The organism is Rhizobium sp. L43 (assembly GCF_002531725.1).
Taxonomy (GTDB): Bacteria; Pseudomonadota; Alphaproteobacteria; order Rhizobiales; family Rhizobiaceae; genus Rhizobium.
This window is the reverse complement of the sequence record NZ_NWSQ01000001.1, coordinates 461374-517517: the sequence shown is the minus strand read 5'-3', so window position 1 is coordinate 517517 and position 56144 is coordinate 461374. Positions and strand designations below refer to the sequence as shown.

The 56144-nt window shown below is 62.1% G+C and carries 53 protein-coding genes and 3 pseudogenes (2 of these 56 only partly in view); 23 read left to right on the top strand and 33 right to left on the bottom strand.

The features are described 5' to 3' along the window. Window positions 1-254, top strand: the 3' end of a protein-coding gene (locus tag CO667_RS02380; protein ID WP_097616850.1) for a PLP-dependent aminotransferase family protein. It extends 1072 nt beyond the left edge of the window; 254 of the gene's 1326 nt are visible here — the last part of the coding sequence; the start codon falls outside the window, past its left edge; the stop codon is at window positions 252-254. A 58-nt stretch (window positions 255-312) separates the two neighbouring features. On the opposite strand, the gene CO667_RS02375 is transcribed toward CO667_RS02380, so the two are convergent. Both CO667_RS02375 and CO667_RS02370 read right to left on the bottom strand, forming a co-directional pair. Then, a complete protein-coding gene (locus CO667_RS02375) occupies window positions 313-1035 on the bottom strand; it encodes a response regulator transcription factor (protein ID WP_097616849.1) in 723 nt (240 codons plus the stop codon). 13 nt (window positions 1036-1048) lie between these two features. After that, window positions 1049-2287 carry a sensor histidine kinase gene (locus tag CO667_RS02370; RefSeq protein ID WP_097616848.1) on the bottom strand — a complete coding sequence of 413 codons (1239 nt, stop codon included), beginning with the start codon at window positions 2285-2287 and terminating at the stop codon, window positions 1049-1051. A 278-nt stretch (window positions 2288-2565) separates the two neighbouring features. Here CO667_RS02370 and CO667_RS02365 point away from each other — a divergent pair, with 278 nt between their 5' ends. The 5 genes from CO667_RS02365 (at window position 2566) to CO667_RS02345 (ending at window position 7925) form a co-directional block, all read left to right on the top strand. Then, entirely contained in the window at window positions 2566-3582 is a 1017-nt protein-coding gene (locus CO667_RS02365; RefSeq protein ID WP_097616847.1) for an ABC transporter substrate-binding protein, read from the top strand. A 71-nt stretch (window positions 3583-3653) separates the two neighbouring features. After that, window positions 3654-5105: a sugar ABC transporter ATP-binding protein gene (locus CO667_RS02360; protein WP_097616907.1), complete on the top strand. Its 1452-nt coding sequence runs from the start codon at window positions 3654-3656 to the stop codon at window positions 5103-5105. Further along, the gene (locus tag CO667_RS02355) at window positions 5102-6049 is read left to right on the top strand and encodes an ABC transporter permease (RefSeq protein ID WP_097616846.1); all 948 of its coding nucleotides are present in this window, start codon (window positions 5102-5104) and stop codon (window positions 6047-6049) included. The genes CO667_RS02360 and CO667_RS02355 overlap by 4 nt, the downstream gene beginning before the upstream one ends. Further along, window positions 6046-6996, top strand: coding sequence for an ABC transporter permease (locus CO667_RS02350; RefSeq protein WP_097616845.1), 951 nt, complete (start codon window positions 6046-6048; stop codon window positions 6994-6996). The genes CO667_RS02355 and CO667_RS02350 overlap by 4 nt, the downstream gene beginning before the upstream one ends. 14 nt (window positions 6997-7010) lie before the next feature. After that, a complete protein-coding gene (locus CO667_RS02345; RefSeq protein WP_097616844.1) occupies window positions 7011-7925 on the top strand; it encodes an SMP-30/gluconolactonase/LRE family protein in 915 nt (304 codons plus the stop codon). A 14-nt stretch (window positions 7926-7939) separates the two neighbouring features. On the opposite strand, the gene CO667_RS02340 is transcribed toward CO667_RS02345, so the two are convergent. Genes CO667_RS02340 through CO667_RS02330 form a run of 3 tightly spaced genes read right to left on the bottom strand, consistent with a single transcriptional unit; the run spans window position 7940 to window position 10928 of the window. Beyond that, window positions 7940-9253 (bottom strand): LLM class flavin-dependent oxidoreductase, encoded by a 1314-nt coding sequence (locus tag CO667_RS02340; RefSeq protein WP_097616843.1) that lies wholly within the window; start codon window positions 9251-9253, stop codon window positions 7940-7942. Between the two features lie 16 nt (window positions 9254-9269). Next, complete coding sequence (locus CO667_RS02335; protein WP_097616842.1) at window positions 9270-10256, bottom strand: LLM class flavin-dependent oxidoreductase; 987 nt, start codon at window positions 10254-10256, stop codon at window positions 9270-9272. A gap of 45 nt (window positions 10257-10301) precedes the next feature. Then, window positions 10302-10928: a GNAT family N-acetyltransferase gene (locus CO667_RS02330; protein WP_097616841.1), complete on the bottom strand. Its 627-nt coding sequence runs from the start codon at window positions 10926-10928 to the stop codon at window positions 10302-10304. A 230-nt stretch (window positions 10929-11158) separates the two neighbouring features. Here CO667_RS02330 and CO667_RS02325 point away from each other — a divergent pair, with 230 nt between their 5' ends. The 7 genes and pseudogenes from CO667_RS02325 (at window position 11159) to CO667_RS02295 (ending at window position 20490) form a co-directional block, all read left to right on the top strand. Continuing rightward, window positions 11159-12160 (top strand): MsnO8 family LLM class oxidoreductase, encoded by a 1002-nt coding sequence (locus CO667_RS02325; protein ID WP_097616840.1) that lies wholly within the window; start codon window positions 11159-11161, stop codon window positions 12158-12160. A gap of 28 nt (window positions 12161-12188) precedes the next feature. After that, window positions 12189-13825 (top strand): annotated as a pseudogene (locus CO667_RS02320) (ABC transporter substrate-binding protein). A gap of 42 nt (window positions 13826-13867) precedes the next feature. Further along, a complete protein-coding gene (locus tag CO667_RS02315) occupies window positions 13868-15490 on the top strand; it encodes an ABC transporter substrate-binding protein (protein ID WP_097616839.1) in 1623 nt (540 codons plus the stop codon). 62 nt (window positions 15491-15552) lie between these two features. Further along, on the top strand, window positions 15553-16569 hold the full coding sequence (locus tag CO667_RS02310) for an ABC transporter permease (RefSeq protein ID WP_097616838.1): 1017 nt from the start codon (window positions 15553-15555) through the stop codon (window positions 16567-16569). After that, the gene (locus CO667_RS35630; protein WP_097616837.1) at window positions 16566-17438 is read left to right on the top strand and encodes an ABC transporter permease; all 873 of its coding nucleotides are present in this window, start codon (window positions 16566-16568) and stop codon (window positions 17436-17438) included. Before CO667_RS02310 ends, CO667_RS35630 begins: the two co-directional genes overlap by 4 nt. Beyond that, complete coding sequence (locus CO667_RS02300; RefSeq protein WP_210421740.1) at window positions 17435-19099, top strand: ABC transporter ATP-binding protein; 1665 nt, start codon at window positions 17435-17437, stop codon at window positions 19097-19099. Before CO667_RS35630 ends, CO667_RS02300 begins: the two co-directional genes overlap by 4 nt. 68 nt (window positions 19100-19167) lie before the next feature. Then, entirely contained in the window at window positions 19168-20490 is a 1323-nt protein-coding gene (locus CO667_RS02295) for an NtaA/DmoA family FMN-dependent monooxygenase (protein WP_097616835.1), read from the top strand. Between the two features lie 39 nt (window positions 20491-20529). Here CO667_RS02295 and CO667_RS02290 read toward each other — a convergent pair whose 3' ends face one another. Further along, window positions 20530-21915, bottom strand: coding sequence for an FAD/NAD(P)-binding protein (locus CO667_RS02290; RefSeq protein WP_143540687.1), 1386 nt, complete (start codon window positions 21913-21915; stop codon window positions 20530-20532). A 374-nt stretch (window positions 21916-22289) separates the two neighbouring features. On the opposite strand from CO667_RS02290, the gene cysE reads away from it, so the two are divergent. The 4 genes and pseudogenes from cysE (at window position 22290) to CO667_RS02275 (ending at window position 24977) form a co-directional block, all read left to right on the top strand. Continuing rightward, entirely contained in the window at window positions 22290-23138 is an 849-nt protein-coding gene (gene cysE / locus CO667_RS02285) for a serine O-acetyltransferase (protein ID WP_097616834.1), read from the top strand. A 236-nt stretch (window positions 23139-23374) separates the two neighbouring features. Next, window positions 23375-24427: a non-homologous end-joining DNA ligase gene (gene ligD, locus CO667_RS02280; RefSeq protein WP_097616906.1), complete on the top strand. Its 1053-nt coding sequence runs from the start codon at window positions 23375-23377 to the stop codon at window positions 24425-24427. 116 nt (window positions 24428-24543) lie between these two features. Beyond that, window positions 24544-24645: pseudogene (locus CO667_RS35730) on the top strand (SOS response-associated peptidase); the annotation flags it as partial. A 98-nt stretch (window positions 24646-24743) separates the two neighbouring features. Next, window positions 24744-24977, top strand: a complete 234-nt coding sequence (locus CO667_RS02275; protein WP_097616833.1) for a BrnA antitoxin family protein — start codon at window positions 24744-24746, stop codon at window positions 24975-24977. Window positions 24978-25078: 101 nt separating this feature from the next. Here the strand turns inward: CO667_RS02275 and CO667_RS02270 are convergent, their stop codons facing one another. Genes CO667_RS02270 through CO667_RS02245 form a run of 6 tightly spaced genes read right to left on the bottom strand, consistent with a single transcriptional unit; the run spans window position 25079 to window position 30111 of the window. Continuing rightward, on the bottom strand, window positions 25079-25375 hold the full coding sequence (locus CO667_RS02270; RefSeq protein ID WP_097616832.1) for a YciI family protein: 297 nt from the start codon (window positions 25373-25375) through the stop codon (window positions 25079-25081). Continuing rightward, window positions 25372-26220, bottom strand: coding sequence for an intradiol ring-cleavage dioxygenase (locus CO667_RS02265; RefSeq protein ID WP_097616831.1), 849 nt, complete (start codon window positions 26218-26220; stop codon window positions 25372-25374). Before CO667_RS02265 ends, CO667_RS02270 begins: the two co-directional genes overlap by 4 nt. A 20-nt stretch (window positions 26221-26240) precedes the next feature. Next, on the bottom strand, window positions 26241-27299 hold the full coding sequence (locus tag CO667_RS02260; RefSeq protein ID WP_097616830.1) for a maleylacetate reductase: 1059 nt from the start codon (window positions 27297-27299) through the stop codon (window positions 26241-26243). Window position 27300: 1 nt separating this feature from the next. After that, window positions 27301-28281: a gamma-resorcylate decarboxylase gene (gene tsdA / locus CO667_RS02255; RefSeq protein WP_097616829.1), complete on the bottom strand. Its 981-nt coding sequence runs from the start codon at window positions 28279-28281 to the stop codon at window positions 27301-27303. A 47-nt stretch (window positions 28282-28328) separates the two neighbouring features. Continuing rightward, on the bottom strand, window positions 28329-29561 hold the full coding sequence (locus CO667_RS02250) for a flavin-dependent monooxygenase (protein ID WP_097616828.1): 1233 nt from the start codon (window positions 29559-29561) through the stop codon (window positions 28329-28331). A gap of 10 nt (window positions 29562-29571) precedes the next feature. After that, on the bottom strand, window positions 29572-30111 hold the full coding sequence (locus CO667_RS02245; RefSeq protein WP_097616827.1) for a flavin reductase family protein: 540 nt from the start codon (window positions 30109-30111) through the stop codon (window positions 29572-29574). 200 nt (window positions 30112-30311) lie between these two features. Here CO667_RS02245 and CO667_RS02240 point away from each other — a divergent pair, with 200 nt between their 5' ends. Next, window positions 30312-30764, top strand: a complete 453-nt coding sequence (locus CO667_RS02240) for a MarR family transcriptional regulator (protein WP_097616826.1) — start codon at window positions 30312-30314, stop codon at window positions 30762-30764. Between the two features lie 181 nt (window positions 30765-30945). Further along, window positions 30946-32241, top strand: coding sequence for an aromatic acid/H+ symport family MFS transporter (locus CO667_RS02235; protein WP_179874042.1), 1296 nt, complete (start codon window positions 30946-30948; stop codon window positions 32239-32241). Between the two features lie 88 nt (window positions 32242-32329). Here CO667_RS02235 and CO667_RS02230 read toward each other — a convergent pair whose 3' ends face one another. From CO667_RS02230 to CO667_RS02220, 4 genes are all read right to left on the bottom strand, one after another. Further along, window positions 32330-32611 carry a hypothetical protein gene (locus tag CO667_RS02230; protein WP_097616905.1) on the bottom strand — a complete coding sequence of 94 codons (282 nt, stop codon included), beginning with the start codon at window positions 32609-32611 and terminating at the stop codon, window positions 32330-32332. A gap of 173 nt (window positions 32612-32784) precedes the next feature. Continuing rightward, on the bottom strand, window positions 32785-33249 hold the full coding sequence (locus CO667_RS02225) for an NUDIX domain-containing protein (protein ID WP_097616824.1): 465 nt from the start codon (window positions 33247-33249) through the stop codon (window positions 32785-32787). 24 nt (window positions 33250-33273) lie between these two features. Then, window positions 33274-33441, bottom strand: coding sequence for a hypothetical protein (locus CO667_RS35250; protein WP_179874041.1), 168 nt, complete (start codon window positions 33439-33441; stop codon window positions 33274-33276). 110 nt (window positions 33442-33551) lie between these two features. Beyond that, complete coding sequence (locus CO667_RS02220; RefSeq protein WP_097616823.1) at window positions 33552-33950, bottom strand: RidA family protein; 399 nt, start codon at window positions 33948-33950, stop codon at window positions 33552-33554. Between the two features lie 155 nt (window positions 33951-34105). On the opposite strand from CO667_RS02220, the gene CO667_RS02215 reads away from it, so the two are divergent. Further along, window positions 34106-34699, top strand: a complete 594-nt coding sequence (locus CO667_RS02215) for a TetR/AcrR family transcriptional regulator (RefSeq protein WP_097616822.1) — start codon at window positions 34106-34108, stop codon at window positions 34697-34699. Window positions 34700-34830: 131 nt separating this feature from the next. Here CO667_RS02215 and CO667_RS02210 read toward each other — a convergent pair whose 3' ends face one another. The 8 genes from CO667_RS02210 to ligD (CO667_RS02175) all read right to left on the bottom strand — a co-directional run bounded on the left by CO667_RS02210 (window position 34831) and on the right by ligD (CO667_RS02175) (window position 44805). Further along, window positions 34831-35511 carry a redoxin domain-containing protein gene (locus CO667_RS02210; protein ID WP_097616821.1) on the bottom strand — a complete coding sequence of 227 codons (681 nt, stop codon included), beginning with the start codon at window positions 35509-35511 and terminating at the stop codon, window positions 34831-34833. Between the two features lie 124 nt (window positions 35512-35635). Further along, complete coding sequence (locus CO667_RS02205; protein WP_097616820.1) at window positions 35636-36535, bottom strand: carbohydrate ABC transporter permease; 900 nt, start codon at window positions 36533-36535, stop codon at window positions 35636-35638. Between the two features lie 23 nt (window positions 36536-36558). Next, window positions 36559-37491 carry a sugar ABC transporter permease gene (locus tag CO667_RS02200; RefSeq protein ID WP_097616819.1) on the bottom strand — a complete coding sequence of 311 codons (933 nt, stop codon included), beginning with the start codon at window positions 37489-37491 and terminating at the stop codon, window positions 36559-36561. Between the two features lie 81 nt (window positions 37492-37572). Next, window positions 37573-38877, bottom strand: coding sequence for an ABC transporter substrate-binding protein (locus tag CO667_RS02195; protein WP_097616818.1), 1305 nt, complete (start codon window positions 38875-38877; stop codon window positions 37573-37575). A 151-nt stretch (window positions 38878-39028) separates the two neighbouring features. Beyond that, the gene (gene ugpC / locus CO667_RS02190; RefSeq protein ID WP_097616817.1) at window positions 39029-40096 is read right to left on the bottom strand and encodes a sn-glycerol-3-phosphate ABC transporter ATP-binding protein UgpC; all 1068 of its coding nucleotides are present in this window, start codon (window positions 40094-40096) and stop codon (window positions 39029-39031) included. 164 nt (window positions 40097-40260) lie between these two features. Further along, window positions 40261-41247 (bottom strand): D-erythronate dehydrogenase, encoded by a 987-nt coding sequence (gene denD, locus CO667_RS02185; protein WP_097616816.1) that lies wholly within the window; start codon window positions 41245-41247, stop codon window positions 40261-40263. A gap of 21 nt (window positions 41248-41268) precedes the next feature. Beyond that, window positions 41269-41997, bottom strand: coding sequence for an FCD domain-containing protein (locus tag CO667_RS02180; protein ID WP_097616815.1), 729 nt, complete (start codon window positions 41995-41997; stop codon window positions 41269-41271). Window positions 41998-42159: 162 nt separating this feature from the next. Continuing rightward, window positions 42160-44805, bottom strand: coding sequence for a DNA ligase D (gene ligD / locus CO667_RS02175; RefSeq protein ID WP_097616904.1), 2646 nt, complete (start codon window positions 44803-44805; stop codon window positions 42160-42162). A gap of 259 nt (window positions 44806-45064) precedes the next feature. On the opposite strand from ligD (CO667_RS02175), the gene CO667_RS02170 reads away from it, so the two are divergent. Further along, a complete protein-coding gene (locus CO667_RS02170; RefSeq protein WP_097616814.1) occupies window positions 45065-46831 on the top strand; it encodes an SLC13 family permease in 1767 nt (588 codons plus the stop codon). A gap of 330 nt (window positions 46832-47161) precedes the next feature. Here CO667_RS02170 and CO667_RS02160 read toward each other — a convergent pair whose 3' ends face one another. Beyond that, window positions 47162-47401, bottom strand: coding sequence for a hypothetical protein (locus CO667_RS02160; protein ID WP_097616813.1), 240 nt, complete (start codon window positions 47399-47401; stop codon window positions 47162-47164). Window positions 47402-47557: 156 nt separating this feature from the next. Here CO667_RS02160 and CO667_RS02155 point away from each other — a divergent pair, with 156 nt between their 5' ends. Together CO667_RS02155 and CO667_RS02150 are read left to right on the top strand one after the other, a co-directional pair. Beyond that, on the top strand, window positions 47558-48043 hold the full coding sequence (locus CO667_RS02155) for a DMT family transporter (RefSeq protein WP_097616812.1): 486 nt from the start codon (window positions 47558-47560) through the stop codon (window positions 48041-48043). Next, the gene (locus tag CO667_RS02150; protein WP_097616811.1) at window positions 48040-48480 is read left to right on the top strand and encodes a DMT family transporter; all 441 of its coding nucleotides are present in this window, start codon (window positions 48040-48042) and stop codon (window positions 48478-48480) included. The genes CO667_RS02155 and CO667_RS02150 overlap by 4 nt, the downstream gene beginning before the upstream one ends. A 33-nt stretch (window positions 48481-48513) precedes the next feature. Here the strand turns inward: CO667_RS02150 and CO667_RS02145 are convergent, their stop codons facing one another. The 8 genes and pseudogenes from CO667_RS02145 to CO667_RS02110 all read right to left on the bottom strand — a co-directional run. Continuing rightward, complete coding sequence (locus CO667_RS02145; RefSeq protein ID WP_097616810.1) at window positions 48514-48732, bottom strand: hypothetical protein; 219 nt, start codon at window positions 48730-48732, stop codon at window positions 48514-48516. Window positions 48733-48919: 187 nt separating this feature from the next. Further along, window positions 48920-49726 (bottom strand): annotated as a pseudogene (locus CO667_RS02140) (pirin family protein); the annotation flags it as partial. Window positions 49727-49807: 81 nt separating this feature from the next. Continuing rightward, entirely contained in the window at window positions 49808-50992 is a 1185-nt protein-coding gene (locus CO667_RS02135; RefSeq protein ID WP_097616809.1) for an amidase family protein, read from the bottom strand. Between the two features lie 11 nt (window positions 50993-51003). After that, complete coding sequence (locus CO667_RS02130) at window positions 51004-51711, bottom strand: ABC transporter ATP-binding protein (RefSeq protein ID WP_097616808.1); 708 nt, start codon at window positions 51709-51711, stop codon at window positions 51004-51006. After that, window positions 51704-53461 carry an ATP-binding cassette domain-containing protein gene (locus tag CO667_RS02125; RefSeq protein ID WP_097616807.1) on the bottom strand — a complete coding sequence of 586 codons (1758 nt, stop codon included), beginning with the start codon at window positions 53459-53461 and terminating at the stop codon, window positions 51704-51706. Before CO667_RS02125 ends, CO667_RS02130 begins: the two co-directional genes overlap by 8 nt. After that, window positions 53454-54287: a branched-chain amino acid ABC transporter permease gene (locus CO667_RS02120; protein ID WP_097616806.1), complete on the bottom strand. Its 834-nt coding sequence runs from the start codon at window positions 54285-54287 to the stop codon at window positions 53454-53456. Before CO667_RS02120 ends, CO667_RS02125 begins: the two co-directional genes overlap by 8 nt. A 51-nt stretch (window positions 54288-54338) precedes the next feature. Next, the gene (locus tag CO667_RS02115; RefSeq protein ID WP_097616805.1) at window positions 54339-55487 is read right to left on the bottom strand and encodes a substrate-binding protein; all 1149 of its coding nucleotides are present in this window, start codon (window positions 55485-55487) and stop codon (window positions 54339-54341) included. After that, window positions 55478-56144, bottom strand: the 3' portion of a protein-coding gene (locus CO667_RS02110; protein WP_097616804.1) for a nitrilase family protein. Its footprint extends 218 nt past the window's final position; only the last 667 of its 885 coding nucleotides appear in the window; the start codon falls outside the window, past its right edge; its stop codon occupies window positions 55478-55480. Before CO667_RS02110 ends, CO667_RS02115 begins: the two co-directional genes overlap by 10 nt.

Below are 56144 nucleotides of genomic sequence, written 5' to 3'. Positions count from 1 at the left end.
AGAGACGCGACGCTCTTGCCGATGCGCTCGGTGAACGGGGAATAGCGATACCACCAGGCCAGGGCCTGTGCCTGTGGGTGCCCGTCGTCTCCGAACCATTCGCGATGGTGACGCTCGCCGCACGCAATATCGCCGTCAATCCGGGCAATAAATTCTCCGTCCTGCCAAGCAGTCATATTCGAGTGGCCACCAGCACGCTCAGCGATCGCTGCGAGGAAGCCGCCGATGCGATCGCTCTGGCTCATGCTCCGTGAAAGGCAGGCGGCCGCGCCCACGTCTCTGATCCCCAGTCATTCTACGCAAGTCCGGAAACTACCGTCCCTCAAGCCACTCCTGGAGCTCGGCTTCAGCCCGCTCCAGAGCGCTGTAGTTCAGGAGCTTGCGCAGGAAAGCGACGGTGACGGCGCGGGCGCGGAGATTGAAGCGGCCGTCCTCGTGGTCGTCGCCGGCGCTCTGGTAGACATCGAGCTTGTCGTAGAGCTGCTGCAGGCGGTTCTGCACGCTGCGCAGCGACAGGCCCCGGCGTTTGGCAATCGCCCGGTCGGTGAGGCCGAGCGCGATATCGACGAGGATCTCGTATTCGGAATCGGTAAAGCCGTTCGTCTGGCCGAGGCTCTTCTGCTGCAGGCCCCGCACCTCGCGGTCGATGACGCACTGGCTCTCGATGAAGATCGAGCGCAGCGCAAGCCTCAGCCGCTCGTCGGAGGCGGATTTCAGCACGTAGCCATAGGCGGCGCCATCCGGCACGATCCGCGAGACGCCGCGCACATAGGCCTCATCCGAATAATTCGACCAGAACAGGATGCGGGTCTCCGGCCGCTCCTTCCAGATGGTGCGCGCCGCCTCGATGCCGTTGCGGTTGGCCATCTGCAGGTCCATGACGATATGCGCCGACTTGTGGTCGCGGGCGAGTTTTTCGCCGACCGTCCCGTTCTCCGCCTCGATCACCGTGTCGCATTCCGGCAGGGCCGCGTTGACAGCCTCATGCAGATAGGAGCGGTGCAGCGGGTCGTCCTCGACGATCAGAACCTTCATTGCGCTCATCTCCTCAGTTCGGCTCGCTTGCCGGGTCGTGCGGGCCGAGCGGCAGCACGACGCGCACCACAGTGCCGCGATTGTTATGGCCTGGCCCGGTCGCAAAGCGTGCCGAAATCAGCCGCGCCCGGGTCTTCATATTGTCGATGCCGCCGCCGATCCGTCCCCGCGCCTTGGCGAGCCCAGTGCCGTCGTCAAAGATTTCGATCGACAGCCGGTCGTCGTCGGCCTCGAGCCGCACCGTGACGGCGAGCGGCGCGGCATGGCGCACCGCATTGTTGATCGCTTCCTGGGCGATGCGGAACAGCGCGACGCTGACGGTCGGTTCCAGTTGCTCCAGCGCGCCGTGCGTCTCGTCGACGAGGCCCCATTCTATGGCCGATCCTGTGTCGCGGGTGGAGCGGTCGAGATGATGCTCGATCGCCTGGGCGAGGCCGAAGAGCTGAAGCACGGAGGGTTTTGCCTGCTCGATAATCTGCCGCAGATCCTGCATGCAATGCTGCAGCGAACGGGAGAGCGGCTCCAGCGCCTCGGACGCCACCTCGCCGTTGCGCGACAGCCGATCGATCCGGCGGGCAAGCCGCGTCAGGTCGGCGAGCGTCTGGTCGTGCAGGTCCATGCCGATGCGCTGGCGTTCCTGCTCTAGCGCTTCGGTCAGCTTCAGCGCGCCTTGCCGCAACCCCTCCTCGCGGGCGCGGGCTTCGGCCTCGACGATTGCCGAGCGCTGCGCCTGCTCGGCCGCCTGCAGCGCGAAGAAATAGGGTGTCAGCAGGTCGGCGATGATGCGGGCGCGTTCGATATCCTCCATCGTATAGACGCCCGCCCGGTGCGACGAACAGGAGAGTGCAGCGATGATCGTGCCCTGCACCTTCATCGGCACATGCAGGCGGCTGCGCAGCGACTGTTCGACGATCGGCCGCTTGAATGCGCCCTCGAAGTGGAAACGCGGGTCGGTCATGGCGTCGTCGGCCAGCAGAAACTCCACCTCGCCCCGCAGCAGCGAGCGGATGGGGCTGTTGACCACAGGCGCGCCGGCAAGATCGCCCCAGGCGGTCTCGATGCCGGTCTCGTAGGCGGTGTGGTAGTTGCCGCCCTCCAGCAGCACACAGACATCGAGGTGGTCGTGCGGGATGATATGGGCGACCTCGGCCGCGACGGAGCGGATGGCCGAGCGGAAGTCGAGCTGGCCCGCGAGCAGCCGGGAAATGCCGAGATAATGGTCGAACATGGCTGCGGGTGCAGGTTGCAGCATTGTAGTTCCTCCCCGAGACGGCAACAGGCTCCTCAACCCGCCGCGATCCCTTGCAGTAAGCGCCCGCGGAAGCGCCGCGTCTTGCATAAACCCGCAGCTTGTTGCGCAAAACCCGCAAACGACGTGCTGCCTTGCCCCTGTACAGGCCGGTCGATCTCCCGCATCCTGCCCTTACTGAGAGGAGGAAGCTCAGTGCAAGAACAATTTTCACTCGGACCCCGATTGGGCCGGCAGGGTGAAGCGATCCGCCGACCGGCGCGATCATCAGGGAGGAAGACATGACAATCCGCAAGATGCTTCTGGCATCGGCCGCCATTGCTTGCGCCGCGATGCCCGTTTCCGCCTTTGCCGACACGTCGGCCAAGAAAATCGCCCTTTCCAACAACTATGCCGGCAACTCGTGGCGCCAGGCCATGCTGACGAGCTGGGGCAAGGTGACGGGCGAAGCTGTTAAGGCCGGCGTCGTTGCCGCTGCCGACCCCTTCACCACAGCCGAGAATCAGGCGACGGAACAGGCCGCGCAGATCCAGAACATGATCCTGCAGGGCTACGACGCCATCGTGCTGAACGCCGCCTCGCCGACGGCGCTGAATGGTGCGGTCAAGGAAGCCTGCGACGCCGGCATCACCGTCGTTTCCTTCGACGGCATCGTCACCGAACCCTGCGCCTGGCGCATCGCCGTCAACTTCAAGGAAATGGGCCGCAGCGAGGTCGAATATCTGTCGAAGAAAATTCCGGCCGGCGGCAATCTGCTTGAGATCCGCGGCCTTGCCGGTGTCTTCGTCGACGACGAGATCTCGGCCGGCATTCACGACGGCGTCAAGCAGTTCCCGCAGTTCAAGATTGTCGGCTCCGTTCATGGAGACTGGGCGCAGGACGTGGCGCAGAAGGCGGTTGCCGGCATCCTGCCGAGCCTGCCCGACATCGTCGGCGTGGTGACGCAGGGCGGCGACGGTTATGGCGCCGCGCAGGCGATTGCCGCGACCGACCGGAAGATGCCTACCATCATCATGGGCAACCGCGAAGACGAGCTGAAATGGTGGAAGGAGCAGAAGGAAGCCAAGGGCTATGAGACCATGTCCGTATCGATCGCGCCCGGCGTCTCCACCCTCGCCTTCTGGGTCGCCCAGCAGATCCTCGACGGCAAGCAGGTGAAGAAGGACCTCGTCGTGCCTTTCCTGCGCATCGACCAGGACAATCTCGAAACCAACCTCGCCAATACCCAGGCCGGTGGCGTCGCCAATGTGGAATACACGCAGGCGGACGCAATTAAGGTGATCGAGCAGGCAAAGTAAATCTCCCGGCGAGTGCCGCGCGGCCGCAAATGGCCGTGCGGCATTCTTTGCGAGCAGGCATGGCGGGCAGCATGGATGAGGTTTTGAAGGCGGTGATCGCCGTCGATGGCGCCAAGGTGAGCTTCGGCGCGGTCAGAGCGCTCGACGGCGTCACGCTCCGCGTCATGCCGGGCGAATGCGTCGGCCTCGTCGGCCACAATGGCGCCGGCAAATCCACCATCGTCAGCGTCATCAATGGCGGCCTCACACCGCATGAAGGAAGTGTCGCGAGCGACGGCGAGCGGCTGGAGCGCTATGGCATCAACGCAGCGCGCGCCCGCGGCGTGCGCTGCGTCTTCCAGGAGCTTTCGCTCTGCCCCAATCTCTCCATCGTCGAGAATACGCGCATCATGCATCGCCATCTCGGCGGTTTCGGGTGGCGCAGGCGCGCCGCAGAGATCATCGAGAAGAGCCTCGACACCGTCTTTCCCGGCCACGGCATCGACAGCGGCCGGACTGTCGGCGACCTTTCGATCGCCGAGCGGCAGATGGTCGAGATATCAATGGCTTTTTCCGACGCCGGCACGCCGCCGCGGCTGGTAATCCTCGACGAACCCACCTCGTCGCTCGATGCTAGCCTTGCCCGCCAGATGCTCGACCATGTCCGCCGCTTCATCGCCGTGGGCGGCGCCGTCATCTTCATCTCACATATCCTGCACGAGATCCTCGAAACCGCCGATCGCATTATTGTCATGAAGGACGGCCGCGTCGTCGCCGAACGCCCGGCGCAGGGCTTCGACCATCACGGGCTCGTGGAAGCCATGGGCACCGTCGCCAAGGAGGAGACCGGGCAGCGCTCGGCGCGCGAACTCTCCACCGCGCCGCTCATTCTGTCGCATCAGGCGAAAGGCCTGCCCTTCACGGCGCGCAAGGGGGAGATCATCGGACTGGCGGGTCTGGCCGGCCACGGGCAGACCGAGCTGCTGCTTGCGCTCCATGCCGCCCAGTCCGGCAACTGGCTGCCGGAGCGCGATCCGCTCGTCACCTTCGTCGCCGGCGACCGCCGTCTCAACGGCGTCTTCGAACTTTGGAGCATCCTGCGCAATTTCTCCATCGCCTCGCTCGGTGACCTGTCGCGACGCGGCCTCCTTCTCGCAAGCCAAGAGGAGGCCAAGGGCGCCGACTGGAAGCGGCGGATCGAGATCCGCACGCCTGATATGGCCAACCGCATCCTGTCGCTTTCCGGCGGCAACCAGCAGAAGGTGCTCTTTGCCCGCGCCCTTGCGACGCGCGCACCTGTTGTGCTGATGGACGATCCGATGCGCGGCGTCGATGTCGGCACCAAGCAGGAGGTCTACGCCATCATCCGCGAGGAGGCAGCGCACGGCCGCACCTTCATCTGGTACTCGACCGAAATGGACGAGGTGCGCCTCTGCGACCGCGTCTACGTTTTCCGCGAAGGCCGCATCACGGCCGAACTTATCGGTGACGCCGTCAACGAGACGAATATCATCGCCGCCTCTTTCGAAGGGGTTGCCGCATGACGGTCCGGCTGTCGTCCGACGCCCTGCGTCTTGCCATTCCCGCTTTGTCGCTGACCCTGCTGCTCGCCGCCGTCTTCTGGCTGCAGCCACGCGCCATGAGTTATGTCGGGCTCAATCTGCTATTCAACCTGGCGGTGCCGATCGCGCTCGCGACGATCGCGCAGATGCTTGTCATGGCGGTCAACGATCTCGATCTGTCGATGGGCACCTTCGTCAGCTTCGTCGCCTGCGTCACCGCCACCTTTCTACGGGATGCCCCGATGATCGGCATGCTGATCCTGGCCGGCGCGATCGCCACCTATGCGGCGCTCGGCGTCGTCATCCATCTGCGCAATCTGCCCTCCATCGTCGTGACCCTCGGCATGAGCTTCGTCTGGGGTGGCCTTGCCGTGCTGCTGCTGCCGGCGCCCGGCGGACAGGCGCCGGACTGGGTGCGCTGGCTGATGACCGTCAAGCCGCCGCTGGCGCCGATGGCGATCGTCGCCAGCATCGTCATCGCCTTGGTCGCCCATCTCCTCGTCATGCGCTCCTCGCTCGGCGTGCTGATCCGCGGCATCGGCGGCAACCAGCGCTCGGTCGAGCGCGCCGGCTGGTCGATCGTCGGGGCGCGCGCCACCGCCTATGGTCTTGCCGGCCTTTTCGCCGTGCTCGCCGGCATCGCCCTCGTCGGCCTGACGACCTCGGCCGATGCCAATATCGCGCTGCGCTACACGCTGTTGTCGATTGCCGGCGTCATCCTCGGCGGCGGCGAGTTCATCGGCGGTCGCGTCTCCCCTGTCGGCGCCGTCATCGGCGCGTTGACGCTGACGCTCGCCGGTTCGTTCCTGTCCTTCCTGCGCATCTCGCCGGATTGGCAGATCGGAGCCCAGGGGGCGATCCTGATCATCGTGCTGGCGCTCCGCCTGATGCTGAACCGCCTGGAAAAGCGGGAGAAACGCCGATGAGCCCGCTGCTTCGCCTTTTCGGCAGGCCCTGGATCTGGTCCTGGCTTGCCGCCTTTGTCGTCTGGTTTCTGACGATCATGGTGACGCTCGGGGCGAGCGCGCTCGGCCTGTCGCAGGCTGCCCTCACCTTCGCCGCCTTCTCGGTCGTCGTCGGCATCGGCCAGATGTTCGTCATCACGCTCGGCCCCGGCAATATCGATCTCTCGGTTCCCGCCACCATGACGCTTGCCGGCACGGTGGCGCTGAAGCTGATGAATGTCGAAAACGGCCTGATCCTGCCCGGTCTTCTCGTCGCCATCCTTATCGGCCTTGTCGTCGGCCTCGGCAATTATGCGCTCATCAAGGCGCTACGCATTCCGCCGATTATCGCCACGCTGTCGATGAGCTTCATCGTCCAGTCCGCCGCGATCTGGACGAACCGGGGATTGCGCATCAAGCCCCCGAGCCTGCTGGCCGAATTCACCACCTCGAACACGCTCGGCGTGCCGAATGTGGCGATCGTCGCGCTCCTGATCTCGCTGCTGGCCTGGTTCCTGCTCGAGAAGACCATTTACGGGCGGTGGATCTCGGCGATCGGCCAGAGCATGCCGGCGGCGCGCATGGCCGGCATTCCGGTCGACGGCACGCGTTTTGTCACCTACCTCTTCTGCGCCGTGCTGGCATCGGTCGCGGGTTATCTGCTCGCCTGCTTCTCCGGCGGCGCGGCGCTCAACATGGGCTCGGAATATCTCCTGATGTCGATCGCCGTCGTCGTCATCGGCGGCACGGCGGTCGCCGGCGGCGATTCCAACGTGCCAGGCATCTGGGGCGCATCGCTCTTCATGTTCCTGGTCGTCTCCATGCTCAACACTTACGGGGTCGGCGCCGGCATTCGCCTGATCATGACCGGCCTTATCATCATCAGCGTCATCATGCTTGCCGGCGGCCGCCGGGCCGGCATGCGATAATTGGGAAGACTGCCATGGCCGAGGCCAGCATCTACGAAATCCACGACCCGCGCTTCCGGCAGTTGATCGTCACGAGCGCCGGTCTCGACGAACTCTATTCCTCCTGCCGCTGGGCGGAGGGTCCCGTCTGGTTCAACGATGCGAACCAGCTCTTGTGGAGTGATATTCCCAACCAGCGCATGCTGCGATGGACGCCGGAAAGCGGCGTCTCCGTCTATCGGCAGCCCTCCAACTTCGCCAACGGCCACACGCGCGACCGGCAGGGCCGGCTGATCTCTTGCGAACATGGGACCCGCCGCGTCACCCGCACCGAAGTTGACGGCTCGATCACCTTGCTCGCCGACCGTTTCGAGGGCGCCAGGCTCAATTCGCCGAACGACGTGGTGGTGAAATCGGACGGCACGATCTGGTTCACCGATCCCATCTACGGCATCATGTCGGATTATGAAGGTTATCGCGCCATACCGGAGCAGCCGACCCGCAATGTCTACCGGCTCGACCCGGCGACCGGCGCGCTTGCGGCCGTCGTCAAGGATTTCACCCAGCCGAACGGCCTCGCCTTCTCGCCCGACGAGACCATCCTCTATGTGGCGGACTCGGCAGCCAGCCACGACGAAAGCCTGCCGCGTCACATCCGCGCTTTCGACGTGGTCGACGGCGAAAGGCTGACCAACGGCCGCGTTTTCTGCCTGATCGACAGCGGCATTCCGGATGGCATCCGCACCGATGTGAACGGAAACCTCTGGTCGAGTGCAGGGGATGGCGTGCACTGCTTCGACCCGATGGGTAAACTGATCGGCAAGATCCGCGTGCCGCAAACCGTCGCCAACCTCACCTTCGGCGGCCCCAGACGCAACCGTCTGTTCATTGCGGCGACACATTCGGTTTATGCGGTCTATGTCGCAGTCAGCGGCGCTCAGCTTCCGTGAAAAGCTGAACCGCTCTAAACGGCAGCAGCAAGAGGCGGCGTCGAATATTGCGCGGTCGGATCCGGCAGCCCGAGGTTGGAACGCAGCGTGCCCTCGCCGTAGTCGCTTCGGTAGACACCTCTTTCCTGCAGGATCGGCACGACCCGGTCGACGAATTCGTCGAAGCCGCCGGGCGTCAGATGCGGTGCGAAGACAAATCCGTCGGCAGCGTCGGCCTGCACATAGCGGTTGATCTCGGTGGCGATTTCATCCGGCGTGCCGACGAAATGCTGCCGGCCGGTGACGCGGATGATCAGCTGGCGAATGCTGAGCTTGTCGCGCTCGACCAGCTCGCGCCACACACGCGCCGTTTCCAGCCTGCCGGCGACGTCCTGATTGTTGGCGCGTCCCTGTGCCAGCCGCGTCTCGGAAATATCCGGCTCGATCTCAGGCAGAGGTCCCTCCGGATCGTAGTTCGACAGATCCCGGTTCCAGACCTGCTCCAGAAAGACGATCGCATTCCTGGGACTGACCTGCTGGAGACGGATCGCTCTCAGCTTCTCCTGCGCATCCGCCTGGGTATCGCCGATGACGAAATTGGCGCCGGGCAGGATCTTCAGCGCATTCGGGCAGCGGCCGTATTTCGTCAGACGCCGCTTCACATCGGCATAAAAGGCCTGACCGGCTTCGAGTGAGCCGTGGCGGGAATAGATCAGGTCGGCATGGCTGGCGGCAAGCTCGCGTCCCTCGTCGGAGTCTCCCGCCTGCGCGATCACCGGAGCGCCCTGCGGAAGCGGCGACAATGCCGATTGCCCGGCAATGTCGAAATGCCTGGAACTGGCCGCGAAGTCTCCCTCGGTCCACAGCCGGCGCGCCGCTTCGAGGAATTCGCGGGCGCGTTCGTAGCGTTCGCGGTGCGGCAGGTGATCGCCGCGGCGGAAGTTCGCGCCGGTAAATGCGCCCGGCGAGGTGACGACATTCCAGCCGGCGCGTCCGCCGGAGAGAATATCCAGCGTCGCCAGTTGCCGCGCCAGCGGATAGGGTTCGTTGAAGGTGGTCGTCAGGGTGCCGATCAGGCCGACATGATCGGTGATCGACGCAAGCGCCGTCAGGATCGCCAGCGTGTTGGGGCGACCGGCGACATCGAGCTCATGGAAGCGGCCACTCTGTTCGCGGACCCGCAGACCCTCCGCCAGAAAGATGAAGTCGAATTTTCCGCGCTCCACGGTTTCGGCAAAATGCCGGAACGACGAAAATTCGATCTGGCTTCCGGCCGCCGGATCGCTCCAGACTGTGAAGTTGTTGACACCGGGAAACTGGGCTCCCAGGATAACCTGTTTCTTGATCATGGACGGTCCTTTCCGCTCACGCAGCAGAGGTGTAGAGATTGATGGCCGTGGGCAGGCCGAGGCGCTCGCGAAGCGTCCCGCTTCCCGGCTTTCGCAAAAGAGATGCGGCTTTGAGCGCCGGAAGGAGGTCGTTGACGAGGTGATCGAGTTGCCTGGGATCGCTAGGGATCAGGCGGACGCCATCGGCGCCTGATGCTGCGACCCGGGCAACCTGTGCGGCAAACTCGGCGACGGAAATCGGCTCGGCGTCGACGTCGAGATCGACAAAGATGGCCTGTGTTTTCGGATCACCTCGACGAGTGCGGAGATTGATCTCTTCCGGGTTGCCGGGCCGAATGAAGACGAGATCGGCCGTGGTGGAGGCGTCGTCGCCTTCGATCCGGACGGCGGCCACGACCGGCTGGCCCTGCGGCGGACGCGGCGTGATGGATGGCCCGAGGACTTTGAATGCCGCGCTTTCGAAATTGATGTAGTGCAGCTTGGCGCCGTCCAAAAAGCGAAAGCTCTCGCGGTCGCGGATGATGGCGTCTTCCTCCCAGCTGTCCCACAGGCGGCGAATGACCTCGATCGCATCTTTTGCGTCCTGTTCCAGCACCGGCGCGTCTGTCGTGGGAAAACCGTCGAGTGCGCCGATCGCCTGCTTTGCCTGCAGGGCGCGATCGCCGCGGAGCTGTTGCGCGAAAAGCCCGGCCCGGCCTTCGCTGACATAATCCAGGGTCGCGACGGCGGTCGAAATGTGGAAAGGCTCGAGATAGTTGACCGGGGCGCCGGCGATGATGCCGATCCTGCGGCTGCGCGGCGCCAGCCAGTTGGCAAGCAGAATGGCATCCAGCCCGTCGCCGCCGGCTGCAGCGAAACCGTCCTCCAAAGTGATGAATTCGACCAGCTCGTCGAGACGGGACACGAATGTCCGCCAAAAATCGCGCTGGGAGGTGTTGATGTCGCGCGGGTATGCGGCGACATCAACGCCGATGCCGACTTGAAGTCCATTGGGAAGCGTCATGATCTGTTCCGTTGGAATGGTAGATTGGTCATCGCGCTCGCGCCGTCATGCGGCGGAGGCGTCGTGGCTTGCCAGCCGGTCCCGGATCTTCGCTTCCTGCCCTGTCTTCAGCGCGGTGACCCGCGCAGTCGCCTCTTCGAAGGAGGCTGCGGGCGGGTAGATCGGCGTTGTCCCCACCTGCCCGGCCTTTTCGCCGATATGTTTTTCGAACGGCAGCGAACGATAGAGCGAGGGATCGGCCGATGGATCGAACAGCGGACGGTAGCCGAGCGACAGATAAAGGGCGACCGCCTCGGGCTGGCGGAAACCGGTCGAAAGATAGGATCTGGTGTAGCCGAGCCCGGCAGCGCTTTCCTCGAGCGCCAGCATGATGGCGCGGGCCAGGCCCTGACGCCTGAGATCCGGATTTGTCCAGATCCGCTTCATTTCGGCCGTCTCATCGTCATGGCTCATGAAGGCGCCGCCGGCAACGGTTTGACCATCCCGCTGCAGCAGCAGGAAATCTCCGAGCGGATGGGAAAACAGTGCAACGGGATAACGGAAGATTTCCGCCCGCGCCCCGCCGGGGCGGCTCGCGGCTCCGTATCTCCCGTCATATTCGCTGACCAGCCCGTCGATCAGGGGCTGGGCAGCAGGGTCCAGCAATGACGACCGGACAACTATATCACTCATGAACACGCCTCCGATGAAGGTCTGATCGCTTCCGGAGGCGGCTTCAGAAAAATGCCCTGAAGGTCGTCCGGCGCGCGCCTAGCATCGTCAGCATGCCCGATCGGAGGATCGGTTTGCACGGCATGATTGTTGCGTTTGCCGCCGAATATTAAAAGATCATTGCTCGATTTGATAGTTTACTAAAAATATAGATTACCTGTTTTAATCGACCTGTCGGGTCGGGAGCAGATATGTCATACGCCCTCAGCTTTCTCGATAAAAGTCCGATCCATGGCCCGGAACCGGCAGCCGCGGCACTGCAGCGCAGCCTGAGCCTGGCCAAAAGGGCCGAGGAGCTCGGCTATCGGCGGTTCTGGGTGGCCGAGCATCATAACTCTCCCGGCCTCGCCAGCTCGTCGCCGGAGGTGTTGATCTCCTTCCTGCTGGCCCGCACAAGCCGCATCAACATCGGCTCCGGCGGCGTCATGCTCCAGCACTACAGTGCCTACAAGGTCGCGGAGAATTTCAACCTGCTTGCCGCTCTCGCGCCGGACCGGGTCGATCTCGGCGTCGGCAAGGCGCCAGGCGGCTTACCGCTGTCGACACGCGCCCTGCAGCAGGCCTACGACCCCGAACGCAAACCGTCCTTCGCGGCGCAGTTGGCCGAACTCAATGGTTTTCTGCACCACGGAGACGCCGGCCAATCCGGGGATGAACGTCCTGTCGCCTTTCCGGTGCCGGATCAGCCGCCCGGCCGCTTTCTGCTCGGCGCAAGTGCGGAGAGCGCGACGCTCGCAGCCAGCCTCGGATGGGGCTTTGTCTATGCCGCGCATATCCATGGTGATGCGAGCGCGATCGCCGAAGCGCTGGCGGCTTACCGCAACGCCGGCGGTACATCGGCGCTGTTGGCCGTGAGCGTCATCACCGCGGAAACCAATGCGCTTGCCGAAAGCATCGGCGGCGAGACCCGCCGGTTCCGGGTCGAGGTCGAAGGCGGCCAGGCGGTGAATGTCGGCAGCGAAGACCAGGCGCGCGAATATGTACGCCAGTCGGGCAAGACGCAGTACCAGATCGAGGAGCGAAATCCGCGCCTCATTCGCGGCACGCCGTCGAGCGTCCATGCCGAGCTGCAGCAGCTGCACAGGACCTATGGCATCGACGAATTCATCATTGACTGCCCGCTGTCGGATGGGGCGCAACGCCTGAAAACGATCGAACTCCTGGCCAATGGGCGCGCAGCCATCGCCGCCTGACATCGGATAACAAATCGGGGCCATCACCGTGGTAACAAGACGAGATTTTCTAGCCGGCACCGGCATTGCGGCACTCTCCCTGACAGCAGGATTGCGGCCTTCCACGACAGAGGCCAAGGATCTGCCGGCCGGCGGCGGCTCGTTGAGTTGGGGCGTCGAAACGGAACCGAGCACGCTCAATCCACACCTGAACGGCCAGGCCAAGGCGAAGCTGATCCTCCGGAATGCCTATGAGACATTGCTGGCCCGCACGCCGGACGGCGGCTACGTGCCGTGGCTGGCGAAAGGCTATTCGGTCTCCGACGACGGCAAGACCTACACCTTCACCCTGCGCGACGGCGTGACCTTCAGCGACGGCGAAAAGCTCGATGCCGCCGCCGTGGCGCTCAACTTCACCAAGCTGAAGGAGCCGACCTATTCCGGCAGCATCAGCGCCGGTCACGTTTCGCATGTCGCCGAAGCGATTGCGGTGGATTCGCACACGGTGGTGCTGAAGCTTAACGACGTCTATTCGCCCTTCCTCGACGGCGCCGCCGGCATAGAGATCCTGTCGCCGAAATCATTCTCGTCGTCGCAGCTGAAGTCGGGCGGCCCTGATATCGCAGGCACCGGCCCCTTCATTCTCGACCGCTATGTCAAGGGCCAGGAAATCCGCTTCAAGAAGAACCCTGGTTATAATTGGGCTCCTGAAAACGCTGCCCATCAGGGGCCTGCCTATCTCGACGAGGTGATCTACCGTTTCCTGCCGGAGTCGGCCGTGCGAACGGGCGCGCTGACCTCCGGACAGGTGCATGTCATCGAAGGCATAGCCGGCAACGATGCCGCCTTGTTCAAGGACCATCCGGATTTCACCTACCAAAGCGCGATCAACACCGGAACGCCCTACACGCTGTTCCTCAACGTGACCGCCGGCCCGACCACCGACGTCAGGGTGCGCAAGGCGGTTTTGGCGGCCGTCGACGTGGAGCGGGTGATCGCCTCGGTCTATCGCGGTGAACGCCAGCGTGCCTGGGGCATTCTCACGCCCGCCGACACGGACTTCTACGACAAAAGCATCGAAGGCCGTTACGGCTTCGATGCCGAGCTCGCCAACAGCCTTCTCGACGAGGCAGGCTGGACCGCAAGGGACGCGGACGGTTTCCGCACGAAGGACGGCAAGCGCCTGACCATCGAGATCGTCCAGTCCCAGGCGACGCTGCGCGACCAGCGCGACATCCTGCTCCAGGCCGTGCAGGCGCAGGCCCGCCAGAACGCCGGCATCGATCTTGCCCTGCAATATGTCGATGCCGGGACCTATGCGAACCGTCAGAAGGACGGGCAGTACGGCATCATCCCCAATTCGACCACGACGCAGGAAAACGGCGTCACCATCTATTTCCACTATCTGCCGCGCGCCAAGGGCGGATCGATCAATTACAGCCGCACGGAAGCGCCTGAAATTTCCGCCTGGCTCGCTGAAGCGGCCTCGACACTCGATGCCAGGAAACGCTTCGAGATCTACGCTGAACTGCAGCGCTTTGCGCTGCTCGATCAGGCGCTCGGCCTGCCGCTCTATGTGCCTGATGATCAGATCGCCGCCTCCAGCGCGGTGAACGGCGTCGGCTTCCGGCCTTCAAGCGGCTTCCTGAAAACGCATACGACATCTGGCTGCAGCAGCCAGCATGAGCAGAGCTGCGTCGGCTTTCCAACAAGGGAGACAAAACCGAAATGCCTATCCGCAGACAGTTCCTGACCGTGACCGCAGCCATTCTTGCGGCCTCCGTGCTGCCGGGTCTTTCCATCGCTGAGGATGCCAAACCCGTCAGTGGTGGCAAGTTGGCATGGGGCGTCGAAACGGAGCCCGCCACGCTCAATCCGCAGCTGAACGGCCAGGACAAGACCAAGCTTCTGCTGCGCAACGCCTATGAATCGCTGCTCGCCCGAACGGTCGAGGGTGGATATACCCCGTGGCTGGCAACCGAGTACAAGATTTCCGAGGACGGCAAGACCTACACATTCAAGCTGCGCAGCGACGTCAGCTTCACCGATGGCCAGAAACTGAACGCTGAAGCCGTCGTGACGAATTTCACCAAGCTCAAGGATGCGGCCTATTCCGGCAGTGTCAGCGCCGGCCCGGTCTCGCGCATCGCGGAAGTGAAGGCTGCGGGCGACGACACCGTCTCCTTCACGCTCAGCCAAGTCTATGCCCCCTTCCTCGACTATGTCGCCAGCCTGGAAATCCTCTCTCCTTCCGCTTTCGCCTCCTCGCAGCTGAAGTCCGGAGGACCTGAAATCGCTGGCACCGGACCCTTCATCCTGAAGCGTTACGCCAAGGGCCAGGAAATCCAGTTCGCCAAAAACCCCGGCTACAACTGGGCGCCGAAAGTTGCCGGCCACCAGGGACCGGCCTATCTCGACGAAGTCACCTATCGTTTCCTGCCGGAATCCTCGGTGCGGGCCGGAGCGCTCACCTCAGGCCAGGTCGACGTGATCGAAGGCATTTCCGGCAATGATGCGGCGCTGTTTAAGGAAAATGGCGATTTCAGTTATCAGACCGCATTGAACACCGGTACGCCCTATTCGCTCTTCTTGAACGTCACCTGGGGGCCGACCCAGGATATCAATGTGCGAAAGGCGCTGGTGGCGTCCATCGATGTGGATGCCGTGCTGAAAGCCGTCTATCGCGGCGAGCGCACGCGGGCCTGGGGCATCACCTCCCCGATCGATCCGCAGTTCTACGACAAGAGCATCGAAAAGGCCTACGGCGCCGATCCGAAGCTCGCCAACCGCCTGCTGGATGAAGCCGGCTGGACAGCCCGCGACGCCGACGGTTTCCGCACGAAGGACGGCAAGCGGCTGACCATCGAGGTCGTCCAGGCGCAGGCCACGGTGCGCGATCAGCGCGACGTGCTGCTACAGGCGCTGCAGGCGCAGGCGCGTCAGAACGCCGGCATCGATCTCGCCATAGTCTTCGTCGATGCGGGCACCTATACCGACCGGCGCAAAACCGGCCAGTTCGGCTCGATCGCCAATTCCAACACCCCGACCGGCGCCATCGACATCGAATATCACTACCTGCCCCTGGATAAGGGCGGCACCATCAATTACAGCCGCGCCGCCGCGCCTGAACTGGCGCAATGGCTGAACGAGGCCGCCTCGACCCTCGATAACAAGAAGCGCTTCGAACTCTATGCGGGCCTGCAGCGCTTTGCCATCGTCGACCAGGCTTACGCCCTGCCCCTTTACGAACCTGAGGATCAGGTGGCGGCAGCCAATTATGTCAAGGGCATCAGCTTCCGCGCCTTCAAGCAGCTGCCCGAAAGCGCCTACGACATCTGGCGCAGCGAATAAATCAGTTCCGTCAACGCAACCCTGCGGCCGTGGCCGCAGGGTCAATGCAGGAGTGACAGACAATGACTGCCGATAACACGACGGCGCTCGGCAAGACGCCCGCCGCCTTTTTCTCACGGCGGCGCCGGCTCAATCGCAACAGCCTGAGGTCGCAGATCCTGGCCCGGTTCGGCTCCGGTATCCTGGTTTTGTGGGCGGCGGTGAGCCTGAGCTTCATCAGTCTCCAGCTCGCCCCTGGCGACATTGTCAGCCTTCTGATCGGTGAACAGTTGCGAACGCCGGAGGTGGAAGCCGCCATCCGCGCCGAGTGGGGTCTGGATGAGCCGCTGTTGACGCAGTATTTCTCATATCTCTCGCGTATCCTGCATGGCGATTTCGGCCGTTCCTACATCCTGCAAACCGACGTTTCCGGCCTGGTCCTATCGCAAATGCTGCCGACCTTGAAGCTGACGGCGGCGGCACTGGTGGTTGCGGTGGTATTTGCGGTGGCCAGCGCCGTCATCACCGCCGGCAAGCGCCTACCGCGCAGCATCGCTGGCGGGATCGAGCTCATTCTGATCTCGACGCCGACCTTCTGGCTCGGCATCCTGCTGCTGTTCGTCTTCTCCTTCACGCTGAAGCTTTTCCCCGTCTCCGGCGACCGGGATATTTCCGCACTGGTGCTGCCGGCCCTGTCGCTCGGCCTCTCTCTCGGCGCCGTCATCGGCCAGGTTCTGCGTGAGGGGCTGGAGCGGGCTCTGGAAGAGCCGTTCGCCCTGACCGTTCGCAGCTGGGGTGCCGGCGACCTCGTGCTGCGGCTGCGACATGGCCTGCGGCACGCCGCTCTGCCCGCCGTCACGCTGACAGGCTGGCTGATCGGCAACCTGCTGTCCGGCGCCGTCATCACCGAGGCGGTGTTCGGCCGGCCGGGCCTTGGGCGGATCACGGTCAACGCCGTTCTGGCGCATGACCTGCCGGTCGTGCTGGCGGTCGCCGTGCTTTCCGCCTTCGTTTATGTCGTGCTGAGCACGCTGGTCGACATTCTCTATCTGCTGCTCGACCCTCGCCTGCGCAACGACGCCAGGGAGGCAGGCCGATGAGTGTTTCCTCCACGGCGCCGGAGCAAGGAAGCGGCCGACCCGTCCGCCTGCTCCGCGCGGCCCTGTCCAGACCGGGCGTTGTCGTATCCTCACTTTTCCTGTTACTGGTGGCGGTTGCAACCATCTGGCCGCATGTCCTGACCGCGGCCGACCCGATCGCCGCCGATCCCTTGCAGGCGCAGCTGCCGCCTTCCATCGACCATTGGTTCGGCACCGATCATCTCGGCAGGGATGTCTTTTCCCGTGTCGTGCATGGCGCCCGCTACTCCATTCTGATCGGCGTCAGCGCCGTTGCCATCGCTGCCGTCGTCGGCTCGCTGCTCGGTCTTGTCTCGGGCCTCGCCCGCGGTCTCGTCGACGAAGCGATTTCGCGTTTCCTCGATGTGGTTTCCTCCTTTCCGGATCTGTTGCTGGCGCTGGTGCTGATCTCGTTCACCGGTCCCGGCACGGTCAACCTGATCTTCGCGCTCGGCGTGGCGTCGGTCCCCCGTTTCGCCAGGGTGGTGCGCGCCCAGACTTTCGTGATCGCCAAAAGCGGCTATGTCGAACAGGCGAAAACATTCGGGCTGACGCCGCGTGTGCTGGTCATCCGCCATGTCCTGCCGCATGCGATAGCCCAGGTTCCGATTCTGGCGACGATCGGCCTCGGCACGACGATCATCCAGGCCGCTGGCCTGAGCTTTCTCGGCATGGGGCCGCAGCCTCCGGCGCCGGAATGGGGCGCGATGCTGGCCGAAGCCCGCAATTACCTTCGCGTCGCCTGGTGGATCGGCGTGTGGCCCGGTCTTGCCATCACGCTGACGGTCATTGCCATCAGCGTTCTCGGAAAACGCTGGCAATTGGCCTTCGAAGGCAGGAGGCAGTCGTGACATCAGTCGTTCACATCACCAATCTCAGCATCGGCTTTCCGCAGGACGAACGCGCCAATGCCGTCGTCCACGGCATCGACCTGACGATCAACAAGGGCGAGACCGTTGCTCTGGTGGGTGAATCCGGTTCCGGCAAATCCGTGACGGCCCGTTCGCTCATCGGCCTTTCCGGGAGCGGCGCCACTGTGCGGGCCGACCGGTTCGATATCGATGGTGAAAGCGTCCTCGATTTCGGCGAAAGGGACTGGCGACGCCTGCGTGGCGAAAAGATAGGCTTCGTTCTTCAGGATGCGCTGGTGTCGCTCGATCCGCTGCGACGGATTTCCCAGCAACTGTCGGATGCCTTCGGCAGGCGCGGCCTTTTCTCCCGGCCGGATGTCGGCCGGGACAGCCATGCGCTGCTGCGCTCGGTCGGCATTCCCGATCCGGAAAGGCGCCTGCCGCAATATCCGCATCAGCTGTCCGGCGGGCTGCGCCAGCGCGCCCTTATCGCGACGGCGATCGCCAGGCAGCCGTCGTTGCTGATTGCCGATGAGCCGACAACGGCGCTCGACACCACAGTGCAAAAGCAAATCCTCGATCTCCTGGCCGAGCGCCGGAAGGCCGGGCATACGCTGCTGCTGATCAGCCACGATCTCGCCGTCGTGTCGCGCCTGGCCGACCGCGTGCTGGTGATGCAGAATGGCAGGATCGTCGAGGAAGGACCGCCGGGCAGGATCCTAAGCAATCCGGAACATCCCTACACAAGGCAATTGCTCGATGCGGTGCCGTCGGCGGGATCGCGGGGCTATCGTCTGTCTCCTCCCAGCGAGCCTCATTCCCGGCAACAGACGGCGCGGCCGCCTGCAGAACCAGTCGAGCGATTGCGCATTCCGCTGCCGGCCAAACATATCGACCAGGAGAACCGCGTCCTGTCGGCCCATAATCTCTTCAAGCGTTACGGAGGGGCCGGCGGCGCATTCGCCGTCAACGACGTGTCGTTCGACCTCGCCGCCGGCGAAGCGCTGGGGATCGTCGGCGAATCCGGCTCCGGCAAGACCACCGTTGCGAAGATAGTCCTCGGCCTGGTCGAGCCGGATGACGGCACGGTGTTCATCGACGGCGAGCAGTGGAGCAATATCCCCGAGGCACGGCGCCGCTTGCGGCGCGCCAGCATGCAATTGATCGCACAGGACGCTCTGAGTTCGTTCGACCCGCGCTACAGCGTGGAAAAAATCGTCGGCGAGAGCCTCGACTCCGTCGGCATCTTTGGCGCGTCCCGCCGCGAGCGCGTGCTCGAAGTGCTGGATGCCGTCCGCCTGGGGTCGGCCTATCTCCGCCGTCATCCACGGGAGCTTTCCGGCGGCCAGCGCCAGCGAGTGGCAATCGCCCGCGCCTTCGCGCCGCGGCCGCGGCTTCTGGTGGCGGACGAACCGGTCAGCGCGCTCGACGTTTCGGTGCAGGCCCAGGTTCTCGATCTGCTCGCCGAACTGCAGGCCGCCTCCGGTACGGCGCTTCTCTTCATCTCCCATGATCTCGGCGTCATCAATCATCTCACCGATCGCGTGCTGGTGATGAAGGACGGCCGGATCGTCGAGGCGGGTGGCGTCGAGCACGTCTTTTCCGCGCCGCAGCACAGCTACACCCGCGCCCTCCTCGATGCGGTCCCGGCGCTCGCCTGACCGGCGCTTGCAAGAACGTCCGGCAAGAGTTTGCCGGAGACATCAAAACAATCTGCGAGAAACCCGTCATGACCCCTACCCGCAAACGTCGCCTGAAAACCCTGACCGGCGCCAGCAGCGTCATCTCCGCATCGAACGACACCACGCCTTCGGCCGGTGCAAAGCGCGCCGTCGAGCTCGCCCGCAAAGCCGAGGCCGAGAAGATCACCGGCCTGTTCACTGCCGATCTCCTGCATATCGATCCGGCAGGCCTTGCCGGCACGGCCGGCATCCAGGAGCCGATCATCGCACTTGCGGCGCTCAGCCAGGCGACGTCCGAGATCGGCCTGATCGCCACCGTTTCGACCACCTTCCACCATCCCTACAATCTGGCGCGCCAGATCGGCACGCTGGATCACGCGAGCGGCGGCCGCACCGGTTGGAATGCGGTGACCTCCTCCGTCGGCGAAGAGAATTTCGGAGAGACGCTGCCGAGCCCGGAAGAACGCTATGAGCGCGCCGCCGAATTCATCGAGATCGTCAACGCTCTTTATGATGCCAACGAACGGGACGCGGCCCAGCGCAAGGCTTCCGGAGCCGTCGGCATCGACCCGGCCAAGTTCCACCGCATCGACTATCGCGGCAAGCATTTCAGCGTCGCCGGCCCGTTGAACGTGCCGCCCTTGCCGCAGCGCCGCCCCGTGCAGTTTCAGGCCGGTCAGTCCGAAGCCGGGGTGATGGTGGGCGCGCGCTATGCGGAGGTGGTCTATACCTCGCAGCCCAAGCTCGAGGACGCCATTGCCTTCGCGACCGATCTGCGCCGGCGCGCGGCGAGTTTCGGCCGTGGCAACAACCTGCCCTTCATCATGAATTCCTTCCACTCGGTGATCGGCGAGTCCGACGCCGATGTGGGGCGGCGGCTCAGGGAAAAACACGAGCGTATCGACTATCAGCAGGGCCGGCTGAAGCTGGCCGACATGCTGGGCGGCGATCTCGATCTCTCCGATCTGCCGCTGGACAGGCCGCTGCCGGAAACATTGCTGCCTGACGTGACCAGCATTAATCGCCGGCGCGGCAGGGTGGAAATCTTCCGTCGCTACGCCCGCCAGGGGCTGACGCTGCGCGAACTGATCATTCAGGCGCAGGAAACCGGTCACTGGTCGGTTGCCGGCACGCCGGAACAGCTGGCGGATGCGATCGAAGAGCGCGTCAAGTCAGGCGTTCTCGATGTCCTGTCGCTGCACGGCCTGGGCAATCCCGACCAGGAGGACCTGCTGTTGAATGGCTTGCTTCCGGAACTCCGGCGCCGTCAACTGATCGATACCGATTATGTCGGAGATGATTTCCGTTCCAATCTGGAGCTGCCGCCGCTGGCGCCGCCGACGGTCAGCCAAGCATCGCGAACGGCCTGACGGCAGGCCGTCCCCAGCTCGGGAAGAAGTAGCTCACTCTCACACGTCGTCAAAGACTTTGACGACGTCGTGGGCTTTAGCCACCTCACCGATCCAACCGTTAAGCAATGACGCAGCCGCATGGCTTTGCGACACGATCTGAGGCACCAGATCGATATCCGGGAGGCTGCCGAGACCAAGCGGCCCCATTGCGAACAGCCCATGCAGCGCGCCCGACTTTGTCCGCCCGCTTTCGTCGACGACGATCCCGATTTCGAGTTCGTCCCGCGTTGCCAGGCCCGCAACGATCAGCGAGCGGACCAGCGGGCTATCGGTGCCGGACGGCCGGAAGCGGCAGTCTATCGTCAGATCGGCGGGAAGGACCTCGAGCCCGGCCGGAGCCGAAAACAGCACGCCGTTCGTGACGATACGATCCACTTTTCCCTTCCTGACGGTAATTGCGCCGCTGGCGATCGCATGATGCAGGCGCTGATAGTGCTCAGGCGGCAAGCGGTTGCGATGGCTGTCGTAAATGGCCTTCACGTGGCGTTTGAACCGTGCCCGCTCTTGCGGCGTCAGTCCGGCCCAGAGGTCGCGCGCGCGTGAACGAAAGCCGTTCATGATGCCTTGCCATCCCGTACCTTCGAGATCGGCCTTGCTCGCCGCCTCACGCAGGAAGCGGAAGGCGCCGCGCAGCGTCCCCGGCACGGGTTGATCGGTGAGAACAGCTCCGACGGCGGCGGCAGCATGCGACTGCGGCAGGAAACCCGATTCCGAAATCAAGGTGACATGGGAAATCTTCGCGTCTGCCAGCAATCCGAGCGCCCTGTCGACCGCGTGGATGCCGCCGCCGATCACGACAGCGCTTTGCGCTCCAACGGCCGGAGCAACATCAGACGTTTCCCGCAGGCCGTAACCGGTCGCAAGAAACACCGCATCGAAGCGGGTCGGCTGCTCAGGCCCGAGGGCAACCGAATATCCCCCGCCGGGATGCCTGTCGATCGCCGTCACGGCATCCGAGCCAAACTGGACGATGACCTCGGGCCGATGCGTCAGGGCTTCGGAGAAGCGTTTATACACATAGGTGCTGAAGATGTCTCCGGGCACGAAGGCGTGTTCGAGACCGGCAGGATCCGAGGTCAGGCGATCGCACCATGTATCATCCGTTTCCAGCCACCGGCGAAAATCATCCGGCTGCACGGGATCGACGGAAAGGTCGCGAACGCGGCTGGTCAACACCGTCGACGCGGGCTGACTGATGCCCTCGCCGATATCGATCTTTGCGCGCGGATCGAACATCACCAGATGGAAGGGCCGATCAACTCTTTTGAAAAGAGCGATTGCCGTCATGATCCCGGTAAAGCCTCGGCCGATAATCGCAATTCTTGCGAGATGGTCCGCATTCCTGTTCTCCGAATTCGAAGAACGTGACGAGAGAAGAGTCATTCATCGGCTCCTTCTGCGTTTGATCGCCCGGCCCTGTATCCGCCAGGTCCGACCGGCCGCATAATTCTCTACCAAAATAATAGAAAATGATATCCGGAACGCAAGCCCTATTCGACTTGAAATGATGACGGCGCGGTTTTGGCGTCCGGCGAGCCTTGGCTTGCCCTTGCGGATGCCGGCTTCAAACCTTGCTGAGCACCGGTGATGGGTGATGCGGCGGGCTTGGAAATAATTTCCCGGTCCTTGCGAAAAAAGAGAGGAATTTTAGAGCGGCCGCGAAGATCCATGTAATTTTAGACCCTCTATCACAGGCGGGATTGCCGTAACGTCTGCATGCCGGATGTCGCGACATCCGCCTGCGGAAGGAAGCTAGCATGACGGTCCCCTTGGTCAGCTTGAGCAATCTGTCGACGGAGCCCCTGGCCTCGCCTCAGGTTGCCGGGATTTGGGAGGCCCTTTGCGCGGAGGCCGTCAATGCTTCGGCTAGGGATGCAGCCCTCACGCGCGCCATGAATTCCGCCGTGCTTTATCACGCGAGTTTCGCCCAGGCGCTCGCCCAGCGGGTCGCGATCAAACTGGCCAATCACGACCTCGACCATGACGAGTTGCTGGCGGTGATCGCCCAGGCCTTCATCGGCAATCGCAATATCGTTGCCGATGCCGCGGCGGACCTGACGGCGATCAAGGAGCGTGATCCGTCGAACACGGAAATCCTGACGCCATTTCTGTATTTCAAAGGCTTTGTGGCCTTGCAGGGCCAACGCGTCGCCCACTGGCTTTGGCACCATGACCGCCTGCATCTGGCGCGCCACATCCAGAGCCGTATTTCTGAAGTCTTCGGCGTCGACATTCATCCGGCCGCAAGGATGGGCAGGAGCATCATGCTCGACCATGGAAGCGGCCTGGTTATCGGCGAGACGGCTGTCGTCGAAGACGATGTATCGATCCTCCAGAACGTCACATTGGGAGGGACGGGCAAGGAGACCGGCGACCGGCACCCGAAGGTGCGGCGCGGCGCTCTGATTGGGGCGGGAGCCAAGATCCTCGGCAACATCGAAATCGGCGTCGGCGCCAAGGTCGGTGCAGGCAGCGTGGTCGTCAATGCCGTTGAAGCCTACACATCGGTGGCCGGCATTCCGGCGAAGCAGGTGGGCAAGCGCCACTTCAACCTGCCGGGCATCACCATGGACCAGACCCTGTCCGAACCGGAGTATATGATCTAAGGCGTGAGGTATGCTTGGTCTGAGCCTCGCCGGTGCTCAGCTGCCGTGAGGCCCGAGCGTGCGCCGCCTTGTCAGTGCTTGACGGTTCGATCGCCGCGGTCGCCCGTCACCTCGACGCGGAACAATCCGTCGACCGATTCGGTTGACTCGCACTGGTTGCGTCATGTCACTAATATCTGGACGCACTGCGAAAGTCGGTCGAGGCCGAAACCGGTCCGGGAAGGGTAAATTTGATCATGACGCGCTCGCGCCGCCCCTCATTGCCATTCCTCAACGAGTCCAGCTCGACCCTGCAGTCTCGTCCGATCCGCAAGCGCGATCCTGACCAGCCAAGCCTTCCGTTCGATCCGATGCCGTCGAGGATCGAACCTTGCCTTGCGCTGCTGAAGCCCAGCGTGCCGCTGGGATCGGATTGGCTCTACGAGGTGAAGTGGGATGGCTATCGGCTGGCGATCCACATCGAGCCGAAGGGCGTTCGTGTCATCACCCGTGGCGGCCATGATTGGACCGACCGCTTTCCCGCCATCGCCGCGGCAGCAAAAGACCTGGGTGTGACCACCGCCATACTGGACGGCGAAGCGGTGGTTTTGGACGATCACGGCCGATCGGATTTCGGCGCGTTGCAACGTTCGCTCGGCGGCCGAGGCGGCAAACGGGCTTCGACCGAGTCCATGCTCTACGCCTTCGACCTTTTGTATCTTGACGGCCATGACCTCACAGGCACCGAGCTCGCCGTGCGCCGGCACCTTCTGGAAGACCTGATACCGGAAGGCAACGAAACGATCCGCTTCTCCGAAGAGCTGGAACTGCCGGCCGAAGACCTGCTTGCGCATGCCTGCCATCATCGGCTGGAAGGCATTATCGCCAAGCATCGCGACCGGCCCTACAGCAGTGGCCGCACGGGCAACTGGCTGAAGATCAAGTGCGTCGAGAGCCAGAGCTTCATGATCGTCGGTTACGAACAATCGGCATCCGCCCGCGGCGGCATCGGCAGTCTGCTGCTCGCCGGCAAGAAGGGCTTCGACTGGGTCTATGTCGGCTCGGTTGGCACCGGTTTCAGCGCCAGGGATGCCGAGCAGCTGAAAAAGACGCTCGACCGCTTGAAGACGAGCCGGCCGGTCGTTTCCCTGAAGGGCAAGCGCTTCGTCTTCGTGCAGCCGACCCTCATCGCCGAGATCGAGTTTCGCGGCTGGACGGATGACGGCAGTCTTCGTCACGCCTCCTACAAGGGGCTGCGCGAGATCCAGGATAATGCGGCCGTGTTCGATATGGCCGGCTTCGGCAGTTGAAGGACCACGACCATCAGCCTACCTCTCGGGTGGTGCTCTGGCTTATGGATCGGGAGTTCGAGCGAAAGTAGTTGTCGGTCGCGGATATCGAGCCATCAGTTCTTTAAGAACGGCCCGACCGCAGTACCTGGGCGGCCTAGCTGGATCCGGCCGTCTCTGCGACGTCGCTGATCAAGTCCCTGCCGCCCGGCACACTGGCGATCGAACAGGTCGGCTAAATCGCCGCATCGTAAAATGAGATAAATAGTCGACGAAGCGGTCGACATCACGTATGCCGCTCAAATGTCGCTACGACAGGCAGTAGAAAGTGACAACTATGGCAAACCCGCCCCGCAGACCCGTCAATCCAATGGATGCTGCCGAAGCGTTGTTCAAACCAGCGAAGAAGAAGGTGGAGCAAGCTGTTGAGCGGCCGGCGCTGCCGAATAGCAAGGAGCTTGTTTCGCTCAAGATCGACAGTGATGTGCTTGCTTTTTTCCAAGAAGATGGTCCCGGCTGGCAGGATCGGATCAACGATATATTGCGCGCCGCGATGAAGAGCAGGCTCTGACCCTGTTGCACCTGCGTCGCGTCGCCGGTCGAGGCGTGGCCAGCTTCACTCGCAGTTTTCGAGATGACCAGCTTCGGCAGTTCAGTAGCTCGAAACGCCGATCAGAGATTCTCCCGAAGAAGCCCAAAACTGGGCCGCCATTCGAATATATCGACGCTCGCGTAAACACCGGAGCGGACGAAGGGATCCCCTGCGCTGAACGCCTCGAACTCGGGGAGCGTTTCGACGTCCGCGATCACTAAGGCCGCAGAACCCTTGCCCTCCGCCGGCGGTGCGGAAGGTCCGGAAAGCAGAATGCGGATCGCCGCGTCATGCAAATAGGCCTTGTGTTCCTCGATCAAGCGGGAACGTTCGGCAGCCTTGCCGGGGTCGGATAGCGCATAGCGGGCAACGATCATTGTCTATTCTCCACGGGCGTCAGCACGAAATCGAAGTCGGAGCGCCAGACGGTCGCACGATCGACACGCTCGAAAGGCGCGATCAGGCTATTTTTGACACCAAACACCGTATCGGATTCCAGATAGGGATCGTCGCCGACGAACGTGTGGGTCACGAGCTTCTGATAACCTGAAGCTGTGATCAGGTAATGGGTATGGGCAGGACGGTAGGGATGGCGGCCGAGGGACGTCAACATCTGGCCGACCGGGCCGTCATCTGGGATCGGATAGGAAACCGGCTTTATGCCGACGAAGCTATAGGCGCCATTTGCGCCGGTGACGAAAATGCCCCGGTTGTTCCATTTCGGTTGGATATCCGGCTGCTGGACGTCGTAGAAGCCATCGGAATTATCCGACCATACATCGATCCGGGCTCCCTCGATCGGATTGCCGTTAAGGTCCAGCACTCGCCCGATGAAGAGACAGCTCTCGCCCTTGCCGTCGAGCGAAATGTTTTCACCCATCTGCCGTACCGGCGCCCCTTCGAGATGAAACGGTCCAAACACGGTATTTTCCGTGGCGCCTGGTGGACGCCGGTTGTTGATCGCATCCACCAACATCGAGAAACCCAGCGTATCGCTGAGCAGGATGAACTCCTGTCGCTCGTCATGACAAAGATGGCCGGTACGGGTCAGGAAGCCTATGGCCAGCTCCCATTCCTCCTGGGTCAGGCTGATATCCTTGGCAAAGGCATGCAGGTGCTTGACAAGCGACGCCATGATTTCGGCCAGACGCGGATTGATGTCCTGCCCCATCCGTGAGTTGACGGCTTCGGCGGATCTCTCTTCGGTGAAATATTCAGGCACGTGGCCATCCTCCTAAGGCGTTAACGCGGCCGCGCGCCCTCCCAGGCGCTCTGCAACAAAGCCCGAATCGCTTCCCGTTCGATCGGGCGCGGGTTCCAGTAAGGGTTCCGGGCGGCGAGTTCCGCCGCACGGTCCAGATCGGCTTCCTTCATACCCAGATCCCGCAGCGCCAAGGGGGCGCCGATCGAAGCGGCGAAATCATAAAGACCGCCGCCCAGCGAACCGCCGAAAAGATCGGCAGCGGGTTTTAGCGCATCCGCTGCGGCTGCGGCGTTGTAAGCGGCAGAATGGGGAAGAATGACCGCATGGGTTTCCGCATGCGGCAGATCGAAGCTACCGCCCAGCGTATGGCAGAGCTTGTGATGCAGGGCCATGCCAACTGCTCCGAGCACCGTGCCGCACAGCCAGGAACCGTAAAGCGCTTCGCTTCGCGGCTCGATGTCCCCAGGTGAATTGATGATTTGAGGCAAAGCCTGCTTCAGCGCGCGCAGGCCCTCGATCGCCATCATTGACGAAATCGGGTTGCGATCCTGTGCATAGAGACCTTCGACCGCATGCGCCATCGCATTGAGCCCGCTGCTGACGCTGATGTTGACCGGCAATCCCAATGTCAATTCAGGGTCGTAGATCACCACTTCGGGCAGGATGCCGGGCCCGCGGACCGTCGTCTTCTGCCCGTTCTCTGTCTGGCCGAGGATCGGCGTAACCTCCGATCCCGCATAGGTCGTCGCCACCACGATTTGTGGGGCGTCGTTGCGATAGGCGATCGCCTTGCCGAGACCGATCGTCGATCCGCCGCCGATCGCGACCACGCAATCGGCGCCGGCTGCGTTATATGCCGCCATCGCGCGCTCGGTCACATCGACCGGCGTATGCATCGTCGCATCGTGGAATAATCCTGCAGCAAGCGGACCGAGGGAAGCAGCGATCCGTTCAGCCTCCGCTTTCTGGTGCGGGGTCGAAAGGATCAGGGCGCGCTTGCCGCCCTGCCCTGCAATCGCCTCGGCGAGACGGTTCAACGAGCCGCTCCCGAAGATCACCTGGGCCGCGCTGACCGTGTATCTGAAAGGTGCAACCATGCTATCGATCGAGTTTGAAGAGTGAAACCGCATTGGTGCGACCGATCTTCAGACGGTCGGCTTCGGAGATGGTGGTGCTGTCGAACCAGTTTGCAGCATGGTCGATGTTCTCGAATGGCCAGTCCGTCGAGAACAGAATTCGGTCCGCGCCGATTTCCAGCATAGCATCGATAAGCGATTGCGTGCGGAAGTTCCCCGACGTCGTGATGTAGAAATTCTCGTTGAAATAGTCGGCAATCGGGCGTTTGGCCGGATAGTTCTTTTCCACCTTGACCCACGCATTCCGGTTGTCGATGCGCCACATCATGTATGGCAGCCCCTCGCCCATGTGACCAACGATGATCCGCAAAGCCGGATGTTCGTCAAACAGGCCGGACCCCATCAAGCGCAGCGCATGAACAGCGGTCTCCTGTGCGAATGCCCATGTCGGACCCATCAGCCAGGAATGGCCGGCATAGATCCGGCTATCCTGCGGCAGCGGGTTGCGCGGATGCAGATAGAAGGGAACGTTGAGTTTTTCGACTTCGGCCCAGAACGGACGATATTGCGGCAGGTCGTAGTAGAGCGGCGTCGTTCCGTCGCCTTCCTGCGAGAAGCCATTGACCAGTGCGCCGACGAAACCCAGCCTTGTCACACAGCGCTGCAATTCCTGCGCCGCCGCATCCGGATCCTGCAGGGGCAAAGCTGCAAATCCCAGGAAACGGTTCGGGTTCTTGACGCATTGCTCCGCCAGAAAGTCGTTGGCGCGCCGGGAAATCTCCAGGGCCTTTGCCTTGTCCGGGATCGCCTGCACGGCCGGAGCGTTCAGCGACAGGATCATTTTCTCGATGCCGTGGGCATCCATCAGTCGCAAACGCTTGTCCTGTATATCCAGAAGACGGGCGGACAGTTCCGTCCAGTAGTCGCCCGGCACGAATCCAGCCGAATCCTGCAGCGTCTCGGGAATGGCGAAATGTTCTTCAAGCGCGATCTTGCCTTGCACGATATGCTCTCTTTCCTGTCTTGAATCGAAATACTGAGGATGGCGGATCAGAATTGTCCCTTGGGCGGAAGACCGAGCAGCTGCTGGCCGACCATGGTGCCCACGGCATCCCAGTTCATGGAAATGTGGCGGCCGACAGCATTTGCATCGCGCCATGCCCGCTGGACGGGGTTGGACATCTGCAGGCCGAGGCCGCCCGTCGACGCATTGAGTGCTTCCACAGCCCGAAGCGCCAGGCTGACCGCAAAGGACTGGCTGCGACGGGCGAGAATCCGATCGTCCTCGGTGATCTCGCCGGTGCCATCCTCGCGGGCCTGGGCCAGTTGCTGCGCCCGGGCAATATCCCGCAGAATGATTTCGCGGGCGGCATCCACGGATGCGGAGGCTTCCGCCACGCGCAGCTGGATCGTCGGAAATTCCGCGATCTTGTTGTTGCCACCGGCAACCGCACCACGTGTCACACGGGCCCCCATATGGTCGATATAGCTCTCCAGTGCGCCCTTCGCCGCACCGACGGCTGCGCTGCCGAGGCAGAACGGGACCCCCATGAGGAGCGGAATGTTGAAAAGGCCGATACCCCTATAGCCTCGTCCGCCCGGCGTTCTGCCGGAGGTCGCGTCCGGAAAACTCAGCATGCGGTATTCCGGAACGAAGACGTGCTTGAGGATCAGGCTTTTTGAGCCGGTGCCCGCGAGGCCGACCACATCCCAGGTCTCGGCAATGGCATAATCGCTGGCGGGAACCAGAAGGAACGCCGGTACAGGACGCTCCCCCTCGCCGTTTGGCGGAATGATCGCCGCACAGAGCGCCCACTGGGCATTTTCGCATCCGCTCGCAAAGGCCCAATCTCCAGATAACCGGAAACCACCTTCGACGCGTTCCGCCATACGGACCGGCGCATAGGAACCGCAGAGCAGCGCATCCGGATTGCTGCCCCACACCTCCTGCTGAACCCTTTCATCGAACATGGCGAGGAGCCATTGATGCGCGGAAAGGAGGCCGGCAACCCAGCCGGTGGAGGCACAGGCCGACGACAGTTCGATATTTGCATCGACAAGCTCGGCAAACGATCCCTCGTCGCCACCGAAACGGGCAGGCTTGACGATATCGAAATAGCCGGCGGAGCGCAGCAGATCGATATTGCGTGCCGGCACGCGGCCGGATTTTTCGGTATCGCGCGCGCCGACGCGGATTTCCTCCAGCACCGGGGCGATACGATCTGCAAGACATGCGGTCTCGACCCGCGCCGAGGCGGGAAACAGGGCAGCTGTATTGTTCATGGAACTACCTTCAGTTCTGGGATGCAGGAAGCGCGTGCTGTGGCGCGCAATATTTCGAATTCTCGTACATCAGCGCGGTCGTGTCGTCGGAATGGCGTGTATCCACCACCTGCCCGATGAAGATCGTGTGCGTTCCATAAGGAACTGCGCCCATACGGCGGCAGACAACCGAGGCATGAGCGGAGCCCAGCACCATCATGCCGCGCTCGTGGCGAATCCAATCGGCAGCATCGAAGCGACGCTCAGGCGGAATCTTGCCGCTGAAACCTTCCGATACGGCTGCCTGCCTGTCGGTCAGAATGCTGACCGCGAATTCCGGCACCTCGAGCAGCATGTCGTGCAGGTAGGTGCGATTGTTCAGGCAGATGATGAGAGATGGCGGATCCATCGAAAGTGATGTGACGGCCGTTGCCGTCATTCCATGATCCGCACCGTTGCGACAGGCGGAAATGACCGTCACCGTCGCCGGGAAACGGCGCATGGTCGATCGAAACGCATCGCTGATCGATGCGGGGGGCGGCGCTATGCCGAGGGCAGCAGTGGCAGACATGATTTCCTCCCGTGTCTCCTCGGCATCCAAATTATTGCAATTGCAATTGTTGTCAATGCAAATTTATAATTTAGACGGAAAATGCTTGATCTACCCAGCCGTTCTCGGCGGCCGAAAGCCAATCATGTTGTCATCCCGGTCATTTAGGTGCATGTCGGAGAGAGCCCTCAGCAGGCCGAATCCCACCAGCAGACAGAGATATGTACAAACTTACCGATTCCGTTCCGTATCTTCTCAACCGCGCCGGCGTGCGGATAGCCGAGGTGTTCGCGCAGAGAATTGCCGAAGACGATCTCAGCGTGGCGATGTACCGGGTTCTGGCCATGCTCAAGGAGCGTCGGGAGAGCACCCTGGGGGATCTCGCCGACGTCGTCTCTGTCGAGATTTCGACACTTTCGCGCCTCGTCGGCACACTGGCCAAGCGTAAGCTGGTGTCGCGAACACGTCCGGAAGATAACGGCCGTATCGTCATCGTAAGGCTGACCCCGCAGGGCGAGGCGCTGACGGAAAGGCTTATGCCGCTTGCCGTGGAACTTGAACGCACCGCGGTGCAGGACATGTCGGACGAAGAGGTCGCAGCCCTGAAGAAGGCGCTGCGCCGCATGCACAGCAACCTGCCGGCAATATCCGGAAAGGGAAAAGTTGCGAGCTGAAAAGTTTGCAGTTGCAAATATTTTATTCGCAAGTATTTAGTAGCGTGTCATCGTTGTCTTGACATTGCCCGCTCGCGGGTGAGTCTGGCGCTGGGAGGAACCACGCCGGCAACGATCCAGGAGGATTTGTACATGGATCGATGCGACCTGCCGCTGGCAGGAGCGGACTTCCTGTACTCAGATGTATGGGGAGGGAAAATTGGCCATACAAGATCTCGCTATTATCAGGGAGCGCGTCAGCAGCCCGAATATCATCATCGCCCTTTGCGGTCTGCTGATCCTGTTCGACGGCTATGACCTGATCGTTTACGGCGCAGTCGCGCCGGCTTTGCTCGGCGAAGCCAGCTGGGGGCTGACGCCCGGCATGGTCGGACGAGCGGCCTCCATCACCCTGTTCGGTATGCTACTGGGGGCTCTCGTCGCCGGAACACTCGCTGACAGGATAGGTCGTCGCAAGGTCATCATAGGCAGTCTGCTGAGCTTCTCCGTGATGATGATCGGTAGCGGTCTTGCGCCGAACTTTCTGGTTTTCGAGGGAACACGCTTTCTCGCCGGTCTGGGCCTTGGAGCTCTTTTTCCCACGGTAACCGCTTTAATCATCGAGTTTTCTCCGCCGAAGCGGAAGGCAATGGCCTATTCGATTGCTCTTCTGGGTTATCTGGCCGGCGGCATCATCTCGGGTATCCTCGGAATGTTGCTGATACAGAAATACGGATGGCGCCCACTGATGATCATCGGCGGCGCACCGATATTGCTTCTGCCGTTCTTCATCCGCCTCATACCCGAGTCCCCCGAATGGCTGGCGACCAAGAACCGCCAGACCGAAGCCAACCAGATCGCAAACCAGTACAGGCTGCCCAATCCCGTTGCCAGGCCTGTTGCGCAGGCCGGCATCCGGTCGCTGTTTTCCGAAGGTCGCCTGCTGCCGACATTGAACGCATGGGGCATCCACTTCTGTTCGCTTCTGCTCACATTCGGCATGGTCAACTGGCTTCCGACGATCATGAACAAGATGGGCTATGATCTCGGTTCCGCCCTCCTCTTCTCCGTAACGCTCAATCTCGGAGCCGCAGTCGGCCTCCTGATCGGCGCAAGGATTGCCGACCGCGGAAACGTCAAAATAGTCGTGGCAGGTATGTTTCTTCTCGGAGCCTGCTCGATCTGGTTGCTGACGCAGGTGGATCAGGGCCTCCAGGTTTATGGTCTGGTAGCCCTTGCGGGTACGGGAACGATCGGCACGCAGATCCTCGCCAACATTCTCGTTGGAAACCTCTATCCGGTCGAGATCCGTGGAACTGGCCTTGGCTTCTCGCTCGGCATCGGCCGTATCGGAGGCATGATAGGACCGGCTATCGGCGGTGCGGTTCTGGGTGCAGGCCTGGCTCCGCAATGGAACTTCTACATCTTCGCATCGGTCGGAGCCGTAGGATGCGTCCTCGCACTCATGACATTGCTGTATCGCAAAAAGGCTGATTGATGGCCAGATTGTCGGCGGGTCTGGCATCCAGTGCCTGCCGACAATGCAAACCTGGTGAAGCCAAAAATCTGAAAGATTGCAACGTGCTCTAATGAACCATTCCGCGTGGTTTCGCCCGGTTGGCAAATTGGTGGACGAGCATGATGCCTTGCTCGAGGAGCAACTCGGCCGCCCGCAGATCGTGTGGGCCGAGCTCCCCGGAAAATCCGCGGATCGTATTGGCGATGCAGACGGAGTTGGCGACGAAGCGGACGTCGCCCTCCCCTTCGGCCTCCTCGGCGGTTGCTTCCAAGGCATCGGCGACAGTGTCGAGCAGGCTCGACCGTTCAATAAGCGTCATGTCGTTCAGGGTTTTCGAAATGCCGTTCATGATTGTCTCCTCGCGCGTGCTCAAGGCGGCCCGCAGCGCCGATTTTCTCGATTCGAGAGAGGTGGCTGTGACTGTCAAATGGAGATGGGTGTCTTCAGAAGCAACGCATGGCTGCCGCGCGCTTCACGCATATGTGCAGCAAGACCGGCGGCTCAATCAATATTTCCCGCCGATCATTGCTGATGCTTCAGCAGGTCGGCAAGCATCGGCCGCTGCCCTTTCAAGAGCTTGGTTCCCGCCTCGGCGAGTAAAAACCAGCCTGCGCGATCAACCTCCGGAAAGCTCTTGACCCGGCCCGATTTCGGCGGCCACTCCATTTGAAATTCGGAACTCCGGATCGCGTTCACATCCAGCATCGGATCGGCTTCGATCGACCACGCGACGACGATCTTGCCGCCGGGCTGTCGGTATTCACCCAGCGGTGTGAACATGCCGTCGACGGTCACACCCAGCTCTTCGGCCGTCTCCCGCATCGCCGCCGCCAGCTCATCCTCTCCCGGCTCGACCAGGCCTTTCGGGATCGACCAGGCAGCCTCGTCTTTGCCAGCCCAAAAGGGACCGCCTGGATGGACGAGAAGGACTTCGAGATCCTTGGACAGGCGCCGATAGATGAGCAGGCCGGCGCTGCGGATTGCCATCGCGTTATGCCCTTCATGCGTTCATCACGAGGCCAGGCATTCCTCGCAGATGCCGCAGCCGTCGTCGTCCATCCACCGGCACCGGCGCTTGCAGCAAAGGCAGATGCGGCCATCGGCCCGCTCTTTCGTGTCTTCCGGAGGAATGATCTCGATCGTCGTATCGAACAGGGTGTCAGCCACAAGTTCCGCCATCTCGTCGCTCCATCGGTCTCGTAGACATGAGATAGGAGCGGCGACCGACATCGGCAAGTTCTCGACGACGGCAGCGGCAGGGCGTTTCCCGTGCCGCCGGTTTGGCGATGTCAGTGACTGGCCGGAATGCGGGCGATGACCTTTATCTCGAAGTCGAAGCCGGCGAGCCAGTTTACGCCAAGCGCCGTCCAATTCGGATAGGGCGGCTGGCTGAAAATCTCCTGTTTGACCGCCATGATCGTTCCGAACTGGTTTTCGGGGTCGGTGTGGAAGGAGGTGACATCGACGATATCATCGATCGTGCAGCCGGCGGCACTCAGCGTCGCCTTCAGGTTTTCAAAGGCCAGCCGCACCTGGCGTTCGAAATCGGGTTCTGGTGTCCCGTCCGAGCGGCTGCCGACCTGCCCGGATACAAACAGCAGATCGCCGGAGCGGATAGCGGCGGAATAGCCGTGCTGCTCGTAGAGAGCATGCCTGTCGGCAGGAAAGATTGCTTCGCGTTGGGTCATTCTGATCTCTCTTTATTGTTGGGAACCGCCGATGAGGGCCTGGCGACACTTCACAAGCGCGCTCTTCATTTGATATACAGTGCGTATGTGAAATAACTGACATACGTATCATATGTCAAGTCCATATACGCTTCGTATGTGAATTGAGGGGTCGAATGGCGAAAACACGCAGCGAAACGATGCAGGAAAACCGCGCCAAACTGATCGCGGCGGCGCGAAAGGCTTTTGCCGAAAAGGGGTACGCCGCAGCGTCCATGGACGAGCTGACGGCTGACGCCGGTCTGACACGCGGCGCGCTTTACCACAACTTCGGGGACAAGCGCGGGCTCCTGGCGGCGGTTGTCGAGCAGATCGACACCGAAATGGCGGCCCGCGCCAAAGAGATCGGGGCGCGGGCTGATAACGATTGGCAGGGCCTGCTCGCCGAGGGCGCGGCCTATATCGAGATGGCGCTCAATCCGGAAGTCCAGCGCATCGTTCTGCTCGACGGACCTGCGGTGTTGGGCGATCCCTCGCAGTGGCCGAGCCAGAATAACTGCCTGCAGGTGACCAGGAGCACGGTGGAGCGCCTGACCGCACAAGGTATCCTCAAGCCGCTCGACGCCGAAGCAGCGGCCCGATTGCTGAGCGGCGCGGCTCTCAATGCGGCTCTCTGGATCGCCGCCAGCGAAAACCCGCAAAGCGTGCTGCCGAAGGCGGTCGAGGCCTTTCATGCCTTGGCGGCAGGTCTGCTTTTGCAGCGTTTGTGATCTGCTAGAGCAATTCCAGCAAAAGTGTGAAACGCTTTTGCCGGGAATTGCGTGAAAACAAAGAGCTAGAGCATTTTCGTGATTCGAAGAAAAACGGAAATGCTCTAGCAACGCTGACCGTTCGCAGCAGGTCAGTGCCCAAGGTTGCCGGCGGCGGCGATGATCTCCGCCGTCGTGGGGAAGACGGAGAGGCTGTTCGGCCCGTCGAGCGCCTCGATTCGTACCCAGCCGATGGTACCGTTCGCATTGACCAGGAAGTGCCCAACGAGCTGGGTAGCGTGGTTCGCGAAGATCGCATGATCGGCTTCGGTAAGCTCGAAGCGGTCTTTGGCGTTGAGTATCGTGTTGGCTTCCATCGGGTGCAGCGGTTCCGGCAGTTCGCCGGTGGGGTTGATGCGTGCCGCCTGGAACTGTGCCATCGTTGCGCCATAGGGCCATTCGGGCTGCTTGCGGCTCCCATCGGGCAGGAACTCGGCGTGCGGCACACCGTAGGCCCGATGCGTGCGGCAGTCCGGGTCACATAGAAGCGTTATCGGCGTCGGCCGGTGGCGGAAATACAGGCGGGCACGTTCCACCGGCGTGTTGATGACGGCCACGGTCTCCACCCCGGCGGCGCGCAGGGTCGGCTCTACGCTGGCAAGCTGTTCCAGTTGACGCCGGCAGAACGGGCAGTGCAGCCCGCGAAAGAAGCCGATCAGGAACGGGCGACCTCTCAAGTCGGCGAAAGAGACCGTTCCGTCGAAGTTGGCCGTGGCCAGTTCGAAGCCGGGCGCGGCTTCTCCAGGTCGCAGCGGGCGTTTCTGGTCTCCCATGGAATAATTCCTTTATCGTATCGTCCAAGAGGACGACCGAAATTCAACTATACCACTTGTCGCAAGAAGGCCCAGTGCTCGACGTTGAGACGCTGAATGTGGTTCGGCATGCCGTTTGCCGCCGTCACTCCTTCACCGCACCGGTCATCGACGAAACATAGTAATCCACGAAGAACGAGTAGAGGATGACCACCGGGAGCGAGCCGAACAGGGCTCCCGCCATCAGCGCGCCCCATTCGAAGACATCGCCGCGCACCAGCTCGGTCAGCACGCCGACCGGGATGGTTTTGTTTTCCGAGGACTGAATGAAAGTAAGGGCATAGATGAATTCGTTCCAGGACAGCGTGAAGGCGAAGATCCCGGCCGAAATCAGCCCCGGCACGGCCAGCGGCAGGATGATCTTGATGAGGATCTGCCACCTGTTGGCGCCATCCACCAGCGCGCTTTCCTCCAGCTCGAAGGGGATCGAGCGGAAATAACCCATCAGCAGCCAGGTGCAGAAGGGAATGAGGAAGGTCGGGTAGGTGAAGATCAGCGCCAGCCGCGAGTCGTAGATCCCGAGCTTGAAGACGATGAAGGCAAGCGGGATGAAGAGGATCGACGGCGGCACGAGGTAGGCGAGGAAGATCACCAGGCCGACCGAACGCGAGCCGGTGAAACGGACGCGCTCGATGGCATAGGCGCCCAGGACCGAGGCCACCAGCGAGAGCAAGGTGGAGCAGACCGCCACCAGCATCGTGTTCCACAGCCAGCCCGGATAGGAGGTTTCGAGGAACAGGTATTTGATGTGGGCGATCGTCGGTCCCACCACCCAGAAGGGGCTGTAATTGCTGTAGTCGGTCAGTTGCTCGTTCGGCTTCACCGCGGTGATCGCCATCCAGTAGAAGGGAAAGAGCAGCACGAAGACGAAGACGGCCATCGGCAGGTAGAGCATCACGATCCGCCGCGGCAGGCGGTTCAGATAGCTCATGCCTTCGGCATTGTCGGTCAGGGCTTGATCGGCGGTGTTGGAATGTGTCGACATCGTCATTCTCCTAATCTTGGCTCCTAATCCTGGCCGCCCTGTTGCCATTTGCGCCGTTGCAGGCCGAAGAAGCTGAACATGATGGCGCCGAGCAGGAAGGGCACCATGGCGACCGCGATGGCCGCGCCCTCGCCGAGCTGGCCGCCGGGAATGCCGCGCTGGAACGACAGCGTCGCCATCAGATGCGTCGCGTTGACGGGGCCGCCCTTGGTCAGCACGTAGATGAGCTGGAAATCGGTAAAGGTGAAGAGCACCGAGAAGGTCATGACAACGGCGATGATCGGCGTCAGCATCGGCAGCGTCACATAACGGAAACGCTGCCAGCTGGTGGCACCGTCGAGCGAGGCAGCCTCCTGCAGCGATGCCGGTATCGTCTGCAGCCCGGCAAGCAGCGAGATCGCCACAAAGGGAATGCCGCGCCAGACATTGGCGACGATGACGGAGATGCGCGCATTGATCGGGTCGCCGAGGAAGTTGATCGGTCCGCTGATCAGCCCGAGCTTCATCAGCGACCAGGAGATGATCGAGAACTGGGAATCATAGATCCACCAGAAGGCCAGCGCCGAAAGCACCGTCGGCACCACCCAGGGCAGCAGTACGATTGCCCGGAAGAAGGATTTGTAGGGCAGGTGCTGGTTGAGCAGCATCGCCAGCCAGAGGCCGAGCGCGAATTTCAGCACCGAGGCGACGAAGGTATAGAGAACGGTGTTGAAGACCGAGAGCCAGAAGACGGAGTCGTCCATCAGGAACTGGTAGTTTTCCAGGCCGATGAAGATGCCGTCGCGGCCGATCCTGGTATCGGTAAAGCCGAGCCAGACGCCGAGCCCCAGCGGGTAGGTGAGAAAGCAGACGAGGAACACCGCCGCCGGCAGCATGAACAGGAAGCCGAGCACATTGTTGTTCTGCAGGAGCGAGGCGACCGGCCCGCGTCTATTCTCCGTATTCACCATCGACATTGCCTATCTCCCTCTGCCTTTTGAACTGCCAGATTTTGCGGCATGCCGGCTTTCGGCATGCCGCTTGTTTTCAGGCGCGGCTCAGACGCGATAGTAGCGGTTTGCCCGGCGTTCAGCTTCCTTCATCGCATCCTCCGGTGACATCTGGCCGGTGACGGCGGCGGCATACATGTCGACCAGAACGTAGTCGGCCATGGTCGCTGCCGAGGCATAACCGAGCGGGCCGGCATAGCCGTTCGGGCGCAGCTTTTCCGAAGCCCGCGCATAGGGCGCGTGGATCGGATCGGAGGTCCAGATCGGGTTCTTGGCGAAGGCCTTGAGCGGCTGGCAGCAATAGGCGCTGGAGCCCTGGATCCAGGCATTCATCTGGTCGGCTTCCATCATGAACTTGATATAGGCCTTGGCCGCTTCCGGATATTTGCTGTGTTTGAAGAGCAGCAGCGAGCTCGTCTGGCAAAGCTCGACGCTCTTGCCTACGGGCCCGATCGGGAAGTTCGTCGTCCGGATGTCCTTGGCGATTTCGGCGAGCTTCGGGTCGTTCTTGGCGGTGTAATAGACCGAGACGCCGTTGGCGATCAGCGAGACCTGGCCGGCCAGGAAGGCGCGGTTGTTGTTGACGTCCTGCCAGCTTTCCGTGCCCGGAATGAAGGTGGCGTAGAGTTCCCTGGCGTAGTTGATCGATGCCAGCGTCTCGGGGCTGTTGATCGTCACCTTGCCGCCTTCGTCGACCATCATGCCGTTGTGGCTCCACAGCAGCCAATGGGCGTAGTTGTTGCCGTCGCCGACCGCCTTGCCGTGCGGAAAGCCGGCGGGCGTGCCCTTTGCCTTCATCGCCTTGCACAACTCGAGGAAACCAGCCGTGTCGTTCGGGAATTCGCTGAAGCCGGCGGCCTTCACATGGGTGTCGCGATAGACGACGGCATTGCCGATCGCCGTCAACGGCATGGCGATGAACTTGTCGTCGCGTGTGGCGTAGCCCTTCACGCCGTCGTACCAGCCCTCATACTTGTTGCCGAGATAGTTGCCGAGTTCGGTGAGATCGACCAGCTTGTCCGGATATTGGTGGGCGTCGTCGAACCAGCACATGATGAGATCGGGGCCGGAGCCGACATTGGCGGCAACGGCTGCCTTCGGACGAATGTCCTCCCAGCTTTCCTTGTCGATGCGGACTTCCACACCCGTGGCTTCGGTGAATTTCTTGGTATTGGCGATCCAGGCCTCTTCGTCGCCCTTGACGAAAGGCGTCCAGCGCAGCAGCCGGAGGCTGGCGCCGCTTTCCGGCGTGTAAGTCGGTTCGGCCTGCGCCAGGGATGGCCGGATGCCGAGGCCGGCGGCGCCGGCGACGGCAGCCGAGGCGGCAAGAAAGTCACGTCTTCTGATCCTCATGAGATTCCTCCTCATCAAAAAGCGGGTACGAACTTGCCGGCACTCACCTCCCGCTTGGTGAACGCCGCTCCTTGCATCCCTGAGAAGGGATGCGTGCCTGCCTGCGGGCGACGAGAAGGCTCCTCCGCCCCCGCGCTGCCGCCGGCCGGCCTCAGTCGGTCAATCTCCGGCCGCTCTCGGCGTCGAAGAGATGAACATGCGCGGCGTCGATCGCCACGCGCAGGGTTTCGCCCGGCCGCGCGTTGACGCGTTCGCGGAAGACGCAGCTGAGGTCGCTGCCCCCGAGCTTGAGGATGAGATGCGTCTCGTAGCCGGTCGGCTCGATCACTACGATTTCGCCGGGCAGGCCATTGGCATCGAGCAGGATATATTCCGGACGAAGCCCGTAGACGAGATCGCGGCCGATGGCGTCGGCCGGCGGATTGGCGACCGGGAGCGCGGTGCCGTCTGGTGCGTTGAAACGTGCCGGGTTTTCCGGATCGAGCCTGCCCTTGATCATGTTCATTGCCGGCGAGCCGATGAAGCCGCCGACGAAAAGATTGACCGGCTTGTCGTAAAGCTCGAGCGGGCTGCCGATCTGCTCGACGACGCCGTCATGCATGACGACGATCTTGTCGGCCATGGTCATCGCCTCGATCTGGTCGTGGGTGACGTAGACAGTCGTCGTTTTCAGCCGCTGGTGCAACTCCTTGATCTCGGCGCGCATGGCGACGCGCAGCTTGGCATCGAGGTTGGAGAGCGGTTCGTCGAACAGGAAGACCTCCGGATCGCGCACGATGGCGCGGCCCATGGCGACACGCTGGCGCTGGCCGCCGGAAAGCTGGCGCGGATAGCGGTCGAGCAGCTTATCGAGACCGAGGATGCCGGCGGCGTATTTCACCCGCTTCTCGGCTTCCGCCTTCGGCGCCTTGTTCAGCATCAGCGAGAAGCCCATGTTCTGCTCCACCGTCATATGCGGATAGAGCGCATAGTTCTGGAACACCATGGCGATGTCGCGATCCTTGGGCGGCAGGGTGTTGACCACGCGCCCGCCGATCTTGATCTCGCCGCCGGAAATGTTCTCAAGCCCCGCCAGCATCCGCAGCAGGGTGGATTTGCCGCAACCGGACGGACCGACCAGGATGACGAATTCCCCATCGGCAATGTCGATGTCCACCCCCTTGATAACAGGATGCACACCGAAGGACTTTCGCACATCCGCGAATTGAACGCCTGCCATACTCACTCCTCCCAGAAATCGAGCGCTACATGCTGTGTATTGGTATTTTCGTTATGTCTTGCCGGCGGCTGTCATCTTCTCTCTCTCTCAGGTCCTTCAGCCATCGCAATCCCGCATCTGTGCGGGTGCCCGGGGCGGGACGTTCTCCTATCGGGTTTTCCCCCTCATCGGGACGCATCCGGAGCGTCTTCGGCGAGGTAGACCTCGATCAGCTCGTCGACGCTGGTTTCCGCGGAAAAACCCAGCTGCGTCGCCCGTTCCGGCGTAAAGGATTTCGGCCATCCGGCGACGATCCCTTCAATCACCTCGTCGCGGCGACGGTCGATCAGTTCCGCAGCCTCCGGCCCGGCGACACGGCGCAACGCATCGATCTGGTCGGCAACGGTGGCGGCAAGCCCCGGCATGGTGAGCGTGCGCCGAACACCCAGCGACGATGTGTCGAGCGTGGCGGCGTGGATCAGGAAGCTGACGGCCGACCGCGGGCTCGCCAGCCAATGCTTGACGGTTTCCTCGACCGGAAGAACGGCGCGCTGGCCGGCCAGCGGTTCCCTCAGGATGCCGGAAAAGAAGCCCGAGGCGGCGGCATTCGGCGCACCGGGCCGGATCACGATGGTCGGCAACCGAATGCCGATGCCGTCGACGAAGCCGCGGCGCGAGTAGTCGGCAAGCAGAAGCTCCGACATCGCTTTCTGGACTCCATAGCTGGTGAGCGGTGCCAGCACGTAATCGTCGGGAATGGGATCGGGAAACGGCGCGCCGTAGACCGCAATCGACGAGGAGAAGACGAAACGGGGGGCATAGGCTTGGCGGGATCCTTCCCGGCGGATCGCTTCCAACAGGGCTCGCGTGCCGTCGAGATTGACCCGATAGCCGAGGTCGAAATTGCGCTCGGCTTCGCCGGAAACGATCGCGGCGAGATGGAAGATCACGTCGGCCCTGAAAGCCGCCAGGGCTTCCGCCGCACGGCTTTCGGAAATATCGGCCGCCAGCGCTTCGACCGGCACGGAGATGCCGGCGGGCACCGGCGGAGCCGCGACATCCGCGAGCGTCATGCGGGTGATTGCATGATCGCCGAGGGAACCGCTGCGCCCCAGTGTGGCGGCGAGCTTCCGGCCGATCATTCCTCCCGCCCCGATAATGAGAATATGCATCGCGTTTCGCCTCCCTGCGAACTACGAGAAGAGTAATTTGGTCGTCGTATAAATACGGGTTTCGTGGATTGCGAAGGCCGCCGCCGCGGCATCCGGGTCCTGCGTCTCCAAGCCGGCGAGGATCAACCGGTGATCGGCGATGCTGGTGGCGATCGTCCCGGGCTGCGATACGACGCGCCTTCGGTGGCTGAGAAGATAGGAATAGAGGTCGGCGGCCATGTCGGCCAGCACCGCATTGCCGCTGGAACGGTAGATGACGGTGTGAAATTCCCGGTCGCAGATCAAGAAACGGACGGGATCGTCGCAGGCGGCGTCCTGTGCTGCAATCGACTTGCGGAGATAATCGAGCGTCGACGGCTCCATCTTGAGCGCGGCGGCCCTGACGACCTGTGCTTCGATCAGCAGCCGCGCCTGGTGAACATGGTCGAGACTGTAGGCGGCAATGTCGCGATAACGCGCAGCCTGGACCGCCAATTCGCCGACGTCCTCTGACGCCACGACCGTTCGCGTTCCTTGCGCAACCGAGAGAATTCCATGCGTGGAAAGGATTAGGATCGCGCCGCGGACCGTCTCGCGGCTGACGGAGAGTGCGGAAGCCAGCTCCCGTTCGCTGGGCAGCGGATCGCCGGCTTTGAGGATGCCGGTGGCGATGAAGGTCGCAATCTTCTGGACGACGAAGTCTTTCATCGACTTCTTCGGCGCTCCCCCAAGCGTCGCAACGTCGTCTTCGAGCATCGCCCGAACATCCATCACCATCCCTCCCCCTGAGGTCTACTGGTCCGGTAAGTGGGCCAGTAGACCTCAGGGGCAAGAGATTGTCAACGCCTGGATGTCCTCGATCGATTCCACAGTTATTTGGAGTAGTTTCGTGAAGGTGCAATATCGGGCACGCAGAGAAATTCACTCGGATGCTCAAGCCGCCTTGGAAGCCCTGCCGAGGCGTTTGATCGCTTGCTCCAGCGGGCGCTGGCCATCGCAATAATCCTCCCAAGCCGGCGATTTCGATAGCAGTGTCGGCACGGTGCGGATGGTGAAGCGTTTGGGGTCCAGATCTGATTTGACCTGGGTCCAGGTCAGCGGCATCGAGACGGTTGCGCCCGGCCGGGCACGTGGCGACAAGGGCGCCACGGCCGTCGCCATGCGGTCATTGCGGAGATAGTCGAGGAAGATGCGGCCGTTCCTCAGGCTCTTGGTCATCTTGATCAGATAGAGGTCGGGATTGTCGCGCGCCATCTGCTGGCAGACGTCGTGCGCAAAGCTCTTCGCCTGCGCCCAGGACAGCGGCTTGCGCTTGTTGATCGCAAGCGGAGTGACGACGTGCAGGCCCTTGCCGCCGGTCGTCTTGCAGAAACTGATCAGACCCAGTTGGTCGAGACGATCGTGCATTTCGCGGGCCGCGGAAACGACTGTGGAGAATGGCACATCAGGTCCAGGGTCGAGGTCGAACACGAGCCGGCCCGGCACCTCCGGCTTGTGCGGTTCGCAATTCCACGGATGCAGCTCGACCGCGCCGATCTGCGCGACTGCGGCCAGACCCTCGACCCGGTCGATCTGCAGATAGGGCTTCTTGTCGCCGAAGACCTTGACCAGTTCGAGAAGGTTCGAGGTGCCGGGCATCGCATGGCGCTGGAAGAACTGCTCGCCGCCGATCCCATCGGGCGCACGGATGATCGAACAGGGGCGTCCCTCTATGTGCGCGATCATCCAGGCGCCGACGGCTTCATAATAGCGTGCCAGTTCTTCCTTGGTCACCGGCCTGCGGTCATTGGCATCAGGCCACAGCGGCTTGTCCGGATTGGAGATCAATACGCCCATGACCTCGGCTTTGGCACCCTTTCGGCGGATCGGCCCGGCCTTCACCTCCGCCGCCGGCTCCGGCACGTCGGTCTCGGCCGGCTTCGCCGGCCGTTCGGCCTTGACCTCCCTGGCCGGTTTGTCCTCCCGCAGTCCCTTGAAGGCCGCCTGGCGGACGATGCCGTCGGCGGTCCAGCCTGCGAACTCGATTTCCGCCACCAGCCGAGGCTTCAGCCAGGTGACCTCGGCCTCCTTCTTCGGCGCGTCGATGCCGGTAAAGGGCGATTTCGCCGTCTCGAGCGCTTCCAGCTTCGGCAGCAGCGTGTCCACTGTCTTTGCGCCATATCCCGTGCCGACGCGGCCGACATAGACGAAGTGGTCGCCGCGGTAGACGCCGACCAGCAGGGAGCGGAATTTGCCGTTGGTCTTGGCATAGGCGCCGATCACCACTTCGTGGCCGGCGCGGCATTTCGACTTCGCCCAGCTATCGGTGCGGCCCGATCGATAGGGTGCATCGCCCTGTTTGGAGACGATGCCTTCCAGTGAGAGCTTGCAGGCAGAGCGAAGCACCGCATCGCCGCCGGTCTCGAAATGCTCGACGAAACGCAATCGAGGGTCGTTGCCGGCATCCGACAGCAAGTTTTGCAGCCGCGCCTTGCGGTCGACGAGAGGCAGCGATCGCAAGTCCTCGCCCCCCTCATAAAGAAGATCGAAGGCGAAATAGACGAGATCGCCGGTCTTGCCTTCCGAAATGGCTGCCTGCAGGGCGGCGAAATCCGGTACGCCATGGTCGTCGAGAGCGCAGATCTCGCCGTCGATGATGGCGTCGGGCAGCGCCGATGCCGCGTCGGCGATCTCGGGATATTTGCCGGTCCAGTCGAGGCCTTTCCTCGTCTTCAGCGTCACCTCGCCGTCGAGCGTGCGCATCTGGATACGGTAGCCATCGAACTTGATCTCGTGAATCCAGCCGGAACCACCAGGCGGACGTTCAAGTGTCTGGCAAAGCTGCGGCGCAATGAAGTCCGGGAGATCGACGGTCGCAACCTTCTTCGGCTGTCCCCCGGCCCGGGCGTCCTCGTTCCTCTCCTCGGCGGCCAGCCCATGATTGCTGTCCCAGACGGCATCGGCCTTGATATCGCCGCCCTTGATCATGAACGGCTTCGGCTTGCGGCCTTTGCCGGCGGCGATCGCGTCCATCGTTCGGCCGGAGGCGACGGAGGTGTCGTTCTCTTCCAGGATCGCTTCGCCATTGTCGTCGACCGAGAACGCGTCATGGTGCTTGATCAGCAGCCAGTTGGTTCGCTTGCCACCGTCGCGATCATTGCGCATGCGCACCAGCACGAAGCTGCCGTGCAGCCGTTCGCCTTCCAGGGTGAACTTGAAGTCACCCTTGGCAACCGCCTGCTCCGGACTTTTCTTTCCCTCGGGCTCCCAATAGCCGCGGTCCCACAACATCACCGTGCCGCCGCCATACTGGCCTTTCGGGATCGTGCCTTCGAAGTCGCCATAATCAAGCGGGTGATCTTCGACCTCGACGGCCAGCCGCTTGTCGTGCGGATCGAGGGATGGGCCTTTGGTCACAGCCCAGGATTTGAAGACGCCGTCGAGTTCGAGCCGCAGATCGTAATGCAGCCGGGTGGCATCATGTTTCTGGATGACGAAGCGGCGGCGATTGCTGCGCGCGATCTGCTTATCGCCGCTCGGCTCCGCCGTCTTTTGAAAGTCGCGCTTCGATCGATATGTCGAGAGGTTGTCACTGGCCATTGTCGTTCCCGCAAGCAGCATCCAAGCACGGAATGCCGGCCGGCGGCAGGAAGTTCCATGATGGCCTTCTCCAGCTGAATATTGGAAACAACTGCGTCGATGTCGAGCCTCGCGTGCCGCCCGGGACGGATGAACGGCCGGCTTTCCAGGCCCATCCGATTGCCGGCCGCAGGAAGCCGCGAGGAGCGATGAAAAATTGTCCGGCCCGCCGCATCATTCTCTTGCGTCAAACGTTAATTGCTACCACCGGGATGCAAACATGCGCGTTGATCAATGGCTTTCTCTTCTCGTCATCGCGTTCATGATGGGCGCTTTCGTATGGGGGCGTTATCGATACGATATCGTCGCCGTGAGTTCCCTTCTCGTGGCAATCATCGTCGGCATCGTCCCGGCCAAAACTGCCTTTTCCGGTTTTGCCGATGACATCGTCATCATCGTCGGCAGCGCGCTGATTGTCAGCGCGGCGATATCCAGGTCGGGGATCATGGATGTCGCGCTGCGCAGATTTTCTCCGGAAAGACGCGGGCCACGGATGCAGCTGATCATTTTGATTGCCATTGTCGCGGCCCTGTCCGCCTTCGTAAAAAATATCGGTGCGCTGGCGATCATGATCCCGGTTGCCGTGCAAATGGCGCGGAAATCACGTGTATCGCCGTCCATGTTCCTGATGCCGATGTCTTTCGCCTCTCTGCTTGGAGGGCTGATGACGCAGATCGGCACATCGCCGAATATCATCGTTTCCCGGGTGCGTGAGGAGGTCACCGGGCAGCCGTTCACAATGTTTGACTATACGCCCGTCGGCCTGGCGCTCGCCGTCACCGGCGTTGTCTTTCTGGCGCTGTTCTACAAGCTGCTTCCCGAAAGATCGCGGATGGAAACGTCCATGGATGAAGCGGTGGCGATCAAGAACTACACGACCGAAGCCAAGGTCACCACGCCATCGGGGGCGATTGGCCGGTCCGTCAGCTGGCTGCAGAAACCGGCTGGCGGCGATGCGATGGTGACCGCCATTATCGGCGGCAGCGGCCAGAGACGAACGCCCCTTCCCGATACCGTGCTGAAGGATGGCGACCTTCTGATCATCGAGGGAGAGCAAAGCGCCCTCGACAAGATCGTCAGCGAAGCCAGGCTTCAGTTGTCCGATCGCAAACACGAGCCCGAGATACGCCAGGACATCAGTTCGGTCGAAGCCATCGTCGGCGAACATTCCCGATTGATCGGCGTCAGCGCAAAAGACGTTTCCCTCTTCCACAATACCGGCCTCAACCTTCTTGCCGTCAGCCGCCGGGACAGGCGCTTCACCGAGCGTCTGGGCGAGATCAAGATCCGCAACGGCGATGTCGTGGTCTTGCAGGGCGACTTGCAGAAACTACCGGATCTCCTACGCGAATGGGGATGTCTGCCGCTGGTCGTACGCGATATGAAGCTCGGCAACGCCCGCAACGGCATGATCCCCGTCATGATCCTGATGGCCACGATGGCGGCGACAGCCTTCGGTGGCATTCCTGTCGCGACGGCATTTTTTGCCGCCGCCTTTCTGATGGTGGTCACCGGATCTGTACCGTTGCGCGAAGTCTATCATCATCTTGATGCGCCCATTCTGATCATGCTGGCCGCTCTCATTCCGATCAGTGACTCGCTGAGAACCACAGGCACCACCGACATTATAGCGGACCTCCTCTCGCGAACCGCCGAAATGCTCCCGCCATTCGGCGCTCTGGCATTGATCCTGGTTGCGGCCATGGCCGTGACGCCGTTTTTGAACAATGCGGCGACCGTTCTGGTCATGGCGCCGATCGCCGCGACCTTTGCCGCCAAGCTGGGCTTTCGGCCCGATGCTTTTCTGATGGCGGTGGCGATCGGCGCCGGCTGTGATTTCCTGACGCCCATCGGACACCAGTGCAACACGCTGGTTATGGGGCCGGGCGGCTATCGATTTGGTGACTATGCGCGATTGGGCCTGCCGCTTTCGCTCATCGTCGTGCTTGTCAGTGTGCCTGTCCTGCTGGCTGTTTGGCCAATCTGACTTATGCCGGTCTTCTTTCGAGATGCCAACTTGGCAACGATCCGCCAGCCGTCCTTGTCTTTCACAAGACACAGATACGGGTGCTGCTCGAAACCAGCCGCGTATCGCTTGATGAGATCGCTGCTGCGACGGGCCTGGGCAGGTCCGAGAATCTCCGATTGCAGTTCGTTCAAACCTATGGCGTCAGTCCGTCAAATTACCGGAAGCGGTTCGCGACGCCGGGAATGGGCTGATGGGAGAAGTGGCGGACCAGCTTTGATGCACCCAGCCGATCCTAAATTCGGGCATCCCTGCTGAATCAGGCTGCGCCATCGGCGCAGCCTGGCGGCGTTACTTCCACTGCGTCCCGTCGGCGGCGGCGCAGCCGTAAGGTGGCAGGGAACCGGCAAAGGTGCTTTTGAGCTTGGCGCAGCCCCAGCTGTTGATCGGGCCGGGCATGGCATCGTTGAGCGTGATGCCGATTTCATCATAGGGGCTGTCGGTGTTGGTGACATAGCGATACCAGCGGAAACCGGTAAAAACGACGACAGCCAGAGCGATGAGCAGCAGCAGGCGAACCAGTTTTTTCATAATATTTCCTTCAAATGCAACGCCGCCGTTTAGCACTCCGATATCGAAGCTGAAAGCTCCAGCCTGGTGCAACACACGCCAAAAATGGTTGCTGAACCTGCCGATGAATGGCCCTACTTCATAATTCCTTAAATCGATTCTCTGACGGGATCTGCAATGACCATCGAAGCGGCACGTAATTCGCATCCCATCTACTTCATCGGCGCTTTTGCGACAGGCGGGCTCCTGACGTTCATGGTGCACCTCAACGGGGAGTTGGCCCGTTACGGCAATCCCCTGTTCTCATCCTGGACCGCGCACGGCACCGGCATCATCGCCGCCGTCATTCTTCTCCTGGTGCTCCGCCGCCGACGCGCTGCGACGGCGGAAAAGGCGCCAAGCGCGCCTTGGTGGGCTTATTTCGGTGGGGTATCGGGTGCGGCAACGGTCATTCTGACCTCGACCGCGGTCAACTCGCCGCTCGGTCTCTCCGGCACCCTGGCTTTGGGTTTGGCAGGCCAGGTCGCCTTCAGCCTCGCCGCCGACAGCTGGGGATTGTTCGGTCTGCAGAAGCGGCGCCCGGATATGCAAGACATCGCCGCCCTCGGCCTGGTTGTCACCGGGGGTGCACTCATTATCCTGTTTGGGCGAGGTGGAGCGTGACGGTGTTCGTTCTCCTGGCTTGCCTGGGCGGCGTGCTCGTCGGCCTCAGCCGTCAGCTCAATGGGCGGTTGAGCATCTCCACCACGCCGCTGATCGCATCCTTCTGGAATCATGCCGTCGGCTTTGCCGTGCTTACCTGCCTTGGTCTCTTTGTCGGAGGCCTGCTGCCTGCAGGTGCTGCCGAGGCGCCCTGGTATGCCTATCTGGGTGGTTCCATCGGCGTTGTTTTCGTCGCGGCAGGCAGCTGGGCGATTGCTCGCATCGGCGCGGTCAATTCGGCTCTGCTGATCATCGGTGGCCAGATGGTCACAGGGGTGGCGCTTGATTATATCAGCGCTGTTCCAACCTCGTTCTGGGCGAACGCGACCGGAATTGTTCTCATCATCGGCGGAATGATGGTCAGCCGGAGACGCCGGAAAGCCGGCGGTTCGCAATAGCCAACGCTCCGCATGCCGAGCAGCGCAGCAAGCCTAGCTCGTGCGTCCAAGGGTGGACAGGGCGTCCTGCAGCCTGAGCGCCGCAAGTGCCTTCGTGGCTTCGTCCGGAGGCCATCCCGCTTCCAGCGCCGCGGCCAGGACCAGCGATTCCGTCTGAAGCTCGAGTTTCTCGTAAAGCGGCTCGATGGCTTCGCGCGCTGTGACGAGGTGCTGGTCGGGTGGAGTAATGGGTGTGGCGGCAACCCTAGGCATGAATGCTCCTCCTTTGAACGCTAAGGTTCGAAACCGATGACGAACATCCTTGTTCCGTCCAGATCGGCTTTTTGGCCCCGGAATCATTACAGAGAGCCACGTATCCTGGTAGCCCGACGTCGGTCCTTCGCGGGCGGTGTTTGGCATCGGCGCAATGCTTCGCGCGATATGAAAAAACGCGCGAAAAATGACGATACCACATATTGCGAAATTTCTTCCACCTCAGAAATGCGCGAATGATGATTGCCGGCGGAATCTTTTTGTGGTCGCCGATCGTCCCCTGCTTGGTGATCGCTGCGTTCGGATCGAGCAGGAACGCAACCAACGTGCTTGGGCTCTTGGCTTCCACGTCGAGCCTGTCATCGGATAAATGCAGCCCCTGCTCCCCTTCGGCAAACGTCTGGGCACGGACAATGACGGAACCGCCAAACACGTAGAAATAGAGGTCTCGGCCTCGTTTCCGGGGGAATTCCACCCTGGCCCCCGCCTCCAGCCCGACATCGAAGAAATCGATCGCGCTGCGGACATAAAACGGCGCGCCTTCCCCTTCCGGCCCGACCAGGTGTCGCCAGACGTTTACCGCAGCGGCCGGGACCGGTCCGTGCTGGATCCTCGGCTCAAGATCGACCGCGTCAGGGCGAACAAGGATCTGCAGCATCCGCAACGGCGGATCGGATGTCAGCGTCTCCTCGGAATGCCAAAAGCTTACGCCGGCATTCATCACCATGAGATGATTGCGATCGATCAGCAACCGGCCGGCGGCCTTGTCGTCGTGACGCATGACGCCTTCGGGCACCCAGGAAATGATCTCGTCATTCCGGTGCTCGTGCATTGCGATCACGCGGCCAGGATCGAGGATGGTTTCAACGACCATGGCAAGCGGGCCATGGCCGTGATCGGTCGGCTTCGGCTTCAACCACCCCGGCATGTTGACGTGGGCGACGAAGCCGCCCGCATCCCGCACCACGAAGGTTCGCTCGCCCTTGAGCAGCATCGCATCCTCCATGCTTGCAAGGCAGTGGCGACAGCAGGCCATTAGTCATCCGCTGGAAGCGCGCGTCAATGGAAAGGATGTTTATCGGACACGGATCGAAGCGACTCCCGTTCGTTTTTGTCGCCCGGCCACATTGACAAGCATCCTGTCAGCGCCCCTTGCGCCGAGCAAGGAAAGCGAAACGCTGCCGGCACAATTGGCAATCGGAAAAGCCAGTTGCGGGCAGCCGCTCAGGCCTGAGAGGCACAGAAGCTTGATGCAGGCGGAACGAAATGCAGCGAAGCTTTCCGGCAGGGCATCGCGCGTTGGCGGGCTGATCGGCAATGTCGGAAGAGCGACGACCACATTTTCGCAAAGCAATCGGTCGATCTCCCCGGAAAAGAGTTTGACAATCCCGCGTGCCTCGCGCACCTCCTCATTGTTCAGGCGAGATCCCGACAGAAGGCGCGCGGCAATATCCGGCGCAATGGCCCCAGGGCTCCGCTCGAAGAGCGTTTTGTTGCTTTCCCAGGCTTCTCTTTGAAGGATGGTGGTGAACGCCAAAGCAAGATCGGCGCGGCTGCACGAGGCGATCGCCTTGATCCTACGGATGGGTATGGCCGCCGATCGAAGGCTGGCGATCATCTGGTCGGCGACCAGGTCGTCGATGGTTTCGAAGATATCCTCGGCAACGAGAATAGATGCGGGGTACTCATTTGCCGCGGGCAGGCCGACGGCGCTCATGACAGAGGCCATTGGTTCCAGGCTTCTCGTCATGAAGCCCGGCACATCGAAGCTTGGCGCCAGCGGACGCAATGCCCTGTTGTCGAGACTTCCCTGTGTCGGCCGCCAGCCGACGAGGCCGTTGACGGCGGCCGGCAGCCGGATGGAGCCGGACGTGTCTGTTCCAAGGCCGATATCCGCAAGGCCAGCGGCAACCGCGACGGCTGAACCCGACGACGATCCACCGGGAATGAGGTCGGGATCGCGCGGATTGATCGGCATGCCGAAATGGATGTTGCCGCCGATCAGGGAATAGGCGAGCTCATCCGTATTGGTTTTGCCGACGAAGCAGGCGCCGGCATCGAGCAGCGTTTGGACCAAAGGCGCCGTCGCTGGCTTGATGCCGGAGGCAGCAAGCACTGCGGCATTGCCGGCCGCTGTGGGATAGCCGGTAACATCGAAAAGGTCCTTGACTGCCAGGCGAAGGCCGGAAAGCGGGCCGATGGCCGCGTGCCCGACATCCGCATCCGGATAGGGCATGAAGGCGTTCCATGGGTCTCGCACTTGCCCCGCCCCTAGATCTTCAGATGTTGCAGGACACGGCCGCGGCTCTCTGGACCATTGAGGCTTTCGTCTTCGATCGCCCCGAGTTTGAGAATGGCCCAGCGGTCCGCCACCGAAAGGGCGAAATCCAGGTTCTGTTCGACCAGCAGGATGGTCGTGCCGCGCTTTTCGCGGTCGTCTCTCAAGGCTTTGGCGATGTTCTGGACGACGGAGGGCTGCAGGCCTTCGGAGATTTCGTCGATCAGCAGCAGTTTTGGCCGCAGCATCAGCGCCCGCGCGAGGATCAGCATTTTCTGCTCACCGCCCGACAGAGTGCCGGCCTTCTGCGCCAGCCGGTCCTTCAGGAACGGGAAATAGCCGTAGACCCGCTCCAAGGCGGATGCCAGATCCCGGTCGCCTTTGAGCGCGAGGCGCAGATTGTCGCGGATGGAGAGATCCTGAAACAATGGCAATTCCTGGGGGGCGTAACCGATGCCGGAAGCGATCAGCTCTGCAGGCTTCCTGTCGGTGATGGCAGCACCGTCCACCTCGATCTTGCCTTTGCCGACACTGAGGAAGCCAAGAATCGTCTTCAGCAGCGTCGTTTTGCCCATGCCGTTCTTGCCCATGAGGGCGAAGATCTCGCCCGGCCGGATGGCAAGCGACACGTCATTGACGACATCGACCACGCCATATCCGCTCGATACGCCGCTGAGCTTGAGTTTGAACGCGTCAGCCATGGGCGCCTCCTGCGTAGATGGTGCGGACCGTTTCGGAATTGACCACGTCATCCACCGTGCCGTCGAGAACGAGCTTGCCCTGGTGGAGAACCACGATGCGGCTCGATATCTCGCGCACGAAATCCAGATCGTGTTCGACCAGGATGGCGGCAAACCCCATCTCGTCCGTCAGTTTCTTGAGGATGGTGCCGATGGTCATGCGCTCGGTCTTGGTAAGACCCGCGGTCGGTTCGTCGAGAAGAATGATGCGTGGTTCGAGAGCGACGACCATCGCCAGTTCGAGAGCCTGCCGTTGACCGTGCGACAGCAGCGAGACCGGCTTGTCCAGCATGTCGGCCATGCCGGTGAGCGTCAGGATCTCGGCCGCCGCGGCCGGCAGCATGATCTCGGCGAGCGATCGCATGGGGCTGGGCGTCTCGCGGCTGAGACGCGCCATCTTCAGGCATTCGCCGATGGTCATGCTGTCGAAGATGCTGGCGACCTGGAATTTGCGGCCGACGCCGAGGGCGACGATCCGTTCGGGTGCGCGACCGGCAATATTCGTACCGATGATATCCACCTGACCTTCGATCTGCTGGGTGCCGTCCGACAGACAGCGCATCAGCGTGGTCTTGCCGGCGCCGTTCGGGCCGACCAGGCTGACGAGTTCTCCGGCGCCGATTTCGAGGTCGATGCCCTTGAGGACGGAGAAGCTGCCATAGGACTTGCCGAGACCGCGGATCGACAGAAGGCTTTTTCCCGCGGACGCACCATGGCCGGCAGCGATGCGCGTCTGCGATGACTGCAGAGTGCTGTTGGAGTTTGCGGACTGCAGGAATCGCGTCACCAGGGAGGCGAGGCCGCCCGGCAAAAGGATGATCATGACGACGAAGAGCGCACCGACGATCAGTTGCCACAGGAAGGGCAGATCGCCTGAAAGACTGGCGCTCAGGTAATCGATGCCGATTGCGCCAAACAGGGGTCCGATGATCGTTCCCCGGCCGCCGAGCGCCGTCCAGACGACGAGTTCGGTTCCGAACACGAAGCCGGTATTCTCCGGTGCGACGACACCGGAGGCGTTGGCGTAGAGGAAGCCCGCCAGGCCGCATATGCCGGCGAGAATACCCGTCAGGACGATCTTCAGCCGGGCGGGGTTCATGCCGAGATAAGCGACGCGGGCTTCATTGTCGCGGATTGCGACGAGCAGACGGCCGGCGTCCGACCGGACGAAGACGATGGCAAGAACGGCCAAGACCAGAAGACAGGCGCCCGACAGTCGGAAATAGCCGGGAAGCCCGAGCGGGAGGGTTTCGTAGCCGACAAGACCGCTCGAGGAGCCGGTCCAGGTGCCGCCGGAAAAGACGAGTTGGGTGACGACGATCGGTACCACGAGCGAGATCACGGTGGCGTAAAGCGGTGTCGATCCGTGATAGAACGACAGCCAGCCGACGGCGAGGCCTAGCACCAGCGGAACGAGCACGGCGGCGGCAAGAGCGAGGACGAAAAGCGCCGGGCTTGCGCCGATATGGGTGAGAACCATGGCGGTGGCATAGGCGCCGACGCCAAAGAATGCCGCCTGCCCGAAGGTGAGAACACCCGTGTAGCCCCAGAGCAGGTCAACTGTGATCGCCAGCATGGCGTAGATCATCGAACGCGTCAGGACGTTGAGGCTGAAGCGGCCGAGAAACATCGGTCCGAAGACGATCAGCAGCAGAGCTGTGAGCGCCAGCGTCAGAAGAAGGACAAGCCGGAGTTTTTGTCTGTCAGGCACGGGCAAATCCCTTCGGACGTATGCGCAGTGTGATGGCGCAGAGGACGGCGACGGTGATGCCGCCGAGAATTGGACTGAAATAGATGCTGACAAGCACCTGAGCGGCCCCGAAGATGAGGCAGGCGACAGCAAGCGCAGTGAAAGAAGAGCCTGCGACCATCACCAGCATGAAGGCGCCTGTCAGCCAGGCGACGCCCATATTGGGATCGACGCTGGTCAGCGGCGCGAGCAGCACGCCGGCAAGGGCCGCAAGGCCGGTGCCGATCATGAAGGTCGCGAGCCGCACCTTTTCGGTATCGATACCGAGCGCGCGGGCCAGCGTTTCATTCATGATGACCGCCCGGGCGGAAAGGCCAAGCCGTGTCCCATCGAGCAGCAAGGTGAAGCCGAGACCCAGACCGATCGCCGCGACGATGGCGAAAAGACGGTAGGCCGAGTAGCCGGTGCCAAAGAGATCGAAGGTGCCGGGCAGCAGCGCCGGCGTGAACTGCACGTCGCGGCCGAACCACAGCGTGATCAACTGGCCGATGACGATGCCAAGGCCCCAGGTCGCAAGAATGGCGTCGAGCGGCCGGCGATAGAGAGGCCGTACGATGAACCGTTCGGCAACGCCGCCGAGGATCGCTCCGACCAGGAACGCGAAGGGAATGGCAAGCCACGGATTGAGGCCGAACCCGCTGACGATAACAGCGCAGTAAGCCCCGATGGTCAGCCATGCGCCATGCGCGAAATTGATGATCTTCAGCACGCCGAAGATCGCAAGCAGACCGGCGGCAACGATGAACAGAATGGCCGCAGTGCTGACAATATCGAGAAAGAGCGTCATTTCTAGAACTCCGATGCTGGAGGCGGGGCGCCCTGCCCCGCCACGCTGGTTTCAGAGCTTCGGGCACTGATCGCCGGGATCGACGTCCTTGAAGCTATCGACGACTGCAACACTTCCATCGTCCTTGACCTGGCCAAGATACATTGTCAGCGGCGCATGGTGCTGCTTGTTCATGGAGATCTTGCCGCGCGGACCGGTGAAGGAAACGTCCGGAAGGGCTTTGAGCACGTCGGCTGTATCCGTGCTGCCGGCCTTTTCGACGGCTGCCTTGTAAAGGTAGATCGCTTCATATTGCGGCACGGAAAGATCGTTCGGCGTGCGCAGTTCCTTGCCGAACTTCTTTTCCATGGCCGAGAGAAAAGCCTTGTTTTCCGGGCTGTCGATGCCGGTGACGTAGGATGCGGAGAGGAAGATGTCCTTGGCATCCGCGCCCATGCTCTTGGCGGTGCCTTCGTCGACCGCGAGATTGCCGTAAGGCAGGGTGACGCCAGACGAGCGCAACTGCTTGGTCAAGGTCACGTTCGGTGCGCCGCCGGCCGTCGAGGTGATGAGGGCATCGGCGCCGGAGGAGCGGACCTTGGAGATGATCGCCGTCCAGTCGCTGCCGTCGATCGGCAGATATTCCTCGCCGACGACCTCTGCGCCGGCTTTTTCGATATAGCCCTTCGCGAAGGTCAGCATGCCGCGTCCGAAAGCATAATCCGAACCGATCAGGAAGAACTTCTTAGCACCCTGCTTGCTGATGAAATTGTCGACGACAGGTGGCACCTGTTGTTCCGGAACCCAGGCATCGACGAAAAGATTGGCGTTGCAGGATTTGCCCTCGTAGAACGACGTGTAGATGTAAGGCACGTCGCCCTTAGAAATGATCGGCAGGCCGGCATTGCGCGCAGCACTCGTCTCCATCGAGATGACGACGTTCACCTCCTTCTGGAAAACCAGGGAATCGAAGGCCTTTTGCGCGCCGGCCGCACCCGATGCGTCGTCGGCGATCTCAAGCTCGACCGGCCGCCCGAGCACGCCGCCCTTGGCATTGATTTCTTCGACGGCAAGCTCCGCAGCTTGGACGACGGACGGCGCGACCACGCTGTTTGCGCCGGAAAGCCCGACCGGCACACCGATCTTGATCGGCTCCTCGGCGAAAGCCGCGGTGGCGAATGCCGCGGATGCCAGTGTCAGGACGATGGTTCTCATTTGCATTTTGTTCCCCTTTCTTGAGTGGGTCGTTGTTGCCCGTAGACATCGGCTCGGCGGTCGCCGAGCAGATGATTGAAGCTGTTGAGCGTGCGGGTTTCCGTGACGCTCGACAGATCGATTTGCGCAAGGAGGATTTCCTCGCGATCGGCGCTGGCCGGACCGGATATCGGCCAGCCTTGCGGGCCGACGATCAGGCTGCGGCCGATGAAGGGCTGGCCGCGCTCGATGCCGATGCGGTCGGCGCAGGCGATGTAAAGGCCATTGGTGTGGGCGGCCGCCTTGTGGAGGATATTGGCCATCGGCTCGGGAACGCTTTCCGCGCCCGCCATCGGTACCCAGTTGGTGGGCACGCAGGCCAGTTCGGCGCCGGCCAGCGCCAAGGCGCGGAACGTTTCCGGAAACCAGCCGTCGTAGCAGATGGCGATGCCGATACGGCCGAAGGCCAGGTCGAATACCGGCAGCCCGAGATCGCCTTTGCTGAACAGACGGTTTTCGTTGTTCCACAGATGGAGCTTGCGGTATTTGCCGATATATCCCTCAGGCCCGCAGAGAAGAGCGCTGTTGTAAAACCGGTCGCCATCCTGCTCGGCAACGCCGCTGACGATGTAAAGGCCAAGCTCCCCGGCAAGGCGGCAGAGCGTCTCGGCACTTGCGCCGCCG

What these genes read in the sequence shown, in the direction of transcription:
- CO667_RS02370 (WP_097616848.1), bottom strand. Translation starts at nt 2,287, where the DNA reads ATGCTGCAACCTGCACCCGCAGCCATGTTCGACCATTATCTCGGCATT.
- CO667_RS02245 (WP_097616827.1), bottom strand. Translation starts at nt 30,111, where the DNA reads ATGTCTGCCACTGCTGCCCTCGGCATAGCGCCGCCCCCCGCATCGATC.
- CO667_RS02375 (WP_097616849.1), bottom strand. Translation starts at nt 1,035, where the DNA reads ATGAAGGTTCTGATCGTCGAGGACGACCCGCTGCACCGCTCCTATCTG.
- denD (WP_097616816.1), bottom strand. Translation starts at nt 41,247, where the DNA reads ATGCATATTCTCATTATCGGGGCGGGAGGAATGATCGGCCGGAAGCTC.
- CO667_RS02130 (WP_097616808.1), bottom strand. Translation starts at nt 51,711, where the DNA reads ATGGCTGACGCGTTCAAACTCAAGCTCAGCGGCGTATCGAGCGGATAT.
- CO667_RS02270 (WP_097616832.1), bottom strand. Translation starts at nt 25,375, where the DNA reads ATGATCGTTGCCCGCTATGCGCTATCCGACCCCGGCAAGGCTGCCGAA.
- CO667_RS02340 (WP_097616843.1), bottom strand. Translation starts at nt 9,253, where the DNA reads ATGATCAAGAAACAGGTTATCCTGGGAGCCCAGTTTCCCGGTGTCAAC.
- ligD (WP_097616906.1), top strand. Translation starts at nt 23,375, where the DNA reads ATGACGCGCTCGCGCCGCCCCTCATTGCCATTCCTCAACGAGTCCAGC.
- cysE (WP_097616834.1), top strand. Translation starts at nt 22,290, where the DNA reads ATGACGGTCCCCTTGGTCAGCTTGAGCAATCTGTCGACGGAGCCCCTG.
- CO667_RS02115 (WP_097616805.1), bottom strand. Translation starts at nt 55,487, where the DNA reads ATGCAAATGAGAACCATCGTCCTGACACTGGCATCCGCGGCATTCGCC.
- CO667_RS02235 (WP_179874042.1), top strand. Translation starts at nt 30,946, where the DNA reads ATGTATGGGGAGGGAAAATTGGCCATACAAGATCTCGCTATTATCAGG.
- CO667_RS02275 (WP_097616833.1), top strand. Translation starts at nt 24,744, where the DNA reads ATGGCAAACCCGCCCCGCAGACCCGTCAATCCAATGGATGCTGCCGAA.
- CO667_RS02230 (WP_097616905.1), bottom strand. Translation starts at nt 32,611, where the DNA reads ATGAACGGCATTTCGAAAACCCTGAACGACATGACGCTTATTGAACGG.
- CO667_RS02260 (WP_097616830.1), bottom strand. Translation starts at nt 27,299, where the DNA reads ATGGTTGCACCTTTCAGATACACGGTCAGCGCGGCCCAGGTGATCTTC.
- CO667_RS02195 (WP_097616818.1), bottom strand. Translation starts at nt 38,877, where the DNA reads ATGAGGATCAGAAGACGTGACTTTCTTGCCGCCTCGGCTGCCGTCGCC.
- CO667_RS35250 (WP_179874041.1), bottom strand. Translation starts at nt 33,441, where the DNA reads ATGGCGGAACTTGTGGCTGACACCCTGTTCGATACGACGATCGAGATC.
- CO667_RS02220 (WP_097616823.1), bottom strand. Translation starts at nt 33,950, where the DNA reads ATGACCCAACGCGAAGCAATCTTTCCTGCCGACAGGCATGCTCTCTAC.
- CO667_RS02350 (WP_097616845.1), top strand. Translation starts at nt 6,046, where the DNA reads ATGAGCCCGCTGCTTCGCCTTTTCGGCAGGCCCTGGATCTGGTCCTGG.
- CO667_RS02120 (WP_097616806.1), bottom strand. Translation starts at nt 54,287, where the DNA reads ATGACGCTCTTTCTCGATATTGTCAGCACTGCGGCCATTCTGTTCATC.
- CO667_RS02345 (WP_097616844.1), top strand. Translation starts at nt 7,011, where the DNA reads ATGGCCGAGGCCAGCATCTACGAAATCCACGACCCGCGCTTCCGGCAG.
- CO667_RS02355 (WP_097616846.1), top strand. Translation starts at nt 5,102, where the DNA reads ATGACGGTCCGGCTGTCGTCCGACGCCCTGCGTCTTGCCATTCCCGCT.
- CO667_RS02145 (WP_097616810.1), bottom strand. Translation starts at nt 48,732, where the DNA reads ATGCCTAGGGTTGCCGCCACACCCATTACTCCACCCGACCAGCACCTC.
- ligD (WP_097616904.1), bottom strand. Translation starts at nt 44,805, where the DNA reads ATGGCCAGTGACAACCTCTCGACATATCGATCGAAGCGCGACTTTCAA.
- CO667_RS02290 (WP_143540687.1), bottom strand. Translation starts at nt 21,915, where the DNA reads ATGACTCTTCTCTCGTCACGTTCTTCGAATTCGGAGAACAGGAATGCG.
- CO667_RS02315 (WP_097616839.1), top strand. Translation starts at nt 13,868, where the DNA reads ATGCCTATCCGCAGACAGTTCCTGACCGTGACCGCAGCCATTCTTGCG.
- CO667_RS02205 (WP_097616820.1), bottom strand. Translation starts at nt 36,535, where the DNA reads ATGTCGACACATTCCAACACCGCCGATCAAGCCCTGACCGACAATGCC.
- CO667_RS02240 (WP_097616826.1), top strand. Translation starts at nt 30,312, where the DNA reads ATGTACAAACTTACCGATTCCGTTCCGTATCTTCTCAACCGCGCCGGC.
- CO667_RS02200 (WP_097616819.1), bottom strand. Translation starts at nt 37,491, where the DNA reads ATGTCGATGGTGAATACGGAGAATAGACGCGGGCCGGTCGCCTCGCTC.
- CO667_RS02225 (WP_097616824.1), bottom strand. Translation starts at nt 33,249, where the DNA reads ATGGCAATCCGCAGCGCCGGCCTGCTCATCTATCGGCGCCTGTCCAAG.
- CO667_RS02325 (WP_097616840.1), top strand. Translation starts at nt 11,159, where the DNA reads ATGTCATACGCCCTCAGCTTTCTCGATAAAAGTCCGATCCATGGCCCG.
- CO667_RS02295 (WP_097616835.1), top strand. Translation starts at nt 19,168, where the DNA reads ATGACCCCTACCCGCAAACGTCGCCTGAAAACCCTGACCGGCGCCAGC.
- CO667_RS02310 (WP_097616838.1), top strand. Translation starts at nt 15,553, where the DNA reads ATGACTGCCGATAACACGACGGCGCTCGGCAAGACGCCCGCCGCCTTT.
- ugpC (WP_097616817.1), bottom strand. Translation starts at nt 40,096, where the DNA reads ATGGCAGGCGTTCAATTCGCGGATGTGCGAAAGTCCTTCGGTGTGCAT.
- CO667_RS02155 (WP_097616812.1), top strand. Translation starts at nt 47,558, where the DNA reads ATGACCATCGAAGCGGCACGTAATTCGCATCCCATCTACTTCATCGGC.
- CO667_RS02160 (WP_097616813.1), bottom strand. Translation starts at nt 47,401, where the DNA reads ATGAAAAAACTGGTTCGCCTGCTGCTGCTCATCGCTCTGGCTGTCGTC.
- CO667_RS02360 (WP_097616907.1), top strand. Translation starts at nt 3,654, where the DNA reads ATGGATGAGGTTTTGAAGGCGGTGATCGCCGTCGATGGCGCCAAGGTG.
- CO667_RS02335 (WP_097616842.1), bottom strand. Translation starts at nt 10,256, where the DNA reads ATGACGCTTCCCAATGGACTTCAAGTCGGCATCGGCGTTGATGTCGCC.
- CO667_RS02365 (WP_097616847.1), top strand. Translation starts at nt 2,566, where the DNA reads ATGACAATCCGCAAGATGCTTCTGGCATCGGCCGCCATTGCTTGCGCC.
- CO667_RS02250 (WP_097616828.1), bottom strand. Translation starts at nt 29,561, where the DNA reads ATGAACAATACAGCTGCCCTGTTTCCCGCCTCGGCGCGGGTCGAGACC.
- CO667_RS02215 (WP_097616822.1), top strand. Translation starts at nt 34,106, where the DNA reads ATGGCGAAAACACGCAGCGAAACGATGCAGGAAAACCGCGCCAAACTG.
- CO667_RS35630 (WP_097616837.1), top strand. Translation starts at nt 16,566, where the DNA reads ATGAGTGTTTCCTCCACGGCGCCGGAGCAAGGAAGCGGCCGACCCGTC.
- CO667_RS02170 (WP_097616814.1), top strand. Translation starts at nt 45,065, where the DNA reads ATGCGCGTTGATCAATGGCTTTCTCTTCTCGTCATCGCGTTCATGATG.
- CO667_RS02210 (WP_097616821.1), bottom strand. Translation starts at nt 35,511, where the DNA reads ATGGGAGACCAGAAACGCCCGCTGCGACCTGGAGAAGCCGCGCCCGGC.
- CO667_RS02330 (WP_097616841.1), bottom strand. Translation starts at nt 10,928, where the DNA reads ATGAGTGATATAGTTGTCCGGTCGTCATTGCTGGACCCTGCTGCCCAG.
- CO667_RS02180 (WP_097616815.1), bottom strand. Translation starts at nt 41,997, where the DNA reads ATGGATGTTCGGGCGATGCTCGAAGACGACGTTGCGACGCTTGGGGGA.